Source organism: Leuconostoc sp. BM2, from assembly GCF_002095565.1.
GTDB classification, from domain to species: domain Bacteria; phylum Bacillota; class Bacilli; order Lactobacillales; family Lactobacillaceae; genus Leuconostoc; species Leuconostoc falkenbergense.
The window spans coordinates 1-46,311 of the sequence record NZ_MOWQ01000012.1; the positions used below are offsets into that span (position 1 = coordinate 1).

The following is a 46,311-nucleotide window of genomic DNA, read 5'->3' on the forward strand; positions in this document are numbered from 1 at the left end:
AATTATTACAACAATCACCGGATCAAACAAAAACTCAATGGTTTGTCGCCGGTTCAATATCGACAACTCACCACTGAGTCTGTTAGTTAATTAATTTTATTTTGTCCAACTATTGGGGTTCACTTCAGTTTGGATTGCTTTTTGTTAGCGACCATTTTTGCTCTAATTTCGGCAATTTTGTCAGCTTTCGTTGTTTGTGTTTGTTGGCCCGATTTGTATTTAGCATCGGCTTGTTTTTGTTTAAAATCAATTTGATATCTACCCATGATCTGCTCCTTTAAAACGTTAATTATACCAGATAATAGATTGAAAAGGTTGCAAGTGGATAGATTGTGATATTTCTGGAATAGGATTAATAGTCGCTATCAATGGCTGCCAGCCTTTATTGAGTAGTTGTTCGGGTAGGGAAATTGTTTGAGGGGTATCTGACAAGTTGATGACAATTAATCGTTGGCTATCTGTTGAATTTCGTGTAAATACTAAAATGTTAGTTTTTTCCATAGTGATTAACTTAAAATCACCTGATTTTAATGTGTCATCATGTCGACGGAGATCGATTAAACGACGATAGTAATTCAGTATTGAGTCAGGATTTTCTTTGTCTTCTTGGTAATTACGCGTTGTCGTGTTAGGATTAGTCACTAGCCATGTCTTTTTAGAATCTGCTGCATTGTCGGAAAAGCCGAATTTCGTCCATTGCATGGGGGTTCGAGCGTTGTCACGCGACCAACTTGTTGCTTTTTTTAAAGCTAAATCTGTTGCAATACCAGCCGACTTGAAGCGTTGAAAATCATGATAAGTTGGTGGATCATCAATTTGGTCTGGCGAGGTAAAGGGGATATTGATCATGCCTAATTCCTCGCCTTGATAAATAAAAGGTGTGCCTCGCAATGTGAGCAACAAAGTTGCCAAGCTTTTTGCTGCTAAAGGATTGTTGTCACCATAAACAGTCAATGATCTAGGCTGATCATGATTTTCTAAATAGATGCCTAGCCAGCCCTGTGAATTTAGTTGTTCCTCCCACGTTATCAAACTAGCAAGTAAATGATTGATGTCGGCGCGCGGCGGTACATCTGATTGACGAGATTGATGTTCTAATTCAAAAATCATGTCAATGAAACCCTGTGGCCCCGTCCAATTTCTAGCAGTGTCAGCATGAACACCACCAGCTTCACCAACAGTCATCAAATGAAGTGATTTAAAAGTATCATGCAAACGTTTTAAAAATTTTTCGATGCCTGGATTATTAGCAAAAATATCAAATTGATGTTCACCAGTGGGTTGTGGTATCTCAAATGAAACCTTTTTAAGATGACTGAGCGCATCCAGACGAAAACCATCAATATTTTGTTCAGACCACCAAGTAATCATATTGATAATTTCGGTTTGTACAGATGGATTTTCCCAATTTAAATCAGGCTGTTCTGGCGCAAACAAGTGGAAATACCATTCATCAGTTGCTTGATTATAGGTCCAAACACTATCTCCAGTAAAATTAGTCCAATTGTTTGGTGGCTGGTGATTATAATTTGGTTGCCAAATATAAAAATCGTGGTAAGGGTTAGTACGACTGGTTTTGGCTGCTTTGAACCAAGCATGCTGGTTTGATGTATGGTTGACAACTAAATCCATAATGACGCGGATATCTTGTTTGTGAGCAGCTGCAATAAGCGTTTTGAAATCAGATAACGTACCATACTCTGAAGCGATGTTTTGAAAATCAGCAATGTCATAACCGTTGTCGACATTTGGTGAGGTATAAATTGGATTTAGCCAAATAAAATCAATACCAAGCCATTTAAGATAGGGTAGGCGCTTAATAATACCCTGCAAATCGCCGATACCATCATGATTTGTATCCTGAAAGGAGCGTGGATAAATTTGATAGCCAATCGCTGATTGCCACCACAGTGGATTATTTTTTGTCATCAATAAATACCTCCAAAATTACAATTTTGTCGTGACTTGAACCACAAATGCTTCGTAAGGTTGAAGTGTTTTATTATGCAAATTTTTGGGTGCGTCATAATTTGCAATTATGGTAGCTTCTATGTGATCTTCACTTGTAAACGTATTGGTCTGATTACTGAAATTAGTCACAACTAGCCAAGTTAGATCATGATAGTGTCGGTAATAGGCAAAAACTTGATCAACTGTATCAATGAGCTCAAAATCACCATAGACAACAATTGGGTTTTGATGTCTAAGCGTAATTAATTTTTGATAAGTGTAGAAAATACTGTTGGAATCATTCAAAGCAGCTTCAACATTAATATCAGGGTAATTGCTATTGACATCAATCCAGGGGTCAACATCAGAGAAACCACCGTTTAGGCTGTTGCGCCAAGGCATAGGTCGTCTTGCATTATCACGACCTTTATGATTAATTTGATCAAGTATCACATCAGCTGATAAATAGCCATCCTTAAGTGAATCATGGTAATAGTTTAATGATTCAATATCTCGTAAGGCAGAAATATCTTTGACAGGTGTATTGGTTAACCCAATTTCTTCACCTTGATAAATGTAGGGTGTGCCTTTCATCATGTGCAGTAGAATTGCCAACATTTTTGCGGACACCACGCGGTAAGTTGTATCATTACCCCATCGCGATACAATCCGAGGTAAATCATGATTGTTCCAAAAAAGTGAATTCCAACCATCATCACTGTTGAGCTGTGTTTGCCATTTGGTCATGACAACCTTGAGTTTGCTAACATCTAATGGGATATAAAACCATTTGTCTTGACCAGATTCTTGATCGAGAGTTATGTGTTCAAATTGAAAAACCATTGATAGTTCTTTTCGGTCAGGACGCGTATATAATTTGGCGATGTCAGGTGTCGCACCCCAAGTGTCGCCAACTGTCATCAAATCATGATTAGCAAACGTTGCTTGGTTCATTTCTTTTAAGTAGTCATGGAGCTTAGGCCCATTAGCGGTTATTTTGTCATCTGGTATTTTACCAATCAAATCAATGACGTCTAAACGAAAACCACCAACGCCTTTGTCAATCCAGAAATTAATCATGTCATAGATTGCTTGTCTGACGTCAGGATTGGTCCAATTTAAGTCTGGTTGTTTTGGACTAAATAGATGTAAATAATATTGATTCGTGAGTGGATCTAATGTCCAGGCACTACCACCAAATGCAGAATGTAGGTCATTTGGTTCAGCATTATGAGTACCATCTCGCCAGACATAAAAATCACGATAATCGTTATCACGACTTCGCTTTGATTCAATAAACCAAACATGCTCATCAGAAGTATGATTTAATACCAGATCCATCACGATTTTGATATTTCTTTCACGAGCATCATGAATTAAAGCTTCCATGTCGGTCATGGTACCAAATTCAGCCATGATATTTTCATAATCACTGATATCATAGCCGTTATCATCGTTTGGAGAAGCATAGACTGGTGACAACCATATTGCATCAACGCCTAGTTTTTGCAAGTAGTCAAGATGTGAAATAATCCCTCTAAGATCACCGATGCCGTCATGATTAGTGTCCTGAAATGAACGGGGATAGACTTGATAAACAACGGCTGATTGCCACCAAGGTGCTGTCATAAAAAACTCCTTACTGATTAGAAATCGTCACAAGAAAGCCATTAGGCTGAATGATGTGACTGTTGTACAACTGCTCTGAAATGATGTGAGATATATCAATTGATGTTGGTATTTCGTAATTTGTATTCCCAGCATTGAATATTGCGAATATCTTTGTTTGACCTAGCTGACGTGTGAAACCAACGATGTTTTTGTTATCATCCGTCTCCCAGGACAGTGTTCCCTCAGACAAGACAGTTTGATAATCATGACGTAGCCGAATCAGTTGCTTCAAAAAGTCATACATCGTTGCATCTTGTTGATCACTTTGCCAAACCATAGGCCGGCGGTTATCTGGATCTTGTTGACCACTCATTGCATATTCGCTACCGTAATAGATATCAGGCGTACCTTGCTGTAAAAATGTAAAAGTATACATTTGTTTCACAATTGCCTTATTATTGTGTGCTACGGTTAGAATGCGTGGCGCATCATGTGAGTCAAGTAGATTAAACATCACCTGATTGGTTTGATCACGATTTAGCATAAGTTGTGCATTGAGTTTATGGACCATCTGGGAGGGCGAAATTTGTTGTTTGGCAAAAAAGTCAACAATTGATCCTGTGAAAGCATAATTCATGACGGCCGAAAATTCATCGCCCTGCAGCCATGATTGTGCACTTGTCCAAATTTCACCAAGTATATAAATATCAGGCTTGATGGCCGTAGTTGCTGCGCGGAATTTTTTCCAGAAATGATGGTCAACTTCATTTGCCACGTCCAAACGCCAGCCATCAATATCAAATTCTTTTATCCAGTAGGTCGCGATGTCAATCAGATAATCTTGTACTTCTGGATTAGCGGTATTAAGTTTTGGCATGTGCGGCGTAAATGCAAATGTATCATAATTTGCGTCTGCAGTATATTCAAAATTATCAGTCGGCGTATAACGCACAGGGAAGTCATGAATATGAAACCAATCAGCGTATTTTGATTGACGACCATTAGCAATAACATCTTGCCATTGAGGACTTTGATCACCGATATGATTGAACACGGCATCAAGCATCACTCGAATTCCGGCCGCATGTGCTCTTTCAACCAATAATTTAAAATCTTCTTTTGTACCAAAATGTGGATCGATTTCAAAATAATCTTGCGTATCATATTTATGATTAGTAGGTGCTTTAAAAATAGGTGTGAGATACAAGCCGTTAATACCAAGTTGACTGAAGTGATCTAAATGCTTTATGATACCCTGCAAGTCCCCGCCATAAAAGCTTTCAGCGGTGGGATGATCACCTGACCGCCAAGGTAATGTTCCAGATGGATCATTTGATGTGTCACCATTGGCAAACCGTTCAGGAAAAATTTGGTACCATACAGTTTTTTTGACCCATTCTGGTGCTTTAAAACGATCAATTTCTTGAAAATAGGGCATTTTGAAATAATTATTAGCACCCATCAAACTGTTGTCATCATTTGAAGAGGATGTGAGTGTTTCAAATCCTTGATCACCATAAAAAATGGAATCGCCGAGATTGTCAGTTAAAATAAAGCCATAGTTTAAGCGATTGAAAGGCGCTGTTAATGATGCTTGCCAATATTGATGTGTTTCAGTGACAAGTGTTTTTTTCATGACAACATTGGCCGATTTTTGCCAAGTACCGTTCTGCCAATTATAAGGATCTCCAGCAACGACGCTAATTGATTGAATATCATTTTTTGCTGTTCGGATGCGTAATCTTAGTTCATCTGCTTTATATAAATAAGCGTATTCAGATTCAGGGCGGTGATAAATTGCTGCTTCATTCATAAATAATTGCCTCGTTAATGGATTAAAATGTCAGGGGATTTGCGACAGTCTTAGACAATACGCTGTGTCGTATCGGCATCAAAAAAGTGTCCTTTATTGGTGTTGATAGCGAGTTCAACTGAGGCACCGGGTTGATTGTAATCGCGAGCATTGACACGAGCGATCAGTTGTTGTGAACCAACTTGCGTATACAACATTGAGTCGGCGCCCATTAGTTCTGCAATGGTAACAGTTGCTGTAACTTTACTTTCGGGATAGGTGTCGAGTGATACTTGCTCGGAGTGAATATCTTCCGGTCGGACACCAAAGACAACTTGTTTGCCTTCGTAGCCACGGGCAGTGAGTTGTTTAGCCATACCAAGCGGAATTTTCAGACTAAAGCCATCTTTTGTGGTCAATATATCATGACTGAACTGACCAGAAATCATATTCATTGATGGCATACCAATGAATGTGGCAACAAAAATGTTAGCAGGTTCATTGTAGAGTTCTTGTGGTGTACCGACTTGCTGAATATCACCGTGGTCGATAATAACAATGCGATCAGCCAGTGTCATAGCTTCTGTCTGGTCATGCGTCACATAAATAGTAGTGGCACCAATCCGCTTGTGAATTTTGGTAATTTCTGCTCTAATTTCAACACGTAATTTTGCATCGAGGTTAGATAGCGGTTCATCCATTAACAAAATTTTCGCATCGCGAACGATTGCGCGACCCATCGCCACACGTTGCCTTTGACCACCAGATAAATCAGCGGGTTTGCGATCAAGGTAGTCTTCAATGCCAAGAATTTTCGCTGCGTCTTGAACACGCTGTGTGATTTCAGCTTTGGGTACTTTTCTCAATTTGAGGCCGAAAGCAATATTATCAAACACGCTCATATGTGGGTAGAGGGCATAATTTTGAAAAACCATCGCAATATCTCGGTCTTTAGGTGGAACATCATTCATTAATTTATTGTCAATGAAAAATTCACCACCAGATATTTCTTCCAAGCCGGCGATCATGCGTAAAACAGTTGATTTACCGGAACCAGACGGACCGACAAACACAATAAATTCTTTATCGTGAATTTGAAGATTATAATCTGCCACGGATGGCGTTGTCATGTGTGGATATGTTTTATTGATGTGTTCCAAACGAATTTCAGCCATTTTTTCTTCCTCGTTTTTTAATATCGGGTATCGCAACTATAAAAAATGATAGCGCTTACATAAATTAGATTAGCATATTTAAAAATAAATGCAAGCGTTTCCACAAAAGTGTCATACCAAAATTTATATGCTTGTGAAAAATATGATTAAGTTAGTAATAAAATCACAGATAATTCATACTTAATAAAAAAATACTTCTTTAATATGCTCAATTATTATCAATAAAAATATCATAGCTTGTCTAGACCAATTCTTAAAAAATAAAAATGTAAGCGCTTGCATTAATCGGGTAAATGTTTTATGATGATTGCGTAATCAAAAATACAAAGAGAATTTTTCTGGAGGAAAAACATCATGAGAAAAATGATGAGCGTGACGACTGGCGCAATGGTAACATTGCTGACGGCTTCAACTGCCGTTGGATTATTAAGTGTTTCAATTGACACACCGACAGTAAGTGCTGCCAAGACGAAAAAGTTAAAGTTGTGGGTGGACACGGATACAAAACCAACCTACGTTCAGGCTGTCAAGGATTTTGAAAAAGCGAACCCTAGTGTCAAGGTCACTATTAAGTACACGAGCTCAACAGATGCATTGAAGAATTTGCAAAAAGACCCATCGGCTGCTGCAGATGTATTCATGTTTCCACATGATCAAATTGGATCGCTAGCTTCTCAGGGATTAATTTATCAAAACACCAAATATGCTAAAAGCCTTAAATCAACACAAATTTCTAATGCGATGAAAGCTGCAACCTATAAGGGCAAGGTGTACGGCTATCCTTACGGTATTGAGTCACAAGTCTTGTATTATAACAAAACGCAACTCGGTAATGATGATATTAAATCTTGGACTAGTTTGACATCCAAGGGTAAGATGGGTACCAATTTAGCCTCAGCCGGTGCTAACTACATTTTCTCACCACTGTTTTACACTGCCGGAGACACCTTGTATGGCGCTAATGGTGAAAAAGCAAAGGGTACAAATATTGACAATAAAAAAGGTGTATCCGTATTGAAGTGGATGAAAGCTCAAAAAGACAATCCGGGTGTTGTTCAATCCAGCACGAACACATTAAGTTTGCTACAATCAGGTAAAATTTCGGCAACTTTGTCTGGCCCATGGTCATACAATGACTATAAAAAAGCACTCGGTGACAACTTAGGAATTGCACCATATCCAACAGTTGACTTGGGTTCTGGTGAAAAACAGATGCAAGCGTTCTTGGGTGTGAAGCTGTTTGGTGTTAAACAAGATACTAAGCAACCGTTGGCAGCGATGAAGTTAGCCAAGTACTTGTCAAGTGACAAGGTACAAAAGCTTGGTTTCAAAAATTCGCACTACATTCCATCATCTAAAAAAGTTCAGGCCTCTCAAAATATTCAAAATGATGCGCTTGCAAAGGCGGTTGTTGACATGTCGAAGAAAGGTTATTCAACACCAATGCCTAATTCACCGGCCATGGCTAATTTCTGGACATCAGCTGATGCCTTGTTTAACGACACATACAAGGGCAAGATTTCAGACAGTCAAATGTTGCCAAAGCTAACCACTCTGGTTAAAAATGCCTCAAAATCAGTTAAATAAAAGTAAAGCAGTGAGTGGCTATCACTCACTGTGTACATACTTATGAAGGATGGAAAGAAAGATGTTTAAAAGAAAAAAGCATTCGACTTTTGAAGAGCATATACCACTAACAAAGTTATTTAAAAAAGCAGATGGTGCAACTAAGGCTTCTTATATAATTATGGGAGCTGCCAACATTGCCAATAAGCAATATCTCAAAGGATTCATCTTTTTATTACTAGAAATATCTTGGGTGGCGTGGTTATTCACGACAGGATTAAAAGCTTATCACAACATGATAACGCTGGGAACACATGCACAGGGTTTGGTTTATGACAAAAAGTTAGGGATTTCTGTATTAAAAGCGGGTGATAATTCGATGCTTTTGCTACTGTGGGGCATGTTAGCGGTTATCATTACGGTACTGTTTATTCTCTTATATCGTGCTAATTTGGGATCGGCGCGTAAAATATGGGAATTGAAACAAGCCGGTGAGACACTGCCAACGTTGAAGCAAGACTTAGCGTCCTTGCTTGACGAAAAAATGCATGTGACTTTGATGGCAATTCCGATGACAGGTGTTTTGTTCTTTACCATTTTGCCATTGATTTATATGATTGCGATTGCTTTTACATCATACGATCACAACCACTTGCCACCCAAAAATTTATTTAGTTGGGTCGGATTTGCGAATTTTGGTAATGTTATTTCAGGGCAAATGGCCAATACCTTTTTCCCAGTATTGGCTTGGACGTTAATTTGGGCTGTTGCAGCAACAGTAACCTCATTTTTCTTTGGCGTTATCTTGGCGATGATGATCAATGCTAAGGGCATCAAAGGTAAAAAAGTTTTTCGAACTATCTTCATTTTAACAATGGCAATTCCAGCCTTCATTAGTTTACTGATTATGAACAATATGTTTGCTGACGGCGGACTAGTTAACACATTATTGATCAACTCTGGTCTGATTAAAACATCGTTACCATTTTTCACAAATCCATTGTTTGCCAAGTTTACAATTATTGTTGTCAACTTATGGATTGGTATTCCAGCTACAATGTTGGTGACAACGGGGATCTTACAAAATCAATCCGAAGAACAAATTGAAGCAGCAGAAATTGATGGCGCTAATAAATTTCAAATTTTCAAGTCAATCACATTTCCGAAAATTGTGTTTGTGATGGCACCGAGTTTGATTCAACAGTTCATTGGTAATGTGAACAATTTTAACGTGATTTACTTGTTAACAGGTGGTGGACCAGCTAATTCTAATTATTACGGCGCTGGATCAACAGATTTGCTGATTACTTGGTTATACAATTTAACTTTGAATACTGCTGATTATAACTTAGCTTCGGTAATTGGTATCTTAATCTTCATTTTGTCCGCAACATTCTCATTGATTGCTTATAAGAAAATATCAAATTCTGGAATGGAGGCATAACAATGCATAGCTTAAAAGGCGTAAAACGCCGTAATACAATGATTTTGTATCTATTATTGACTGTCATGGCGATTGTTTGGGTCGTGCCCATTCTCTGGATTATACTGACTAGTTTCCGTGGCGAAGGTGGCGCGTTTGTAAACTATTTTTGGCCAAAAACCTACACCTTTCATAACTACGTACAACTTTTTACCAACTCACAATACCCTTTTGGTCGCTGGTTCTTGAATACGTTATTTGTGTCGATTGTGAGCGGCTTTATTTCCACAGCTTTAGTGTTAGCAATGGCATACTCATTGAGTCGCTTACGATTTAAGTTAAAGGGTCCTTTTTTGAAGGTTGCCTTAGTTTTGAACATGTTTCCGGGCTTTATGGCAATGTTTGCTATCTATTATATTTTGAAAGCAGCTGGTTTGACGCAAAGTTTATTTACCTTAATATTAGTTTATGTATCTGGCGCTGGTTTGGGATTTTACATCCAAAAAGGATTTTTTGATACGATTCCGTATTCATTGGATGAAAGTGCCATGTTAGATGGGGCAACTAAATGGCAAATTTTCACCAAAATTACCTTGCCATTATCTAAACCAATCATTGTCTTTACGGCATTGACAGCTTTTACTGGTCCTTGGATGGAATTCATTTTTGCTCAGGTTATTATGGGTGACAATGTTAAAAATTATACAGTTGCAATCGGATTATATTCGATGATGACTAAAGAAACGGCTAATTCATTGTTCATGAGTTTCGCTGCGGGGGCAGTGATTATTGCGATCCCAATTACGATTTTGTTTATTGTGTTGCAACGATTCTACGTTTCTGGTGTGACGAGTGGCTCGGTCAAAGGTTAAAAAAGATTGGGGCGTCAGTCCCAATCTTTTTCATGTTAAAATAACGTGTACAGGAGGTCGCTATGGTAACAATACAAGATATTGCAAATAAATCTGGAGTTGCTATTTCAACGGTTTCGCGCGCGTTGGCTGATTCACCGAAAATTAGTGTTAAAACAAAGGAACGTATTAAAAAAATTGCACAAGATATGGGCTATACGCCAAATTTTGCTGCAAGGAACTTAACACAAGGTGAAAGCAACACGGTGGGTGTTGTTTTTCAACCACAGGCCGCAGATAGTGCTGAAAATGATTTTGCCATGCAATTACTATTTGGGATTAATTCTCAACTCGTTGCGCGGCAATACTTGTTGACTACTGCGACGGGCAGCAATTGGTCTGAAGTCTATAATGCCGTTAAAATGATGGTGGAAGCCGGACAAGTTCGCCGGTTTATACTACTTTACACTGTTGAAAATGATCCGATTTCTGAATTATTACGAGAAAACAACGCCCGTGTTGTTGTCACTGGTGAGCCGGAGCAAGCTAATGATGTTTTATATGTTGATAATGATAATCGACGAGCTGGGGAAGAGGCAACTAGACAGCTAGTTCATCAATTTAATCTAAAAGCACCACTTTTTGTTCGTACGTTGGCTGATTGGCGTTATGAGCGAAATCGTGAAATTGGGTTTCATCTTGCACAACCAGAGGGTCAAGTCTTATCATTACCAATTGATTTTCATGCTCAAAAGCAGGTGTTGGAGAGCTACTTTGAATTGCATCATGAAATCGACGGCATTATTGCTAGCGATGACAAAATTGGTTATCTGGCACGTAATCAAGCACAAGCACATTTGCCCACACATCCAAAATTGCCAACGATTGCTTTTAATCGTTCTGAATATGCACGACTTGGTGGTAAGGATTTCTATTCAGTTGATGTGTTACCGCGTAGTTTGGGCAGTGAAGCGGTCCGATTATTGTTTAACGATCAGCGTTCTGTGCTGGAGCAAACTAAGGCAACAAACGTGATTGTGCCCTATCGTTTACCTGAATTTGGTGATGAGACATGGTGAATTTAAACGATGTTGCGCGAAAGGCGCATGTCTCAAAAATGACAGTTAGCCGTGTAATTAATCATCCAGATCAAGTATCACCTGAAGTGATGACGCTAGTACAACAAGCAATTGAAGCAGTCGGCTATGTGCCAAATCAAGTCGCACGGGCATTAGTCAACCAACGCCATTATGTCATTCGTTTCTTACTTTTAGAAGATGTTGCAACAGTTGAACCGAATTATGCCAAATTATTGATTCGATTAGCTCAAAATCTACAACAAAAAGGCTACACGCTGGAAATTAGCTTAGATATTACGGCAGAAACGAAAAGTATTGACGGCATCATTGTCAGCGGCTGGCGACAAGAAGATTTGTCGAAATTGCAAGCGCTTGACGTACCAGTCACACTTTATGGCGCAGCGCCAACAAATTGTCCCTTATCATCTGTTGACGTGGATAATCAGGCTGGGATTGAAAAAGCAACTAAATATATGTGGCGGCAGGGATATCGTGATATTTATTATATTGGTTTATCGTTAGATTTACCCTTTGCTAAGCAACGTGAAGCTGGCTATCGAGCAGTTATGGCACAAAAAGGCGGTCGCGTTAGCGTTTATCAAACTGAAAATCATGCCCACTTAGCGGACACATTAGTAACGAACTTAATGCACAATTTTCAATTACCAACTGCGATTGTTTGTGCGACTGATCGGATTGCACTTGGTGTGTTACGTGCGGTTCAGCGTGTTTATCATATTCCGCGTGAATGTGGCGTAATCGGATTCGACGGTGTGTTCATTGATCAGCTGACTCAGCCACAATTAACCACTGTGAGACAACCGTTTGCCTTAATTGCTGAAAAAATTGTCGCACAAATCATTTCTCAGATTGAATCGGAAACTACCTTAGAAACAAACAATGTCAGCGTTTCGCCAGATATTGTTGTTCGGGAGACAACAAGTCTGTGATGATGTTACCGTTAACATTGTACAAACGCTTCCATTAATTATTAAAATGTTTTATACTATAAAATGTAAACGGTTACATATAATGTTGTTTCAAACATGTGTCCAAATTCTAATGAAGAAGATACAATTTTATCGCGAATTGTTCAAAGAATTGGTGCATGATTAGAGCAAACAAGTTATGTTTCAAAATAATTTTTGGAGGAAGTAATTATGGCAGATAAGCAAAAAGGGCAGGGGCTGCCCAACTTGCCGCTGAGAACCATATGGATGCTGAGTTTTGGATTTTTGGGCGTGCAGATGGCATTCTCATTGCAGAGTTCCCAAATGGGACGTATTTTTCAAACATTGGGTGCTGATCCCACTAAGTTAGGATTTTTCTTTATCCTACCACCGTTGGCAGGATTGTTCGTACAACCACTTGTTGGTTATTTCTCAGATCGCACATGGACAAAACGTTTTGGTCGTCGTATGCCTTATTTATTGGTTGGCGCTCTTGTGTCAGTCATCGTGATGTTCTTGTTGCCTAACTCAGGTAGTTTTGGTTTTTCAACTACTGCTGGGTTATGGTTTGGGGCTATCACAATTTTGTTCATGGATTTGAGTTCTAACGTTGCGATGCAGCCCTTCAAGATGGTTGTTGGTGACATGGTTAATGAAGACCAAAAGTCATACGCATACTCAATTCAAAGCTTCTTATCTAATACAGGATCTGTGTTGGCAACCATTTTCCCATTCTTGCTGACAGCGATTGGTGTTGCTAACACAGCGCCTAAAGGTCAAGTGCCAGCATCTGTAATTATTTCATTCTATGTTGGTGCAATCGTCTTAGTTGTCTTTTCACTGATTGCGGTCTTTAACGTAAAAGAATACGATGATGCCACTTATGAGTTATATCATGGCTATGCTTTGAACACACCAAATGATGGTGAAGGTGGCTTCTTAACTTTGTTAAAGCGCGCGCCAAAAACATTTTGGATGGTTACTTTGACTCAGTTCTTTTGCTGGATGGCATTCCAATATTTGTGGACATACGGTACTGGTGCTGTGGCAGACAATATTTTCCATGCAACTGATCCAACAACGGCTGGTTACCAAAATGGTGGAAACTGGTTTGGTATCATGTCAGCGGTTTATGCCATTGCAGCCGTCGTGTGGTCGCTAGTATTATCAAAGATTCCAGCAAACAAAAACAAAACAGGTTATGCTTTGTCACTATTTTTGGGGGCAATTGGTTTCACATCAGTGTTCTTTATTCACTCACAGTATTTGTTGATTGGCTCATTTATTTTAATCGGTATTTCATGGGCAGGTATGATGGCATACCCATTCATTATGGTAACCAACGCATTGCCTGGTGATCACATGGGGACTTATCTAGGACTGTTTAACGGCTCAATTTGCTTACCACAAATTGTAGCCTCGGTTGCTAGTTTTGCACTATTCCCCGCACTTGGTTCACATTTCCCATCAATGATCTTAGTATCCGGAATCTTAATGTTAATTGGTGCTGTTAGTGTTGGGTTTATCAATGAAATTCACAGTAATCCAGTAGATGCACAATAATGGCTAACGCTTCGGCGTTAATATGTGCGATCGGTCGTCGTAGATATTAGCGCTGAAGCTAAGCATTAGAAAAATTGAAGAGGTAGAAAGTCTTATGAAACGAATTTTTGAAGTTGATCCTTGGACAGTTACATCACATGATTTGAATCCCGAAGATAAACGTCTCCAAGAATCTATGACGAGTTTGGGCAACGAATACATGGGCATGCGTGGCATGTTCGAAGAAGTCTATTCCGGTGACACACATCAAGGAATTTACGTTGGTGGTGTTTGGTTCCCAGATAAAACACGTGTTGGTTGGTGGAAAAATGGTTATCCACTTTACTTTGGAAAAGCTATCAATGCGCTAAACTATGTCAAAGCAGACATTTACGTTGATGGCAATCAAGTTGATCTAGCTAAGAATGATGTGACTGATTTTGAAGTATCATTGGATATGAAAAATGGTGTTTTGAATCGAACGTTTACTGTGTTTGGCGTAACGTTTAAAATCACGCGCTTAGTTTCAGCAGCAGTGAAGGAATTGGCAGATATTCACTATGAGTTGTCATCTGCTGATGGTCAAACGCACACAATTCGTTTTGATGCTAGTATCGACGCTGACGTTGTCAATGAAGATTCAAATTATGATGAAAAGTTTTGGCAAGTTTTGGATGCAGGGAATGACACTAATTCATCATTTATCGCTACGCAAACGATTGAAAATCCGTTTGGTGTGCCACAATTTACAGTTGTTGCCCGTCAGAGCTTTGTTGGCGGTGAAAAGCATGGTGTGAACCGTTCTGAAAAAGAAGTGACTGATAACTTTGACATTGAAGTACCAGCTAAAGGTTCAGTTAGTTTTGAAAAGCGCGTGATTGTGACAACTTCGCGTGATTATGATAGCCTAGCTCAAGTGATTAAAGCAGGTGAAACACTAACTGCGGATCTTGCCACACAAACATACGACGATATCTATACTGCACATGCGCAAGAATGGGCTAATCGTTGGGAAAAAGCTGATGTTCAAATTGAAGGAGATGATGCGGCGCAGCAAGGTATTCGCTTCAACCTATTCCAGTTATTCTCAACTTACTATGGTAATGATCCACGCTTGAATATCGGACCAAAAGGTTTCACTGGCGAGAAGTACGGTGGTGCCACGTATTGGGACACCGAAGCATTTGCCATTCCTGTTTACCTTGGTGTTGCTGATCCGTCTGTGACCCGTTCATTGCTACAATATCGTTTTGATCAGTTGGATGGTGCATTCCATAATGCCAAAGAACAAGGCTTAAAGGGTGCTTTGTACCCAATGGTGACCTTTGATGGTATTGAGTCACACAACGAGTGGGAAATTACTTTTGAAGAAATTCACCGTAATTCGACAATTGCTTATGCGATTTATAATTATACAAACATCACAGGAGATCACTCATGGCTTGATGGTGATGGCGCACAAGTTTTGTATAATATCGCACGCTTCTGGGCAGATCGTGTCCACTATTCTGCCCGAAACGATCAGTACATGATTCATGGTGTTACGGGTCCCAACGAGTATGAAAACAATGTTAATAACAATTTCTATACAAATTGGATGGCTAAGTGGGTTTTGCAATACTCACTTGAACACTACGATGAAATTAATGCTGATGAAAAAGCTAAGTTGGCTTTGACGGATGAAGAATTAGCAAAGTGGCAAGAAATTGTTGATAAAATGTATTTGCCAGAGGCTGATGTTGATACCAAGACAGGTAAAAAGCATATCTTTGTTCAACATGATACATTCTTGGATAAAGATTTGACACCAATCGCTGATATGCCACAAGACATTCGTCCAATTAACCAAAACTGGTCATGGGATCGCATTTTGCGCTCGCCATATATTAAGCAATCTGATACATTACATGCTATGTTCTATTTCCCAGACGCGTTTACAGAAGAAGAAAAGCGTAACAACTTTGAATTCTATGAACCATTGACAGTGCATGAGTCATCATTGTCGCCTTCTGTTCACTCAATTTTGGCTGCTGACTTACAAATGGAAGATAAAGCAGTTGAAATGTACGAACGTGCGGCCCGTTTGGACTTAGATAATTATAATAATGATACGTCAGATGGTTTGCATATAACCGCTATGACAGGTTCATGGTTAGCGATTGTGCAAGGATTTGCCGGCATGCGTGTTCGTGATGGTAAACTCCACTTGAAGCCATTCTTACCAAAGAATTGGACAAAATATGCTTTCCGTTTGGTATTCCGCGGTCATGTTTTGGAAGTGTCAGTCGATGGTCAAGGTGCACATGTTGACTTGATTTCAGGTGAACCATTAGTGATTGACCTATCAGGGCAAGATGTCGAATTGACAAAGTAATAAGCATGATGATGAGCGAGGAATCGCTCATTTGCTGTATAGCAGGAAAGGATATCATGAAAGTAGTAGAGAAGGATTTTGGGCAATTACCTGACGGAAAAGTCGTGACGGCGTTTACCCTAGAAAATATCAATCACACACAGATTACTGCGATTTCATACGGGGCAACTTGGCAATCGTTTTCCGTTGAACGTGACGGTGTCAAACAAGAATTGTTAGTACAATTTGATGATTTAGCCGCGTATTTGGATAATCCATTACATTTTGGAAACACAATTGGTCGTGTTGGTGGCCGTTTATCAAAAACTGATTATGATATTAATGGGGCACATTTTACATTAACGCCAAATGATCATGGCAATGTTTTACACTCTGGCATCAATGGTTTTGACGCAGTTAATTGGCACGGTGAAGCAAGAAATTTGGGTACAGCGGCGGAAATTAATTTTACACGTACCTTTGATGATGAATTTGCCGGTCAATTAGCTGCCCAAGTGACTTATCGATTGGACGATGAAGATCGTCTAGATATTATATTTAGTGGCGTTTCAACCGAGAATACATTGTTCAACCCAATGACGCACGTATACTTTAATTTAGTTGGCAAGGATCAAGATATTAGTCAGCATAAATTACAAATTGCGTCACGTCAACATCTTGAAGTTGATAACAACACGATTCCAACCGGTAACGTGATTGATAATCAAAATACAAAATTTGATTTTGCGCATTTACACGCCTTGGGACAAGAGCATTATGATGATGCTTGGGTATTAGATCCAAGCCGTCAAGGGGAAGGTGTAGGACTAACTTCACCCGATGAAAGTTTGACCTTGACAGTGGATTCAGATCGCAATGGTGTTGTTGTATTCACTGCCAATCCTGACGATAGCAGTGACATTAAAACAGCGCTTGCTATTGAGATGCAGACTTTGCCTGATGCGGTTAATCATGAAGGCTTTGGCGATATTGTTTTGCCAGCAAATGAAACAAAAACATATACTGTAACTTACCAAATTAAAAAAAGTGAGGATAAATAAAAATGGCTAAATTTTCAGATATTAAAGGTTTTGCCTTTGATTTAGATGGAGTTATTGCTGACACGGCGCGCTTTCATGGTGAAGCTTGGCATCAAACAGCTGATGAGGTTGGCACAACTTGGACACCAGAATTGGCTGAAGGTTTGAAGGGCATCAGTCGCATGGCTTCCTTGCAAATGATTTTGGATGCTGGAGATCATGCCAATGATTTTTCTCAAGCAGATAAAGAAGCATTAGCAGAAAAGAAAAATCATAATTATCAACAACTCATTTCAACATTGACTGAAGATGATATTTTGCCTGGCATGAAAGATTTCATTCAATCAGCTAAGGCAGCTGGCTATACAATGTCGGTGGCATCAGCTTCTAAAAACGCACCAATGATTCTAGATCATTTGGGATTGACCGAGTATTTTGTTGGCATTGTTGATCCCGCCACTTTGACAAAGGGAAAACCTGATCCTGAAATCTTCGTTCGTGCTGCGGAGGTCTTACATTTAGATCCAGAAAATGTCATTGGATTGGAAGATTCAACTGCTGGTATTGCGTCAATCAATGGGGCAGGTGAGACATCATTAGCCATTGGTAACGCAGATGTTTTGTCAGGAGCGGACTTGAATTTTGAGTCAACTTCAGAAGTGACGTTGGCAAATATTGAAGCTAAAATGCAATAGATGATGAAAAGAGTGTCAGTGTTTTTATACACTGACACTCTTTTGTTGTTTTAATTAATGTTTGCCACTGTACCACCTTGTTTAATTGTGATATCAGTAAAAGTGACGGTATGCGGCGAGAGGGTGTGATCAGCGAGAGCCATAATAGCTAATTCTCCCATTTGTGCAAAGTTTTGCTGCGCAGCCGTTAAGATAGGACGTGTTAATTGGGTTAATTCTGTCCCATCGATGGTCACAATTGATAGATCTTGAGGGACAGCAATGCCAGCATCTTTTGCACCATTGAGTAAGCCAATGCTAATAATGTCCGCTGAGCCAATAGCAGCAGTAAAAGGTAAAGGCGCACCGAATTTTTTGATAGCGTCTAAGCCAGTTTGATAATCATTATCAACGCCCCAGATGAATTCGGGATTATAGGTAATACCATGATCTAACAGTGCATCAATAAAACCTTTTCGCCTTAAAACTGCAACAATAGGATCTGGATTGGACGCGCCAATTAAGGCCATTTTGCGGTGTCCTTGATTGTATAAATAATCCACGATAGTGTGCATCATAGCGTAGTTATCAGAGGAAATAGAGGGAATCACATTATTGAGTTGGTTAGAGACACTCAGCAAGCGTACGTCAGCCTTTGTTAAGACCTCAAAAACAGGATCTTCGATATCAATGGCTAACATGACAACTGCCAATAGTTGCCGGGAAAGCAATGATTTAACAGTTTTGATTTGCTGCTGGCTGTCCGTTTCAACGAAAGCAATTAACAGTTCATAGTCTAATTCGAAAGCCTTTGCTTGCATGCCTTTAATGATTTCATCAGCAAAGTTAGTATGCGTGGTTGGCACTAATACACCAATGACGCGGCTTTCTTTTTGTGATAAATCGGCGGCTGATTGATTCTTATAGTATCCCATTTCGTGAGCTAATTGCCGAACACGTTGTGCTGTTGCCTCACTAAAACGCCCACGATTAGTTAAAATACGTGAGACGGAAGCGGCTGAAATACCAGCTTTATTTGCAATATCTTTGATTGTAATAGCCATAAGTTATATTATAACCCAAAATAAGTTGACAAACGAAATGAAAGCGGTTACAATATTAATTGCGTAAACGTTTACTCAAATATTAAAAAGGTAATTAGGAATCATGAGGCATGATAATGAATCAAAATAAATGGTGGCAAAAAGCAACCGTCTACCAGATTTATCCGCGCAGTTTTCAGGATAGTAATGGTGATGGTGTTGGCGACATTCCGGGTATTATTCAACGACTCCCATATTTAAAAGAACTAGGGGTGCAAGTCATCTGGCTAAGTCCGATTTACCAATCACCAAATGATGATAACGGATACGATATCAGTGACTATCGCAAAATCTTACCAGAATTTGGCACGATGGCGGATGTGGATGAAATGATTACAATTGCCCATGAGTTGGGCCTAAAAATCATGATGGACTTGGTTGTCAACCACACATCTGATGAACATCAGTGGTTCCAGCAAAGTCGTCAGTCACGTGATAATCCGTATCGTGATTATTACATTTGGCGAGACCCTGTTGATGGACACGAGCCAAATAATTGGCTGTCGGATTTTGGTGGATCAGCTTGGGCGTTTGATGAGAAAACAAAACAATACTACTTACATCTTTTCTCAAAAAAACAGCCTGATTTGAATTGGGAAAATCCAGCGCTACGTGAAGCAATCTATGAAACAATGTCTTGGTGGCTGAACAAAGGGATAGATGGGTTCCGAATGGATGTCATCAATCTCATCTCTAAACAAACAGGTTTGCCAAATGATCCTAATGTGAACGCTGATAATCATGGATCGTCAATGACATTTGTTGCCAATGGACCAAAGGTACACCAATATTTGCAGGAAATGAATGCTAAGGTGTTGTCACGCAACGATATTATCACCGTTGGCGAAACCCCCGGAGTAACAACGTCAGATGCGATTAAGTATGCTGGGTTTGACAGTCATGAATTACAAATGATTTTCCAATTTGAGCATACGGAAATTGATAATAGCCGTGAAGGATTGGGAAAGTGGAGTGACGAGCGGTTCAATTTGGTAGATTTGAAGCGAATCTTATCTAAATGGCAAACAGCACTTGATGGCAAAGCTTGGAACAGTCTTTATTGGAACAATCACGATCGGCCACGTGTGGTCTCAAGATTTGGTGATGATTCTGAAGCTTATCGCGTTGTCTCTGCAAAAATGTTAGCCACAACATTGCACTTTATGCAGGGAACACCCTACATTTACCAAGGTGAAGAAATCGGCATGACAAATGTTGATTGGCCATCAATTCAACAATACCAAGATATTGATACCTTAAATGCCTATCAAGATTTAGTGATTGAACAGCAACGTGTGTCACCAGAACAGATGATGACCTATGTGCATCATTCCTCACGTGATAATGCACGCACGCTCATGCAATGGGATGATAGTAATCAGGCTGGCTTTACAAAGGGAAAACCTTGGCTAGCAGTTAATTCGAATTATGAAACAATCAACGTGGCACAAGCGTTAGCTGACCAACAATCCATTTTTTATTTTTACAAAAAGATAATTGCATTACGACAGCAAATGCCAATCATCACTAATGGTCATTACAGTGTTTTGGACATTGATGACACAGAAGTCTATGCTTACAAACGCAGTGGGGTTGATTCTGAGCTATTAATCATCAGTAACTTTACGAATCAAACCTTGACGCGTCATTATCCATTGAATGATGGCGCGAATATGATTTTAAGTAATTACGGTGATGATAAAGGCGACACATTACGGCCCTATGAATCAAAAGTTTATTTTGAAGGAACATGACGGCATAAAATGTAAGCGGTTACTTTAAAATAGCGTGTGTAAACTAAAATCACTTAAAAGGAGAGTGAATATGTTGAATAGTAAGACACAAAAAAAGGGTCAGCTTCCTATGCTGACTAGCATGCAATTATTTTTGATGACTTTTGGTTATGCTGGTGTTCAAGTCGCATTTTCAGTACAAACTGGTAACATGGGTCGAATCTTTCAAACGTTAGGTTCAGATCCAACAAAATTGGGGTTTTTCTTCATTTTGCCACCATTTGCAGGCATGATTACGCAACCGTTAATTGGTTTGTTTTCTGATAAAACTTGGCTACCTAAGTTGGGTCGGCGAATGCCTTATTTGATTGGCGGATGTTTAGTTTCCGTAATCGTATTATTGCTTTTGCCAAATACCGGATCATTTGGATTTGGGTACGGTTCACTGACAGCACTATGGTTTGGTGCAGTGACAGTTTTGTTCATGGATTTGTCTTCTAATGTTTCCATGCAACCGTTCAAGATGATTATTCCTGACATGGTTAATGAAAAGCAAACCGATAAAGCTTGGAGTTTGCAAAATATTTGGGGCAGTTTAGGTGGCGTAATTGCCTTCGTATTTCCGTTTATTTTGACATCATTTGGGGTAGCTAACACGGCAGCCCGAGGTGTTGTACCAAATTCTGTTAAAATTTCATTTTATGTGGCAGCGGCTATTTTGTTAATTTCAACTGTCTTTACTATTATGAATGTTAAAGAATACGATCCAGAAACGTTGGCATATTATCATGGCTACAATGTGGACACTAAGAAGCATGAATCATTTATGACGATTTTAAAACATGCCCCTAAAGTATTTTGGACACTAGGTGTGGTTGAATTCTTTGTTTGGTTTGGTATTCCATATATGTGGACAAACTCAACTGGTGCTTTGTCAGAGAACATTTGGCATGTTTCAGATCCTGCATCTGCGGGTTATCAAGCGGCTGGTAATTGGTTTGGTATTTTACAGGCTGTTTACTCAGTTGTGGCAATTGTGGTGGGAATTTTATTCCAGCGTTTGAATAATAAAACGCGTAAAAGTGCTTATTTTCTCAGCTTGATTGTTGGTGGCATTGGCTTTATTGTTGTTGCCTATGGTCATACACATCTTTCATCACTGATTGGATTCATTTTGATTGGTATTGGTTGGATTGCGTTAATTTCTATTCCATTTACCATCTTGACGAATACCTTAGATGGTAAGCATGATGGCATCTATTTGGGATTGTTCAATTGTTTTATCTGCATTCCGCAAATTGTGGCGTCAGTTGCTAGTTTTGCAATTTTCCCAGCAGTGGGTAAATCAATGGCACACATGTTAGCAATTGCCGGCGTCTTCTTGATGATTGGTGGTTGCCTAATCTGGACCGTAAAAGAAGAAAATCGTAATTAAAAAAGGAGAATTATCATGACAGAAACAATTAAATGGTGGCAAAAAGCAGTTGTATATCAAGTTTATCCTAGGTCTTTTCAAGACGCTAATGGAGATGGTATCGGTGATTTACAGGGTATCGAGCAACGCCTTGATTACATTAAAAAATTAGGTGCCGATGTTGTATGGCTAAATCCTGTCTATGCATCACCAGACAAAGATAATGGTTACGATATTTCCGATTATGAAGATATCAATGCCAAATTTGGTACAATGGCTGATTTTGATCGCTTGCTAGCAAAAGCGCATGATAAGGGCATCAAAATTTTGATGGATTTGGTTGTTAATCATACCTCAGATCAGCATAAATGGTTTATTGAAAGCCGGAGTTCAAAAGATAATGATAAGCGTGATTTTTATATTTGGCGTGATCCAGTGGATGGACACGAGCCTAATAACTGGGGCTCATTTTTCTCTGGGCCAGCTTGGAAATTTGATGAGGCAACAGGGCAATATTATCTACACTTATTTGTCGAAGGTCAACCTGATTTAAATTGGGTTAATCCTAAAGTACGTCAATCTGTCTTTGACATGATGAATTTCTGGGTGGATAAGGGCATTGATGGCTTCCGAATGGACGTTATTTCCCTCATTTCTAAGCCAGATGGCTTGCCTGATGGTGAAGTGCCAGAGGGGGGCGAGTATGGTAATTCAGATAAAGCCGTTGCCAACGGTCCGCATGTCCATGAATACTTGCAAGAAATGCGTCAACAAGTCTTAAACAGAGCTGATATGATGACAGTCGGTGAAGCTTCAGGTGTTGATATTGAAAATGCCATTAAGTATGCCAATCAAGACAACTCAGAACTAAACATGGTCTTCCAATTTGAGCACATGGGACTTGATAATAATCCTAATCCTGCACTTGGAAAATGGTATGACAAAAAAGTTTCCCTCGTTGATTTGAAAGAAAATCTCTCAAAATGGCAGAATGATTTGGCTGGTAAAGCATGGAATTCACTTTATTGGGATAATCATGATCAACCACGTGCTGTGAGTCGTTATGGGGATGACCGTCCTGAATATCGCGTTGTATCTGCTAAAATGGTAGCCACTTTGCTTCATTTCATGCAAGGAACGCCCTATATTTACCAAGGTGAAGAAATTGGCATGACCAATGCCTACAATTTGCAACGTGATGATTTTGATGATGTTGAAATTAAAAATGCTTTCAAATACTTGATTGATAAAGATCACTTAACTGATGAGGCAACCATGCTGAAGTATGTGCATGCCAAGGGTCGTGATAACGCTCGAACACCAATGCAGTGGGACGATAGCAGAAATGCGGGCTTCACAACCGGCACACCATGGTTAAAGATGAATGATAATTATGACACCATTAATGCCAAAGCTGCGTTAGCAGACCTAAACTCAACATTTTATTATTACCAAAAGCTCATCCGCTTACGTCATGAATTACCAATTATAACGACAGGCACATACGAATTGTTGGATCCTGAAGATGAACAAGTTTACGCTTATCGTCGTGTCGGTCAAAATGAGTCATTATTGGTAATCAATAACTTTACCAGCGAAACATTGACGCGCGATTATCATGTGCCAGATAACGCGTCAGTCCTCATTAGTAATTATGAAGATGACGCTTTGACAACACTTCGTCCTTATGAAGCAAAAGTATATCGTTTTGATAAGTAATTATGTCTTGTAATTGGCTTGACTTTGAGGTGAGATAACTATATCATTAAGGCATATATTAAAGCCGATGAATTGGAAAAATTATGGTCTGGACTATCAGAAATTTTGCGGGTGATGCAAGCAAAACGATGACGTAATTTGTGACACCTTGGAGGACACTGTTGTATAAGGCAGTGCGTGGTAGCGCGATAAGCAATCTAAGTGATGTGTATGCATCAACATCTAAGGTGGTACCGTGCAATTGCGCCCTTAACGAATAATCGTTGAGGGCGCTTTTTCAGTTTTAATGTCAAAAACAGAAGGAGAACAACTGACTTGTCGTAATATGACTGTCAGCAATTAAAATACGATGGCAAAACCACTTTTCCAGCGCCCTAAGGGTACTGCTGATTTATTACCAGATCAAACAAGCCAATGGCAACACGTTGAAAATGTTGCGCGTTTATTATTTGGTGACTATAATTTTAAAGAAGTTCGAACACCAATATTTGAAAATTTTGAAGTTTTTTCTCGTTCAGCAGGTGATACATCAGATGTTGTCACTAAGGAAATGTATGATTTTCATGATAAAGGTGATCGCCACATTGCCCTACGACCAGAGGGAACAGCCGGAATTGTCCGCGCGTATGTCGAGAATAAATTATATGGGCCAGAATTTGATAAGCCTTATAAATCATTTTACATTGGACCAATGTTCCGTTATGAACGTCCACAAGCAGGGCGTATGCGCCAATTTCATCAAATTGGTGTAGAAGCTTTTGGCTCCTCATCACCAGCACTTGACGTCGAAGTTATTGCGATGGCAATTGATTTGTTCCAAACCCTTGGTTTAAAGAATTTGCGTGTTGCAATTAATACTTTGGGTGATAAGCAGTCACGAGATGATTATCGCCAAGCATTGATTGACTATCTTACGCCACATCGTTCTGAATTATCTGCCGATTCTCAGGCGCGTTTGGAGAAAAATCCACTGCGCGTTTTAGATTCAAAAGATCCACGAGATCAAGTTTTTGTGGCTGACGCACCTTCAATTTTGGATTATTTGTCTGAAGCCTCACAACAGCACTTCCAAAAAGTTCAAGCATTGTTGACGGCTTTGAATCTTGACTTTGAAATTGACCCAACAATGGTTCGTGGTTTGGATTATTATAACGATACAATCTTTGAAGTTATGACAGTTGATGAGCAATTAAAAGGTGCTGCAACAATTGCCGGCGGTGGTCGCTATTCAGGATTGGTATCTGTTTTTGGTGGTCCTGAAACAGCTGGCGTTGGTTTTGGTATTGGCATGGAGCGCTTGGTGAGTTTGTTAAACGCGCAGGGTGTTGCACCAGAAGTCGATAATGACCTTGATTTTTATGTTGTCAACATCGGTGATGAAACAGATATTGCAGCTATGCAAATCGTGCAAGCAATCCGGTCATTTGGTTTCGTTGCTGAACGTGATTATCTGGATCGCTCAGCAAAAGCACAGTTTAAAACAGCGGATCGTCACAATGCTAAGTACGTCGTGACTGTTGGGGAAAAAGAGTTAGCAGCACACGCTGCTAATATTAAAAACATGGCAACTGGTGAACAGCAACTTGTTAAATTGGCTGATCTTTATACAGATTTGCCAACAATTATTGATGCACAAGGAGACGAACAATGAAACGAACAACATATGCAGGTTTAATTGACGAAAGTTATCTTGACCAAACGGTGACATTGAGTGGTTGGGTGCAAAAGCGTCGTGATTTTGGTGACTTGATATTTGTTGACTTACGTGATCGCGAAGGCATTGTGCAATTAACATTCAATGCTACTAACCAATCAGCTTTGACTGTCGCCGAAGATATGCGAAGTGAATATGTTGTTGCTGTGACTGGTAAAGTCATCAAACGTGATGCTAGCCAAATTAACGATAAAATTAAGTCTGGTGCCGTTGAAGTTGATGTGACATCAGCCAAAATTTTGGCAACGTCAAAAACACCACCATTTTATATTGAGGATAACGTTAATGCTAATGAGGAACTCAAGTTGCAGTATCGTTATTTAGACTTGCGTCGACCAGAAATGCAAAAGAACCTACGCGTTCGGTCTAAAATTATGTCCAGTGCCATGCACTTCATGGATACACATGATTTTATCAACATTGAAACACCAATTTTGGCTAAGTCTACACCTGAAGGTGCCCGTGATTACTTGGTGCCATCTCGCGTTTTCCCCGGATCGTTTTATGCGTTGCCACAATCACCTCAACTATTCAAGCAACTATTGATGGGGGCTGGATTTGATCGCTATTTCCAAATCGCACGTGCGTTCCGTGATGAGGATTTGCGTGGTGATCGACAACCTGAATTTACACAAATGGATGTGGAAACATCATTCATGACTGCTGATGAAATTCGGGAACTGGTCAATGAATGGGTCAAAGCAATGATGAACGATGTCGTGAACTTTGATCTTGATACGACCACCATTCCGACTCTAACATGGCAAGAATCAATGGATCGTTTTGGTACGGACAAACCTGATTTGCGAATTGCTTATGAAATTCATGATCTTTCTGATACCGTTTCAAATAGTGAATTTGGCGTGTTTGCCAACGCTGTTAAAGCTGGTGGTGTTGTGAAAGCAATCGCTGTACCGGGCGGTGCCGATCACTATTCTCGTAAAGACATTGACAAATTGGCACAATATATTGAACGGTTTGGTGCTAAAGGTTTGGCATGGTTAAAGGTAACTGATGACGGACTAACTGGTCCAATTGCCAAATTCTTTAAACCAGAAGATAGTCAAGCTTTGATAGCTGGCGTTGGTGGTCAGACGGGAGACTTGTTGTTATTTGGTGCTGGTCGTAATGATGTTGTGTCAGCTACTTTGGATTATCTCCGCCGTCAAACAGCTGCTGATCTTGATTTGGTGGACAAAACAAATCCTTGGGCATTTGCATGGATTGTTGATTGGCCATTATTTGAATATTCAGAAGATTTCGACCGTTGGATTGCTGCCCACCATCCATTTACAATGCCAAATGAAGAAGATTTACACTATCTTGATGATGGTGAAGATCCACATAAATCGCATGCGCAAAGTTATGATTTGGTCTTGAACGGTTATGAGTTAGGCTCAGGATCAATCCGTATTCACCGTATGGACATTCAGGAAAAAATGCTTAAGGCACTTGGTTTTACACCTGAAAAAGCGCATGAGGCATTTGGTTTCTTGCTTGAAGGCATGGAATTTGGTTTCCCGCCAATGGGTGGTATCGCGCTTGGACTAGACCGTTTAGCAATGTTATTGGCCGGACAAGAAAATATTCGTGAAGTCATTGCTTTTCCTAAAAATTCACGAGCAACTGAACCGATGACGGAAGCACCAACGCGTGTTGAAACAAAACAGTTGAATGAATTAGGTTTATTTGTACCAGAAGCCGAGTGATTGATGCAAAAAATATTTCATAATTTCATGAAAAATCAATACGCGAGTCGTGTTGGTGGTGCTATATTTTACGGTGTGATTGTTGCTTTTGCAATGAATTACTTCTGGCATCCTGGTCATATCTATTCATCAGGGTTTACTGGATTTGCCCAGTTAGTTTCCACTTTAAGTGGTGAAAAAATTCCGGTCGCGCTCGCATTGGCGTTGGTTAATTTACCAATGTTGGTGATTGCTTGGTGGCAGTTGTCTTGGCGTTTTGCTACTTTCACCACGTTGGCTGTACTTCTCAGTTCAGCTTTGATGCCACTGTTTGATACAACTCGCGTGTTAACGCCAGATCCTTTAATTAATGCCATGTTTGGTGGTGCTTTAAATGGTATGGCTGTTGGAACGGCATTACGATATGGCGTAGGAACCGGCGGATTAGATGTCATTGGCATGTTAGTTAAAAAACACTTTGGCTTCAAAATGGGACCCATTAATTTGGCGTTCAACGCCCTTATTATGATTGGTGCTGGATTAACTTATGGCTGGAAATATGCGCTGTATTCGATTGTTGGTGTCATTATTAGTTCACGTATGATTGACGCTTTTTATACCCGTCAACAACAGATGCAAGTCATGATTATTACGACGAAGCCGGACGAAATGGTTGACGGTATTCAGCGTAAAATGCGTCGCGGTGTCACTATTATTAACGATGCTCGCGGTGGTTATACTGGTCAAGAACGTTCAGTACTGCTGACAGTGATTACGCAACAGGAACGCTTTGAATTGCGTGAAGCAATGAAAGAAGTTGATGAACACGCGTTTTCATCAACATGGAAAATTGAGCATACTGTCGGTCGCTTTTACGAACCGGAACTATAAACATATTAAAAGGGATCCAATAATGTTGGATCCCTTTTAATATGTTTATGACGCTGTTGACGTTGAAGTCGAAACTTTTGATGAAAACTTACGATGTGAGAGATAACCAAAAATGATAGTAAAGACAATGGCACCAATAGCTGACATTCGTGAATCAGCTTGGAAGAACAAACTGATATAAATTGCCGCGAAGAATACAAGTGTCAAGGGACTGGTCCATTTGTAACCAGGCATGACGAACCCGTTTGGCATAAAGTCAGTTGATTCACGGAACTTACGATGAGCGTACATTGTCATCGCATAAACGATAATATACATGTTTGACGAAATTGATGTGATAAATCCAAAAGCACTAGTAATTTGTGGAATTGAATTAATAACAGGTGACAACAGTACTAACACGGCAGTCAGAATAATTGCTTTAGCGGGAACACCGTTTGATGATATTTCTCGGAAATTCCCCATGAGCTTGGAATCAGACTCTTCGGCCAGTTGATAAAAGTGTCGACCTGCTGAATAAATAGCAGAATTGAGTGCCGAAGCGGCTGATGTTAGAACAACAAAGTTGATAACTAACGCGGCGGCTTTGAAACCAGCTAATTGAAAGACCATAACGAATGGACTTTCATCAGGTGTTTTAGCAATCACATGCCAATTAATAATGGACATGATGATAATCATAGCACCAAGATAGAAAATTAAGATACGGAAAATAATCGTGTTAATCGCTTTTGGCAAAACCTCACGTGGGTTTTGTGTTTCAGCTGTTGTGATACCAACGAATTCCATGCCTTGGAAGGCGAAAAATACCATTGGAAAGGCAGCGAAGAACATACTTGCACCATTTGGAAATAGTGTGAAGTTAGAAAATACATTGCCAAATGAGGCAACCGTGTGGCCACCACTAGCAGGGGCCTTGAAGCCTGTTGCAATCAAGAATAATCCTGTTACAATCATGGCAACAATGGCGATGATCTTTATCATCGCAAACCAGTATTCGGTTTCTCCAAACAGTTTAACGGCGATGAGGTTAATCATTGTCAAAATGAAGAGAAAAGCAACTTGAATGATCCATGTTTGCCAGTTGGGGAACCAAAATTTAACATAAGTAGAAACCGCTGTTAATTCAGCCATTGCAACGAAAACAAGACCAATCCAATAAGACCAACCAGCAAAATAGCCTGCACCTGCGCCCACATACTTACTGATAAAGGAGACAAATGTATGTTGCGACGGGTCAGCATATAACATTTCGCCAATGCCTCGCATCATCATGAAGAAGAAAGCGCCCAATACTGCATAAACAATCAGAATTGAAGGACCTGTCTTCGCAATTGAATTACCTGCTCCTAAAAATAATCCGGTACCAATTGTGCCGCCAATGGCGATCATTTGAACGTGCTTCTTTTTGAGACCACGAATGGTACCGTCGTGGTTCACCGCTAGATTTGTGTATTCGATCATAAGTAATGCCTCCTTGATTGGAAACAATTTTATCATGTTTATCATCAAATACTAATTTTTCTTTGCACAAACTTATTTTTGTGATTTATGCAAAGTGACTAATTAATTAACAATAATGACAGCTGAATATCCACTAACACATCGGGCATTTCTAAATTAACATCTAACAGCTCCGCAATACGCTTCAAGCGATAATTGATTGTATTACGGTGTACAAACATTGCGCCAGCTACTGCTGTAACGTTTTGATGTAAAAAAATATATGTTTCTAGTGTCTTGAGTAGTTCAGGATTGTCCAAGATAGGGCCAAGTGTTTTTTCAACAAAGGCATGGCTTTCTTGTGGCGGTAGTAGATGAAGCAGTTCATGCGCACTTTTTGGCCTAAAGCGCATAATGGGGTGGGTTTTAGTTGTTAATTTCAAAGCGTTATTTGCTTGCTCGTAGAGCTCCGCTAATTGTTTCATTTCACCAGTAACGCGTGAAAAGCCAATGGTAAAATAATATTCTAGTTTATCTTGTTCAGTTAAAAAATCATATAATTCTTGCAAAAAAGAACGCGTGTCAATGGTCATATTAATCAGTAAAACAAGCTGTTGTTTGTGAGAAAAGATTAATACGGACCAATTTGATTCCCGAATGAACCACCGAGTGAGTGCTTGAAGAATTTCAAATTGCCGTGTTTCAATGACTGTTTTCTTTGTGGTAAAGTCTAATACTGCAACACGATAGCGTGCCGTAACGTCAATATTGGCATCGTTCAAGTAGTGACTGATTGCTTCTTGGCTTAGGCCTGATTCCATGACATTCAGAAAAAAACCAGAGCGATTACGGAATTCTGTTTCATTAATGAGATCGGTGCGAGAGTTTGCAAATCCCAATGCGTTAATGACTTGTTCACGTTTCAACAATTGAAAGTCAGACAATCGATCTTCTGAAGTAGCAATTGCCACGAAAGCTTTATTTTCCTTTAAGGCAGAAAAAATGGGCAAAATATCAAAATCTTGACCTTTAAAAGTGACACGAACTTTCTCTTGAAGATTCAGATAAGCAATCCCGGAAGATTCACGTAAAAATTTAGTGAAAAAATCACGTTCCTTGAGTAAAGATGTACTGGCATATATTGCTGTAAAGTGAGAATCTAATAATAAGAGTGGCGCTTCTAAAATTTGGGCACTTAAATCAAGCAAGTGTTGATAAGTATTATTATGGTTGATTGCCGATAATTCTTGATTGATTTTCACAATTTCGTGTAATTCACCCGTATGTTTACTCAAGATAACGTCATTTAAATTACGAATTGTAATAGAAATTACTTCATCAGCAGGGGTCCATATAATAGGAATTCGATGTTTATTGGCTAAAACAATCACATCACGCGGTAATTCTGTGAAGTAACGATTGTATTTAATGCCTAATCCAGCAGCGTTGTGTTTATCTAGTTCAATAATTAAACTACGTAATAGTGGTAAATTATCATGGAAGAGGTAACCAGTTGTTAAAATTAACTGTCCGGGTAATAAATATTTTTCAAAATCCGGCGCGTCAACAACACCAACCTGACTAACCTCTCGAGATAATCCTTCTTCACCAGCTGCGACAGTATATTGACCCATCAAAGGTTCATTTAATAACGATTTAAACTTCATAGTTTGCCTCAAGAAAATTACCATTATTATGGCACAACTTAACATATTGTACAAACAAAATGATTTTGTTTGTGCAAACCGACGGTGAATAGTCATTCGGATTTCGTTACAGTAAGGAAAAAGGGGTGAATCGTATGCAAGTACAACGTTCAGAACGAGAGATTATTAGCAACATTTTAAAAGGATCGCTTGGTAATTTGATAGAGTGGTTTGATTGGTATGTTTATGCTTCATTCGCTGTTTATTTTGCGCCATCATTTTTTCCAAGTCATGACAAAACAGCTGAATTGTTAAGCACAGCTGGGGTCTTTGCGATTGGTTTTTTGATGCGCCCATTAGGTAGCCTCATTTTGGGAAAATATGCTGATCAGCACGGTCGCCGAGCGGCTTTGACATTATCAGTTCTCATTATGGCGAGTGGCTCACTGGTGATTGCTATCACACCAAGTTATGCTCATATTGGTATTATTGCGCCAATTATTCTAGTCTTGGCACGTTTGTTTCAGGGACTATCGTTAGGTGGTGAATACGGAACCTCAGCAACGTATTTATCAGAAATGGCCAGTCGAAATCATCGTGGTTTTTACGCTTCATTCCAATATGTGACGCTAATTAGTGGTCAGTTAATTGCATTAGGTGTCCAAATTATCTTGCAAATGACATTGTCAACTGAACAGTTGATCCAGTGGGGATGGCGAATTCCATTTATTATCGGTGCCCTTGGGGCAATAATTGTGTTGTTCTTGCGATTGAGCATGGCAGAATCTGACCAATTTGCTTCACAGAAAGCGAAGTCAAAAGGTAGTCTGAAAGAATTAATGCGTTATCCCAAGGCTGTCCTGACAGTGGTTGGATTGACTTTAGGCGGTACAATTGCATTTTATACGTATACAACATACTTGCAAAAATTTATGATCAATTCTGTGGGATTACCAACCCAGTCAGTCACACGAATTAATTTTCTAGCGTTACTTATTTTTATGATTTTACAACCAATCGCGGGTGCAATTTCTGATAAAATTGGACGACGGCCATTACTATTTTGGTTTGGTGGACTAGGAACAATTTTTACAATACCAATTTTTGTGGCCTTGCAACATGCTACAACGAGTTGGGAGGCGTTTTGGGTCATGTTAGCAGGCTTGGTGATTGTGACAGGCTATACCTCAATTAACGCCATCGTCAAAGCAGAAATGTTTCCAACAGAAATCCGCGCTTTAGGTGTTGGTTTACCTTACGGACTGACGGTCGCTATTTTTGGTGGTACAGTTGAATATTTGGCGCTCTATCTCAGAAAAATTAATCATGAAAATCTATTTTTTATTTATGTTACAGTAGTGATTTTTATTAGTTTATTAGTTTATTGGCGTATGACTGATACAAAAACGACTTCTAAATTAGATAAATAAGTGATAAAATTAATAATATTTAATTGGAGAATGAGGTAAATCATGACGACGCAACAAGACTTGTTTGATTCCGTTAAAGAACAGACATTATTATCTGAAATTGCAGCGCTTTCTGGCTGGGATGCTTTGACTGGTATGCTTTGACTGGTATGCCCAAAGATGCTGGACATTTTCGCGTTGATGTTGATGCTTACTTAGCGCAGAAGATATTTACAGTCAGTACAGGAGAACAACGACAAAGCATATTAAAAGCGCTCTCATCTGACACGAGTCAATTGGATGAACTTGGCCAATTGGTATTAAAAAAAGCACAAAAAGACTATGATATGACGGGCAAAATCCCAGAACAAGATTTCATAGCCTTTGAAAAAACGTTGTCGCAGGCACAAGACTATTGGGCGCAAGCTCGCGAAGCTAACGACTACAAAATTTTTCAACCTTATTTAGGAAAAATTATTGGCTACTTAAAGCAATTTATTCCGCTATGGCAAACAAATGAGGCAACACCTTATGATGTCTTGCTCAATCAATACGAACCGGGATTGACAGTGGCTAAATTAGACGCAGTTTTTGCCCAAGTCAAAACCGGCGTGACTGAGTTACGCCGACGTTTGGCCAAAGAAGGTACGACGCCAGAAGACTCTTTTTTGAAGAGACGGGTGACGAAAGAACAGCAACGACAATATGCAATGTCAGCTGTGCAACGGTTAGGTTATAATTTGAACAAAGGTCGACTTGATGACACGATTCATCCTTTTATGGAAGCTTTGAATCGTGATGATGCTCGCATTACGACACGTTGGGATGATCATAACTTTCAAATGGCTCTTTTAGGTATTTTCCACGAAGCTGGTCATGGACTGTTTGAGCAAAATGTTGATCCAAAATATGATGACTTTCGTTCTGTTTTGCCAATTAGCATGAGTATTCATGAGTCTCAATCTTTGTTTAATGAGGTCATGATTGGACGTTCAAAAGCCTTTTTGGAAAAAGAATATCCTCAGATGCAACAAGCTTTTGAGGGTGTTCTTGATGACGTTGATTTTGAAACTTTTTATGCAGGTTGGCTCAAAACGCAAGCTTCATTCACACGGACAGAAGCCGATCCTCTTACGTATCCATTACACATTATTATTCGTTATGAAATTGAAAAGGCAATTTTCAATGACAATATTGATGTAGCCGATTTGCCAGCCCTCTGGAATGCGAAATATAAAGAATACTTGGATTTAGATACACCGGATGATTTAACAGGTATTTTGCAAGACATTCACTGGGCAGGTGGCTCATTTGGCTACTTCCCAAGCTATGCATTAGGTCATTTGTATGCTGCACAGTTCCAAGCAACTATGGCAAAATCATTGGATTTTGAAGCAATTTTTCAGTCAGGTGATTATTCACCAATTTTTGAATGGCGAAAAGAACATATTTGGCAATATGGTGGTGCAGTTGATCCACAAGTTATCTTAAAACAAGCAACGGGTGAGTCACTTAATCCACAATACTGGCTTGATTTACAAACAAAGCAGTATTTAAAGGCTTACGGTATTGACGATTAGTTAAAAGTCTGTCATAATAAATAAGTATTTAGTGCATGTCGTTTAACGAAATAAAATGCGAGAAAGGAGGGTTATCAAATGGCAAAGGTCATCGTACGTAAGAACGAATCTTTGGATGATGCATTGCGTCGCTTTAAGCGCGGTGTTTCAAAAGACGGTACTCTCCAAGAATACCGTAAGCGCGAATTCTACGTTAAGCCTTCAGTTGCACGTAAATTGAAGTCTGAAGCGGCACAAAAGCGTAACAAAAAGAAGGGTCGTTAATTCGACGCTAAACGTCACATCAGTGGCGTTTTTTTTATGGTAGAATGATATCAGGAAGGTCGGATTGTCACCGACAATAATTTTAGTCACGAAAGAAGAGAAATAATGTCATTGTTAGAAACTTTGAATGCTGATATGAAACAAGCGATGAAGGATAAAAACAAAGAAGCTTTGTCTGTTATTCGCATGGTGAAATCAACCGTCATGAATGAACAAATCAATTTGGGACATGATTTGACTGAAGAAGAAGAATTAACTGTTCTGTCACGTGAAGTCAAGCAACGCCATGAATCGCTTTCAGAATTTGAAAAGGGTGGACGCGACGATTTGGCAGCAGGTATCAAATCTGAATTAGCGATTCTAGCGAAGTATTTGCCAGCACAATTGAGTGAAGATGAAGTGATTGCTATTATTAAGGCTGCAATCTCAAAAACCGGTGCGACAACGCCAAAGGATATGGGTAAAGTTATGGGTGTTGTGACACCACAAGTCAAAGGTAAGGCTGATGGGAAGTTTGTTGCTAATCAAGTAAAATCTCTATTAGCAGGCCAGTAATTTATCCGCTAAAGCCCAGTATTAGTGCGTGAAGTAGCGCGCATCAAAGGAAAATGATATGAATCCAACAGTTGGTACCACAATTAAAGCACAAGTCACTGATGAAAACAGTCAGTTCTTTTTTGCGCAAGTCGATGGTTTTACTTATGAAATTGATAAGTCAGAACTTCAAAAGCCTCTCAAATTAGGTGGTTTTGTCACTGGTTTTGCCTATGAAAATGAAGATCATAAGTTACAAATTACCAAAAATGTGCCTACAGCACAAAAAGATGTATACGGTTGGGGGACTGTTGTAGCTAACCGTCATGATTTGGGTGTCTTTGTCGCAATTGGCTTACCAAATAAAGACATTGTTGTTTCGTTAGATGATTTGCCCACTATCACATCACTTTGGCCACAAAAGGGCGATCGGCTCATGATTGCAATTAAAGAAGACAGCAAGGGACGTTTGTGGGGTGAAATTGCACAGCAAAATATCATTAACGCTGTTTCGCGTCGTGCACCTCAAGAAATGAAATCTAAACAGATTAAGGCAACCGTATACCGAAATAAAATGGCTGGCACGCTTGTTTTAACTGAGGATTACTATTTGGGATTCATTCATCCTTCTCAACGTGATGATGAACCACGTTTAGGCGAAGTAGTTAATGCTCGTGTAATTGGCGTGCGTGATGACGGGACGCTTAACCTGTCGCTGAAACCTTTAGCATATAAAACCATGAATGAAGATGCCACTTTCTTGTTGTTACAGTTGCAAAGACGTTCCGATCACTTCCTACCATTCAATGATAAAAGCAATCCTGAAGCGATTAAACGTCAATTTGGTTTTAGTAAAAGCCAATTTAAACGTGCGCTTGGTCACTTATATAAAGAACGTTTGATAGAGCAAGTCGATGGCGGCATCAAATTAGTTGAACAATGACACAAGAAGTTGACAACGCAATTGTAGATTATTTGCATTATATTCGTATTGAGCGCGGTTTATCCGACAATACCATCAAAAGCTACCATCAAGATTTGGTTCGTTTTGGTAAATATCTTAATGTTGAAAAATTAACATTGCGCCAAGTCGATCATATTGTGATTTTAGCGTGGTTAAATCAGCTGCGCCAAGAAGGAAAATCTAATAGTTCTGTTATTCATATGGTGACATCGCTACGTAAGTTTTTTGGCTATTTGACCCAAGAGAAAATAGTGGCTCATAACCCGATGAGTGACGTACGCCCACCAAAAAAAGCAGAACATTTGCCAGCTGTGTTAACGGTTGAGGAAATCGACAAGTTGCTTCAAGTAGCAGTTGAAGATACCCCTCTTGGCGTTAGAAATCGCACATTATTAGAAGTTATGTATGCCACTGGTCTTCGTGTCAGTGAACTGGTCAACCTTAAAATGAGTGATTTACATTTGGAGTTGGGTTTAATTCAAACAATTGGAAAAGGTGACAAAGAGCGTATTATTCCGATTGGTGAAGTTGCTATTGATTGGCTACAACGTTATTTTAAGACAAGCCGAATTGCCTTATTAAAAGAGCACGAGTCACCCTATGTGTTCTTAAACGATCGTGGTCATCAAATTACTCGGCAAGGTATTTGGAAGATTATCAAAAAATTGGTCTTGAACGCCGGTATCACGAAAGATGTTTCACCGCATACATTGCGTCATTCCTTTGCGACTCACATTTTAGAAAATGGTGCAGACCTTAGAATTGTCCAAGAATTATTGGGTCATGCTGATATTTCTACAACGCAAATTTATACCCATATTTCTAAAAAGAGATTAAGTGAAGTTTATGATGAGTATCACCCGAGGGCCTGAATGATGATTATATTAGCCAGACAACAAAATGAAAAAACAGTAATGGGCATTTTATCCCTCTTGCCCGGCTTGCGTGAAATTCCGCATTTAAAAGCTGAAATAGCATGGTATCACAATAGTGACACGCGAGAACTTTATATTTGGCAATCAGAATCACAAGGTCAGGTTCAAGGGGTCCTAGGTGTTGAAATTTATGATGATGAGATTACCATTATTCGGCATGTTGCTTTATCGCCTGAATCACGCAGTGTAAAGAATTATTTTGCAATGCTTTCAGACTATCAGTCCCAACATCCTGACGTTTTTTTGATGGGAACTTTAGATAACCAAAAATTGATTAACAAATGGAGAAAGTCGGTATCGAAAACAACGGCTTAACAATTACATTAACTGATTTTGAAGGACCTATTGATTTATTACTTCATCTTATCAAAAAGTCAGAAATGGATATTTTCGACTTGCCAATTGCCGAAATTACAACACAATATTTAGATTTCATACGTACACAGCAAGCGATGCAGCTAGATGTTGCCAGCGAATATTTGGTTATGGCAGCAACGTTACTGCAAATCAAATCCTATGATTTATTGCCAAATGATCCCGTAGAGACTGATTTTGAAGATGATGAGTATACTGATCCACGTGAAGAATTGATGTTGCAATTATTAACTTATAAACAATTTCAAGTGGTGAGTGAAACGCTTCGAGAACGTGAACAATCGGATCAACAATCTTTTCCACGACTGCCAATGATGGCACCAGAAGATGTTGACCAAGAAATTGGCTTGGCACCGGGATTAGGACTAGTGGACTTGCAAATGGCATTTACGCATCTGCTGGCAAAAAAGCGGCAACAACAGCCAATCAGTCGACGCGTGGTCACTGAAAAGTATACAATTACTGATGCCGTTTTCAATATCCATCGTCATCTATTGGGTCAAAAGGTTGGTGATATGATTGCCTTTACAACATTTTTTGATGATGTTTATGAACGTGAACCGTTAGTCATGACGTTTTTAGCCTTGTTAGAAATGGCAAAAGCAGAGAAAATATCGTTACATCAGATGGATTATGAACACGAAATTTTTGTAGAAATTGAGGATTTGGATTAAAAATGAATAATTTAAGTCAAATCGAAGCGTTACTCTTTGTGGCTGGAGACGAAGGTATTTCTTTGCCGGATTTAGTCACGATGACCGGATTTGAGCAGACTGCGGTGATGGGGATTATAGATGACTTGGCAGCGAAATATGACAATGACTTAAGCTGTGCATTAGAAATTCGAGAAACCGATGGGAATTATCGTTTAGTGACTAAGCCGATGTTGGGAACAGTTGTCAAACAGTATTTTGAATCGCCAACTAATGCCACTTTGTCACACGCACAATTAGAAACGCTTGTTATTGTTGCCTACCGCCAGCCGATTACGAGAATTGAAATTGACCAAATCCGTGGGGTTCGATCCTCTGGCACATTACAAAAATTAGCTATGCGACATTTAATTACAGAAGTTGGACGAAAAGAAGAACCCGGTCGACCAATTTTATATGGCACAACGGTCGACTTTTTGGACTACTTTGGTTTAAAAACAATTCAAGATCTGCCACCACTACCGGATTTGGACTCTTTGGACATTAATGATGATGCTGAGGGAGAATTATTTGCTAACCCATTTGCGGTTGAACCAGAAAGAAAGTGAATTTTGATATGCTTGAAGAACCACAACGTTTACAAAAAGTGATTGCCCAAGCGGGCTTAGCGTCGCGTCGCGGTGCTGAAGAGATGATTAGTCAGGGGCGGGTGCAAGTTAACGGGCAAACCGTCAACACATTAGGTGTTAAGGTCACACATGGTGATCACATTCAAGTTGATGGTGCGCCTATCGAAGGTAGAGAGAAGCTCGTGTACTACTTGCTTAATAAACCCCGAGGTGTCGTGACCACAAATGACGATGAAAAGGGTCGCAAAACAGTGCTTGATATTTTGGCAGATGTTGATCAACGCGTATATCCAGTTGGTCGTTTGGATTATGACACGACCGGGGCTTTGCTGCTGACAAACGATGGTCAAGTTGCCAATCAATTGATGCACCCAAAGTCTCAAGTTAATAAAACTTATATGGCCAAAGTCAAAGGTATTGCTACGGAAGCACAGCTGGCACCTTTGAGGAAAGGTGTTGTGATTAAGGGCCGTAAAACAGCACCAGCCCGCGTTGCAATCACACGAGTTGATCATGATAAAAAGACGAGCATGGTGCGATTGACAATTCATGAAGGTCGTAATCATCAAGTTAAAAATATGCTAGCAAAAGTTGGTTTACCTGTTGAAAAATTGAAACGTGAGCAGTATGCTTTCTTTGATTTGATTGGGTTACAACCTGGTGAATATCGTAAATTAACAAATGCTGAAGTGAAACAACTGCAAGCACAAGATTATCGGATGTTGCGACGCAAGTAATTTCGTGGTATCATTTACTCAAATTGAATATGAACTTCAGGGTCAGGTGTAAATCCTAACCGGCGGTGAGACATAGTATTTTAAAAATGGTAAGCCCGCGACCTGCGCAAGCAGTTGATTTGGTCAAAATCCAAAGCCGACCGTACAGTCGGGTATAAAGAAGTCTAAAAAGAAAGTGAAAACTGCCTTTTTGTTGTACCCTGACAAATTGCGCAGTTTTTTGATTTGGTCAATGAGCACCAAGTTAAGAGGAAAAAATATGTTACTAACAACAACACCAGTTCAACGTGTACAACGTTTAACTTTGATTGCAATTTTAAGCGCTATTTCTTTTGGGTTAATGCTTTTCCCACAATTGCCCTTAATACCAGGTGCTGATTTTTTGAAACTAGACTTTTCAATCGTTCCAATTATAATCGCACTAAGTTGGTTAGGCATGACCGCAGCAATTTGGGTTGTATTTTTAAGAACAATCTTAAAACTCATTTTAGCAAATGAGGGTGTCAACACTTATCTGGGTTTGCCTGTTAATGTGGCTGTCGTGTTAACTTTTATTCTGGCCTTAGGGTTAATGATGTCACAGAAAATGCAATGGCATCAAAAATTAATTGCTATGGTAATCAGCGTGATTGCAATTACTGTTGTAGCCATGATCATTAATTGGTTAGTTGCAATACCGTTGTATGCAACTTTTGCGAATTTTGACATTAACCGTCTGATTGGTATCAAAACTTATTTATTTGGTATGGTAATGCCATTTAACCTGATTCAAGGCATTATTTGGTTTGTGACAGGTGAAATTGTAAAAGCCAGTTTGACGCCTTTATGGCACAAAATTGTTTCTTAATAAAACGTTATCAAAAAACAATGTGGGGATGTGGTAAAATCTTATTTGAATGAATAAATATGGAGGTCGTTTAATATGAACGATTATGACCCAAATAACATGAGCCGATCCAATCGGCCCAAAAATAAAAAGATTGAACCTAAGTTTGCGAGAACATCTGATTCAAAGTCTGAAAATAAAGGGCTGCGAGTTGCCTTAATTGTATTGGGTTTGGTCATTCTATCAGCTTTCCCAGTTTACGGCTTCTTCAGCAACCACAAAGGTTCTACGCCGCAAACCGTTTCGTCATCAAGTCAACACAAATCCTCAACCCAAAAATCATCTAGCAGTACTTCTACTTCTTCTGAAACAACTTCTTCTGACAGTAGTGTTTCCAGCTCTTCACAATCAGAAGCAAGCAGCAGTTCCGAAAGTACAACCGATGATGAAACTGCCGCTTCATCATCAAGTTCAGCATCATCAAGTGCTACCACTACAGCCGTTTTGGGCACCAGCCAAACATTGTATAATTTTGCAGTCACACACGGTCTAACAACTGATCAAGTTATTGCTTTGAATCCTGGTTTGACGGTTGACAACTACACGCAATATGCTGGCACTGCGTTGAATATTCAATAATTAAGGATGACGATGATGACAAATATTCAAATTGCAATTGACGGACCAGCATCAGCAGGAAAGTCGACAATTGCTAAAATTCTAGCAAGTAACTTGAAATACGTGTATGTTGATACAGGGGCAATGTATCGCACTATTACATTGGCTGCCAAGCAAGCCGGAATTTCTTATGATGATGAGCAAAGTATCACCGAACTGCTCGACACTACCGATATTCGTTTCGAGCCGGGTACGCCTGTGCAACATGTGTTCCTAAATAATCAAGAAGTCACATCATTGATTCGCTCAACAGAAGTAACGAACAATGTGTCACTCGTTTCTTCATACGCCGCTGTTAGAGAAAATTTGGTTGAGCGTCAACGAGCTATTGCCAGCCATGATAACGTTATTATGGATGGTCGTGACATTGGTACAACTGTATTACCAAAAGCGCAAGTCAAAATCTTTTTAGTAGCTAGTGTCGAAGAACGTGCCCAACGCCGCTATCGAGAAAATGTTTTCAAGGGAATTGCGACCGATTTAGATACACTGAGAAAAGAAATAGAAACGCGCGATTATAAAGATTCTCATCGCCAAATAAGTCCTTTGGTTCAAGCAAAGGATGCAATCCTAGTCGACACAACTGGACAAACGATTGAACAAGTGGTTGACGAAATTACAGAAATCATCAAAAATTCATTGAACTTATAATTTACACGGTTTAAACCGTGTTTTTTACTATACAAGAGTTGAAATATTTGGTACACTATATTCATAGTGTAAATTGTAGGAGGACGTTTGACGTCATGAGTGAAACAAACAACGAGCTTTTAGCAGCTCTTGAAAGTGCAGATCAAATTAAGGTAGGAGATGTCGTTACTGGTGAGGTATTAGCCATTGATAACGATAACCAAGCAGTTATTGGTTTGCATACCGGTGAAGAAGGAGTTGTGCCAGCACGTGAGTACTCAGACGATCGTAACATCAACCTGGCAGACGAATTAAAAGTTGGGGACAGCGTTGAAGCTGTTGTCATCTCTAATGTTACAAGCGACAAAGAAGGTGTTGCGTACTTGCTATCAAAGAAGCGTTTAGAAGCACGTAAGGCATGGGAAAACTTGTCATTTGCTGAAGGGGACACTGTTGATGCAAAAGTTATCAATGCGGTCCGCGGTGGCTTAATTGTTGATGTCAATGGTGTTCGCGGCTTTGTCCCAGCATCAATGGTTGCTGATCGTTTCGTTTCAGATTTGAATCAATTCAAGAATAAAGATATTAAAGCGCAAGTTATTGAAATTGATGCTTCAAAAGCACGCTTGATTTTGTCACGTAAGGCTGTTGCTGCACAAGAACGTGCTGCACAATTAGCAGAAGCATTTGCTAAGTTAACAGTTGGAGAAGTTGTTGAAGGTAAAGTTGCTCGTTTGACTGACTTTGGTGCTTTCGTTGACTTGGGTGGCGTTGATGGGTTGGTCCACGTATCAGAAATTTCACATGATCGTGTTAAGAACCCAGCGGACGTTTTGACAAAGGGTGAAGTCGTTAACGTTAAAATCTTGGCATTGGATTCTGAAAAGGGTCGTATTTCATTGTCAATCAAAGCAACACAACCTGGTCCATGGGACAAGGTTGCCGAAGAAGCACCAGCCGGTACTGTACTTGAAGGTACAGTAAAGCGCGTTAAAGACTTTGGTGCCTTTGTTGAAATTTTCCCTGGCATTGAAGGTCTTGTCCATGTGTCACAAATTTCACACAAGCGCATTGAAAACCCATCAGACGTTTTGAAGTCAGGTGATAAGGTTAAAGTTCAAGTGCTTGATGTTAAGCCTGCAGAAGAACGCATTTCATTGTCAATGAAGGCTTTGGAAGAAAAGCCAGAACGCGAAGATCGCGGTAATGCAAACGATGGTTCAGCTTCACGTGCCGATATTGCTGCTTACAAGCAACAAGAGGACGATTCAGCTGCAACTTTGGGCGACATTTTTGATGGTAAGTTCTAAGAATTCTTATTGAAAAGAACTGGTTCGCCAGTTCTTTTTTTATGATAATGCAATATAAAAGGAGGTGCTAATATGTCTGCACCAATAGTAGCGATTGTTGGTCGTCCAAATGTCGGAAAATCAACTATTTTTAATCGTATGGCTGGAGAACGTATCGCTATCGTAGAAGATATGCCTGGCGTGACCCGTGATCGACTTTATGCATCAGCTGAATGGTTGAATTACGATTTTCGAATGATTGATACTGGTGGTATTGAAATTGGTGATGCACCGTTTCTAGCTGAAATCAGGGGCCAAGTTGAATTGGCTCTGGATGAAGCAGACGTTATTGTCATGGTTGTTTCTGGTAGAGAAGGTTTGACAGAGGCGGATGAAGTTGTCGCTAAAATGCTATATAAAACCGACAAACCTGTTGTTCTAGCGGTTAACAAGGTTGATAATCCAGAAATGCGTAATGATATCTATGATTTTTATGCACTCGGTTTAGGGGATCCATTCCCAGTTTCTGGTTCTCACGGTATTGGTCTTGGTGATTTATTAGATGAAGTAGTTAAACATTTTCCTGATGAAGCTGCTGAACAAGAAGATGAAGCCATCAGATTCAGTATTATTGGTCGTCCAAACGTCGGAAAATCTTCAATTGTAAATGCAATGCTGGGCGAAAAAAGAGTCATTGTGTCTGACATTGAAGGCACGACACGTGACGCTATCGATACCCGTTTTGTGACACCAGATGGTGATGAATTCGTGATGGTTGACACCGCTGGTATGAGAAAACGTGGTAAGATCTATGAAAATACTGAAAAATATTCAGTAATGCGAGCGATGAAAGCCATTGATGATAGTAACGTTATCTTAATGGTACTTGATGCTGAAGCTGGTATTCGAGAACAAGATAAGCATGTGGCTGGCTTTGCACATGATGCTGGCCGTGCGATGATTATTGTTGTAAACAAGTGGGATGCAATTGAAAAAGATGATCACACGATGTCTGATTTTGAAAATTTGATTCGGGATGAATTCAAATTTTTGGACTATGCACCGATTGTTTTTGTGTCAGCCAAAACGGGACAACGTTTAGACAGATTGCCTCAGTTGGTAAAGGATGTCGATGATAACCATCGAAAGCGAATTGGATCGTCAACCTTGAATGATGTCATTATGGACGCTATTGCAATTAATCCGACGCCTTCGGATAATGGTAGACGCTTGCGTGTTTACTATGCGACACAAGTAGCAGTTCAGCCACCAACATTTGTTATATTTGTTAATGATGTTGAGCTAATGCACTTTTCTTATGAGCGTTTCCTTGAAAATAAAATACGAGAGGCCTTTGACTTCACGGGAACACCGATTAAGCTAATCGTTCGTGCAAGAAAGTAATTTGATTTCATTAATATTGAAATTATGTAACGTAAGTATTACGAAATGCTGAAGACCCTTGATAACACTACACATAAGCGCTTTCTTGTGTTATTCTAAGTACATGAAATAATGTTTCGACAAATTTCACACGGCGCTTTGCGCCAATCATAAAATAACTCTCAGGAGAAAAGAACATGGCAAATAAGCAAGAATTAGTAGATTCAGTTGCAAAGGCAACTGGTTTGACAAAGAAAGATGCTGTCGCATCAGTTGATGCTGTCTTTGCATCAATTGAAGCAGCTTTGAAAAAGGGCGAAAAGGTTCAATTGATTGGCTTCGGTAACTTTGAAGTTCGTGATCGTGCAGCTCGTAAGGGCCGTAACCCACAAACTGGTGAAGAAATCGAAATCGCTGCTTCAAAGGTTCCTGCATTCAAGCCTGGTAAAGCCTTGAAGGACGCCGTTAAGTAATATATATCCCAATTAAAAAGAGTAAGCTTCTGGTAAGCTTACTCTTTTTTATATGAAAAATATTGTTAAGTCGTGTGTCCATGAAACTATTTTGGTAAAAAAATAGCTGCATTCACAGTGTTGTCTTTGATTCAATTTAGACCGAAGCTGCTATAACTTTAAAGTAACTAAGATAAATATCTAATATGATACCGTAACTTATTGTATGTAGCTGATTTATAAATTCAGTCGAATTATGATATATTCCAAACGCATTTAGTTTAATCTGAATGCGTTTTTTGTAGTCTAGTATCTTTAGTCGTCGAGCGGTCTAGTAATAAAATGTTTTCTGAAATGATTTGGTGTGACACCGGTCACTTTTTTAAATGTTTTGACAAAATAGGTAGCTGTTGAGATTGATAGCAATTCAGCAATTTCTAGTAGTGACAGATTGGAAGCAATCAAGAGTTCTTTGGCTGTTTCGACTTTAGTCTGTCGAATAAATTGTGTGATTGTGACACCGTATTCTTTTTTAAAAGCAGGATTTAGTGTTTTTTTCGAAGCATTTAATCCAGTAGCAATGTCGTCTAGAGTAATATTTTCTCTGATATGTTGTTTAATGTATTGCTTAATTCTTTGGTGTAATGGTAGAAAATTATTGAATCGATATTGTTTAATCACACTGAAATAGTGCCATGAAATTTCCTTAATGGTTTGAAAAAAGTTTAAAAATTGTGGTGATAATTCGACTTCCTGCACTAAACTATATTGCAATTGAAAAGCTAATTTAGCTGGGTAACCCCATTGGATAATTGCACGATTTAAAATTGATATGTAAGAAATAAGAGTATTCTTCTCTCCTCGAATAATATTGTTAGCTGTTAAATGTTCAGCAACTAGATTAAATTCTGCTAAGCTGTCCAATGCTGTGCTCAACTGATCTTTTTTTGAGTACACAATTGCTTTAATAATGTCAGTTTCTGTGTCAAAAAATAATTGTGAATCAAACGGTACAAAATGACGAGTCTTAACAGGTTTTTTGTTATCAATTTTTAAAATATAAATGTCTTCATCGGGTGCTTCCACAGTGTTGTACATTGTAAAAATGATTTGTGCAATCGTTTTTAAATTCTGTAATGAGTGTAAATGTATTAGTTCGTTGTCATCAGTGAAGTTTTTTTTGTATAAAAATGAGAAGCAGATTAATTGAGTTGGATTAATTTTACATACAACAACGTGTCCTAAATCATAATCAACTGACGTATACGAATGGGATAACACTAAATCTAGTTTGTTCAATAAAAAATCATGAATATCATTATTGGAATCACGATTATTTTTGTATAAAAAGTTTGTAGTATGCTGGACACTATCCAAAAAGATGACATCAGCATTTAATATTTTTGCTAGTTTTGCAATGTTATTCATCAACACTCCTAGTTTATTCATTTATAATGACCAGAAAATTGAAACTAAAAGATATGTATTCGGTAGATTGCAAGAATTAACCGAACACTGCAAACTGCTGAAAAACCTTTCGTGGTGATTGCCAGTTGAGTGTTTTCATTGGTCTCGCATTGATCCAATGATTAATTTGATCTAATTCTTTGGCGCTA

Annotated in this window: 40 protein-coding genes, 2 pseudogenes and 1 riboswitch; of the genes and pseudogenes, 32 read left to right on the top strand and 10 right to left on the bottom strand. The window is 39.3% G+C overall.

Translation table 11 applies throughout. From position 1 onward, the window contains the following. The coding region (locus BMG01_RS11630) for an IS3 family transposase (RefSeq protein ID WP_143470296.1) at nucleotides 1–90 on the top strand (90 nt) is incomplete at its 5' end. Between the two features lie 29 nt (nucleotides 91–119). Here the strand turns inward: BMG01_RS11630 and BMG01_RS11315 are convergent. The 5 genes from BMG01_RS11315 to BMG01_RS04990 are packed head-to-tail and all read right to left on the bottom strand — an operon-like array spanning nucleotide 120 to nucleotide 6,528. Next, on the bottom strand, nucleotides 120–266 hold the full coding sequence (locus BMG01_RS11315) for a hypothetical protein (protein WP_004910338.1): 147 nt from the start codon (nucleotides 264–266) through the stop codon (nucleotides 120–122). Between the two features lie 19 nt (nucleotides 267–285). Next, nucleotides 286–1,929: an alpha-glucosidase gene (locus BMG01_RS04975; protein ID WP_004910341.1), complete on the bottom strand. Its 1,644-nt coding sequence runs from the start codon at nucleotides 1,927–1,929 to the stop codon at nucleotides 286–288. Between the two features lie 18 nt (nucleotides 1,930–1,947). Then, complete coding sequence (locus tag BMG01_RS04980) at nucleotides 1,948–3,579, bottom strand: alpha-glucosidase (protein ID WP_004910344.1); 1,632 nt, start codon at nucleotides 3,577–3,579, stop codon at nucleotides 1,948–1,950. Nucleotides 3,580–3,589: 10 nt separating this feature from the next. Further along, nucleotides 3,590–5,374, bottom strand: a complete 1,785-nt coding sequence (locus BMG01_RS04985; RefSeq protein ID WP_004910347.1) for a glycoside hydrolase family 13 protein — start codon at nucleotides 5,372–5,374, stop codon at nucleotides 3,590–3,592. Nucleotides 5,375–5,424: 50 nt separating this feature from the next. Further along, complete coding sequence (locus BMG01_RS04990; protein ID WP_004910350.1) at nucleotides 5,425–6,528, bottom strand: ABC transporter ATP-binding protein; 1,104 nt, start codon at nucleotides 6,526–6,528, stop codon at nucleotides 5,425–5,427. A 354-nt stretch (nucleotides 6,529–6,882) separates the two neighbouring features. Between BMG01_RS04990 and BMG01_RS04995 the strand changes: the two genes are divergently transcribed. The 9 genes from BMG01_RS04995 (at nucleotide 6,883) to pgmB (ending at nucleotide 18,027) form a co-directional block, all read left to right on the top strand. Further along, complete coding sequence (locus tag BMG01_RS04995; protein ID WP_004909987.1) at nucleotides 6,883–8,115, top strand: extracellular solute-binding protein; 1,233 nt, start codon at nucleotides 6,883–6,885, stop codon at nucleotides 8,113–8,115. A 61-nt stretch (nucleotides 8,116–8,176) separates the two neighbouring features. After that, nucleotides 8,177–9,538 (top strand): carbohydrate ABC transporter permease, encoded by a 1,362-nt coding sequence (locus tag BMG01_RS05000; RefSeq protein ID WP_004909989.1) that lies wholly within the window; start codon nucleotides 8,177–8,179, stop codon nucleotides 9,536–9,538. A gap of 2 nt (nucleotides 9,539–9,540) precedes the next feature. Continuing rightward, nucleotides 9,541–10,389 (top strand): sugar ABC transporter permease, encoded by an 849-nt coding sequence (locus tag BMG01_RS05005; RefSeq protein ID WP_036067551.1) that lies wholly within the window; start codon nucleotides 9,541–9,543, stop codon nucleotides 10,387–10,389. Nucleotides 10,390–10,451: 62 nt separating this feature from the next. After that, the gene (locus BMG01_RS05010; protein ID WP_004909993.1) at nucleotides 10,452–11,447 is read left to right on the top strand and encodes a LacI family DNA-binding transcriptional regulator; all 996 of its coding nucleotides are present in this window, start codon (nucleotides 10,452–10,454) and stop codon (nucleotides 11,445–11,447) included. Continuing rightward, nucleotides 11,441–12,397: a LacI family DNA-binding transcriptional regulator gene (locus tag BMG01_RS05015; protein WP_036066178.1), complete on the top strand. Its 957-nt coding sequence runs from the start codon at nucleotides 11,441–11,443 to the stop codon at nucleotides 12,395–12,397. The genes BMG01_RS05010 and BMG01_RS05015 overlap by 7 nt, the downstream gene beginning before the upstream one ends. A 210-nt stretch (nucleotides 12,398–12,607) precedes the next feature. Beyond that, nucleotides 12,608–13,960, top strand: coding sequence for an SLC45 family MFS transporter (locus BMG01_RS05020; protein ID WP_004909998.1), 1,353 nt, complete (start codon nucleotides 12,608–12,610; stop codon nucleotides 13,958–13,960). 94 nt (nucleotides 13,961–14,054) lie between these two features. Further along, nucleotides 14,055–16,313 (top strand): glycoside hydrolase family 65 protein, encoded by a 2,259-nt coding sequence (locus BMG01_RS05025; RefSeq protein ID WP_004910000.1) that lies wholly within the window; start codon nucleotides 14,055–14,057, stop codon nucleotides 16,311–16,313. Nucleotides 16,314–16,369: 56 nt separating this feature from the next. Continuing rightward, complete coding sequence (locus tag BMG01_RS05030) at nucleotides 16,370–17,353, top strand: aldose epimerase family protein (RefSeq protein ID WP_004910005.1); 984 nt, start codon at nucleotides 16,370–16,372, stop codon at nucleotides 17,351–17,353. Nucleotides 17,354–17,355: 2 nt separating this feature from the next. Continuing rightward, entirely contained in the window at nucleotides 17,356–18,027 is a 672-nt protein-coding gene (pgmB, locus tag BMG01_RS05035; RefSeq protein ID WP_036067555.1) for a beta-phosphoglucomutase, read from the top strand. Between the two features lie 50 nt (nucleotides 18,028–18,077). Here pgmB and BMG01_RS05040 read toward each other — a convergent pair whose 3' ends face one another. Continuing rightward, nucleotides 18,078–19,070 (bottom strand): LacI family DNA-binding transcriptional regulator, encoded by a 993-nt coding sequence (locus BMG01_RS05040; protein WP_004910010.1) that lies wholly within the window; start codon nucleotides 19,068–19,070, stop codon nucleotides 18,078–18,080. A gap of 116 nt (nucleotides 19,071–19,186) precedes the next feature. Between BMG01_RS05040 and BMG01_RS05045 the strand changes: the two genes are divergently transcribed. The 6 genes from BMG01_RS05045 (at nucleotide 19,187) to BMG01_RS05070 (ending at nucleotide 28,268) form a co-directional block, all read left to right on the top strand. Next, nucleotides 19,187–20,863, top strand: coding sequence for an alpha-glucosidase (locus BMG01_RS05045; protein WP_004910013.1), 1,677 nt, complete (start codon nucleotides 19,187–19,189; stop codon nucleotides 20,861–20,863). A 70-nt stretch (nucleotides 20,864–20,933) separates the two neighbouring features. Then, entirely contained in the window at nucleotides 20,934–22,277 is a 1,344-nt protein-coding gene (locus tag BMG01_RS05050) for an SLC45 family MFS transporter (protein ID WP_036067558.1), read from the top strand. A gap of 15 nt (nucleotides 22,278–22,292) precedes the next feature. Continuing rightward, on the top strand, nucleotides 22,293–23,975 hold the full coding sequence (locus BMG01_RS05055; protein WP_004910022.1) for an alpha-glucosidase: 1,683 nt from the start codon (nucleotides 22,293–22,295) through the stop codon (nucleotides 23,973–23,975). Between the two features lie 349 nt (nucleotides 23,976–24,324). Continuing rightward, nucleotides 24,325–25,626, top strand: a complete 1,302-nt coding sequence (gene hisS / locus BMG01_RS05060; RefSeq protein ID WP_004910024.1) for a histidine--tRNA ligase — start codon at nucleotides 24,325–24,327, stop codon at nucleotides 25,624–25,626. Further along, the gene (gene aspS, locus BMG01_RS05065) at nucleotides 25,623–27,398 is read left to right on the top strand and encodes an aspartate--tRNA ligase (protein WP_004910028.1); all 1,776 of its coding nucleotides are present in this window, start codon (nucleotides 25,623–25,625) and stop codon (nucleotides 27,396–27,398) included. The genes hisS and aspS overlap by 4 nt, the downstream gene beginning before the upstream one ends. 3 nt (nucleotides 27,399–27,401) lie before the next feature. Next, nucleotides 27,402–28,268 (top strand): YitT family protein, encoded by an 867-nt coding sequence (locus BMG01_RS05070; RefSeq protein ID WP_004910034.1) that lies wholly within the window; start codon nucleotides 27,402–27,404, stop codon nucleotides 28,266–28,268. Between the two features lie 45 nt (nucleotides 28,269–28,313). Here the strand turns inward: BMG01_RS05070 and BMG01_RS05075 are convergent, their stop codons facing one another. Next, on the bottom strand, nucleotides 28,314–29,732 hold the full coding sequence (locus tag BMG01_RS05075; RefSeq protein WP_004910039.1) for an amino acid permease: 1,419 nt from the start codon (nucleotides 29,730–29,732) through the stop codon (nucleotides 28,314–28,316). Between the two features lie 98 nt (nucleotides 29,733–29,830). Further along, nucleotides 29,831–31,378 carry a PucR family transcriptional regulator gene (locus BMG01_RS05080; protein ID WP_004910040.1) on the bottom strand — a complete coding sequence of 516 codons (1,548 nt, stop codon included), beginning with the start codon at nucleotides 31,376–31,378 and terminating at the stop codon, nucleotides 29,831–29,833. Nucleotides 31,379–31,512: 134 nt separating this feature from the next. On the opposite strand from BMG01_RS05080, the gene BMG01_RS05085 reads away from it, so the two are divergent. The 16 genes and pseudogenes from BMG01_RS05085 (at nucleotide 31,513) to BMG01_RS05160 (ending at nucleotide 44,716) form a co-directional block, all read left to right on the top strand. Continuing rightward, complete coding sequence (locus BMG01_RS05085; protein ID WP_036066181.1) at nucleotides 31,513–32,787, top strand: MFS transporter; 1,275 nt, start codon at nucleotides 31,513–31,515, stop codon at nucleotides 32,785–32,787. Between the two features lie 42 nt (nucleotides 32,788–32,829). After that, a pseudogene (locus BMG01_RS05090) lies at nucleotides 32,830–34,346 on the top strand (carboxypeptidase M32). 78 nt (nucleotides 34,347–34,424) lie between these two features. Beyond that, the gene (rpsU, locus tag BMG01_RS05095; RefSeq protein ID WP_004899901.1) at nucleotides 34,425–34,610 is read left to right on the top strand and encodes a 30S ribosomal protein S21; all 186 of its coding nucleotides are present in this window, start codon (nucleotides 34,425–34,427) and stop codon (nucleotides 34,608–34,610) included. A gap of 105 nt (nucleotides 34,611–34,715) precedes the next feature. Then, complete coding sequence (locus tag BMG01_RS05100) at nucleotides 34,716–35,165, top strand: GatB/YqeY domain-containing protein (RefSeq protein ID WP_004910052.1); 450 nt, start codon at nucleotides 34,716–34,718, stop codon at nucleotides 35,163–35,165. Nucleotides 35,166–35,223: 58 nt separating this feature from the next. Further along, entirely contained in the window at nucleotides 35,224–36,087 is an 864-nt protein-coding gene (locus tag BMG01_RS05105; RefSeq protein ID WP_004910057.1) for a S1 RNA-binding domain-containing protein, read from the top strand. Next, nucleotides 36,084–36,980, top strand: a complete 897-nt coding sequence (gene xerD / locus BMG01_RS05110) for a site-specific tyrosine recombinase XerD (RefSeq protein ID WP_004910061.1) — start codon at nucleotides 36,084–36,086, stop codon at nucleotides 36,978–36,980. The genes BMG01_RS05105 and xerD overlap by 4 nt, the downstream gene beginning before the upstream one ends. A 3-nt stretch (nucleotides 36,981–36,983) precedes the next feature. Continuing rightward, nucleotides 36,984–37,358 carry a hypothetical protein gene (locus BMG01_RS05115; RefSeq protein ID WP_036066185.1) on the top strand — a complete coding sequence of 125 codons (375 nt, stop codon included), beginning with the start codon at nucleotides 36,984–36,986 and terminating at the stop codon, nucleotides 37,356–37,358. Beyond that, on the top strand, nucleotides 37,325–38,092 hold the full coding sequence (locus BMG01_RS05120) for a ScpA family protein (protein ID WP_004910071.1): 768 nt from the start codon (nucleotides 37,325–37,327) through the stop codon (nucleotides 38,090–38,092). The genes BMG01_RS05115 and BMG01_RS05120 overlap by 34 nt, the downstream gene beginning before the upstream one ends. A gap of 2 nt (nucleotides 38,093–38,094) precedes the next feature. Continuing rightward, nucleotides 38,095–38,679, top strand: coding sequence for an SMC-Scp complex subunit ScpB (scpB, locus tag BMG01_RS05125; protein ID WP_004910076.1), 585 nt, complete (start codon nucleotides 38,095–38,097; stop codon nucleotides 38,677–38,679). A gap of 8 nt (nucleotides 38,680–38,687) precedes the next feature. Then, nucleotides 38,688–39,437 carry a pseudouridine synthase gene (locus tag BMG01_RS05130; RefSeq protein WP_004910078.1) on the top strand — a complete coding sequence of 250 codons (750 nt, stop codon included), beginning with the start codon at nucleotides 38,688–38,690 and terminating at the stop codon, nucleotides 39,435–39,437. A 28-nt stretch (nucleotides 39,438–39,465) separates the two neighbouring features. Further along, nucleotides 39,466–39,606: riboswitch (FMN riboswitch) on the top strand. 90 nt (nucleotides 39,607–39,696) lie between these two features. After that, nucleotides 39,697–40,284, top strand: coding sequence for an ECF transporter S component (locus BMG01_RS05135; protein WP_004910080.1), 588 nt, complete (start codon nucleotides 39,697–39,699; stop codon nucleotides 40,282–40,284). Between the two features lie 75 nt (nucleotides 40,285–40,359). Continuing rightward, nucleotides 40,360–40,902, top strand: coding sequence for a hypothetical protein (locus BMG01_RS05140; RefSeq protein WP_004910083.1), 543 nt, complete (start codon nucleotides 40,360–40,362; stop codon nucleotides 40,900–40,902). A gap of 12 nt (nucleotides 40,903–40,914) precedes the next feature. Then, nucleotides 40,915–41,592 carry a (d)CMP kinase gene (cmk, locus tag BMG01_RS05145; protein ID WP_036066183.1) on the top strand — a complete coding sequence of 226 codons (678 nt, stop codon included), beginning with the start codon at nucleotides 40,915–40,917 and terminating at the stop codon, nucleotides 41,590–41,592. Nucleotides 41,593–41,687: 95 nt separating this feature from the next. Continuing rightward, a complete protein-coding gene (rpsA, locus tag BMG01_RS05150) occupies nucleotides 41,688–42,881 on the top strand; it encodes a 30S ribosomal protein S1 (protein ID WP_004910088.1) in 1,194 nt (397 codons plus the stop codon). A 72-nt stretch (nucleotides 42,882–42,953) separates the two neighbouring features. Then, complete coding sequence (gene der / locus BMG01_RS05155; protein WP_004910091.1) at nucleotides 42,954–44,264, top strand: ribosome biogenesis GTPase Der; 1,311 nt, start codon at nucleotides 42,954–42,956, stop codon at nucleotides 44,262–44,264. A gap of 176 nt (nucleotides 44,265–44,440) precedes the next feature. Next, complete coding sequence (locus BMG01_RS05160) at nucleotides 44,441–44,716, top strand: HU family DNA-binding protein (protein ID WP_004910092.1); 276 nt, start codon at nucleotides 44,441–44,443, stop codon at nucleotides 44,714–44,716. A gap of 294 nt (nucleotides 44,717–45,010) precedes the next feature. Here the strand turns inward: BMG01_RS05160 and BMG01_RS05165 are convergent, their stop codons facing one another. After that, nucleotides 45,011–46,123, bottom strand: a complete 1,113-nt coding sequence (locus tag BMG01_RS05165) for an AraC family transcriptional regulator (RefSeq protein ID WP_036067561.1) — start codon at nucleotides 46,121–46,123, stop codon at nucleotides 45,011–45,013. A 76-nt stretch (nucleotides 46,124–46,199) separates the two neighbouring features. Further along, nucleotides 46,200–46,311 (bottom strand): annotated as a pseudogene (locus tag BMG01_RS10915) (IS30 family transposase); the annotation flags it as partial.

Coding starts and splice junctions, on each gene's coding strand:
- BMG01_RS04975 (WP_004910341.1), bottom strand. CDS start 1,929: ATGACAAAAAATAATCCACTGTGGTGGCAATCAGCGATTGGCTATCAA.
- rpsA (WP_004910088.1), top strand. CDS start 41,688: ATGAGTGAAACAAACAACGAGCTTTTAGCAGCTCTTGAAAGTGCAGAT.
- BMG01_RS05050 (WP_036067558.1), top strand. CDS start 20,934: ATGTTGAATAGTAAGACACAAAAAAAGGGTCAGCTTCCTATGCTGACT.
- BMG01_RS05105 (WP_004910057.1), top strand. CDS start 35,224: ATGAATCCAACAGTTGGTACCACAATTAAAGCACAAGTCACTGATGAA.
- BMG01_RS05085 (WP_036066181.1), top strand. CDS start 31,513: ATGCAAGTACAACGTTCAGAACGAGAGATTATTAGCAACATTTTAAAA.
- BMG01_RS05115 (WP_036066185.1), top strand. CDS start 36,984: ATGATTATATTAGCCAGACAACAAAATGAAAAAACAGTAATGGGCATT.
- BMG01_RS05025 (WP_004910000.1), top strand. CDS start 14,055: ATGAAACGAATTTTTGAAGTTGATCCTTGGACAGTTACATCACATGAT.
- BMG01_RS05135 (WP_004910080.1), top strand. CDS start 39,697: ATGTTACTAACAACAACACCAGTTCAACGTGTACAACGTTTAACTTTG.
- aspS (WP_004910028.1), top strand. CDS start 25,623: ATGAAACGAACAACATATGCAGGTTTAATTGACGAAAGTTATCTTGAC.
- BMG01_RS05080 (WP_004910040.1), bottom strand. CDS start 31,378: ATGAAGTTTAAATCGTTATTAAATGAACCTTTGATGGGTCAATATACT.
- BMG01_RS05020 (WP_004909998.1), top strand. CDS start 12,608: ATGGCAGATAAGCAAAAAGGGCAGGGGCTGCCCAACTTGCCGCTGAGA.
- BMG01_RS05140 (WP_004910083.1), top strand. CDS start 40,360: ATGAACGATTATGACCCAAATAACATGAGCCGATCCAATCGGCCCAAA.
- BMG01_RS05000 (WP_004909989.1), top strand. CDS start 8,177: ATGTTTAAAAGAAAAAAGCATTCGACTTTTGAAGAGCATATACCACTA.
- BMG01_RS11315 (WP_004910338.1), bottom strand. CDS start 266: ATGGGTAGATATCAAATTGATTTTAAACAAAAACAAGCCGATGCTAAA.
- BMG01_RS05015 (WP_036066178.1), top strand. CDS start 11,441: ATGGTGAATTTAAACGATGTTGCGCGAAAGGCGCATGTCTCAAAAATG.
- BMG01_RS05040 (WP_004910010.1), bottom strand. CDS start 19,070: ATGGCTATTACAATCAAAGATATTGCAAATAAAGCTGGTATTTCAGCC.
- BMG01_RS05030 (WP_004910005.1), top strand. CDS start 16,370: ATGAAAGTAGTAGAGAAGGATTTTGGGCAATTACCTGACGGAAAAGTC.
- der (WP_004910091.1), top strand. CDS start 42,954: ATGTCTGCACCAATAGTAGCGATTGTTGGTCGTCCAAATGTCGGAAAA.
- rpsU (WP_004899901.1), top strand. CDS start 34,425: ATGGCAAAGGTCATCGTACGTAAGAACGAATCTTTGGATGATGCATTG.
- BMG01_RS05120 (WP_004910071.1), top strand. CDS start 37,325: ATGGAGAAAGTCGGTATCGAAAACAACGGCTTAACAATTACATTAACT.
- hisS (WP_004910024.1), top strand. CDS start 24,325: ATGGCAAAACCACTTTTCCAGCGCCCTAAGGGTACTGCTGATTTATTA.
- BMG01_RS05005 (WP_036067551.1), top strand. CDS start 9,541: ATGCATAGCTTAAAAGGCGTAAAACGCCGTAATACAATGATTTTGTAT.
- BMG01_RS04980 (WP_004910344.1), bottom strand. CDS start 3,579: ATGACAGCACCTTGGTGGCAATCAGCCGTTGTTTATCAAGTCTATCCC.
- xerD (WP_004910061.1), top strand. CDS start 36,084: ATGACACAAGAAGTTGACAACGCAATTGTAGATTATTTGCATTATATT.
- BMG01_RS05100 (WP_004910052.1), top strand. CDS start 34,716: ATGTCATTGTTAGAAACTTTGAATGCTGATATGAAACAAGCGATGAAG.
- BMG01_RS05075 (WP_004910039.1), bottom strand. CDS start 29,732: ATGATCGAATACACAAATCTAGCGGTGAACCACGACGGTACCATTCGT.
- BMG01_RS04985 (WP_004910347.1), bottom strand. CDS start 5,374: ATGAATGAAGCAGCAATTTATCACCGCCCTGAATCTGAATACGCTTAT.
- BMG01_RS05010 (WP_004909993.1), top strand. CDS start 10,452: ATGGTAACAATACAAGATATTGCAAATAAATCTGGAGTTGCTATTTCA.
- BMG01_RS05055 (WP_004910022.1), top strand. CDS start 22,293: ATGACAGAAACAATTAAATGGTGGCAAAAAGCAGTTGTATATCAAGTT.
- cmk (WP_036066183.1), top strand. CDS start 40,915: ATGATGACAAATATTCAAATTGCAATTGACGGACCAGCATCAGCAGGA.
- pgmB (WP_036067555.1), top strand. CDS start 17,356: ATGGCTAAATTTTCAGATATTAAAGGTTTTGCCTTTGATTTAGATGGA.
- scpB (WP_004910076.1), top strand. CDS start 38,095: ATGAATAATTTAAGTCAAATCGAAGCGTTACTCTTTGTGGCTGGAGAC.
- BMG01_RS04995 (WP_004909987.1), top strand. CDS start 6,883: ATGAGAAAAATGATGAGCGTGACGACTGGCGCAATGGTAACATTGCTG.
- BMG01_RS05130 (WP_004910078.1), top strand. CDS start 38,688: ATGCTTGAAGAACCACAACGTTTACAAAAAGTGATTGCCCAAGCGGGC.
- BMG01_RS05165 (WP_036067561.1), bottom strand. CDS start 46,123: ATGAATAACATTGCAAAACTAGCAAAAATATTAAATGCTGATGTCATC.
- BMG01_RS05070 (WP_004910034.1), top strand. CDS start 27,402: ATGCAAAAAATATTTCATAATTTCATGAAAAATCAATACGCGAGTCGT.
- BMG01_RS04990 (WP_004910350.1), bottom strand. CDS start 6,528: ATGGCTGAAATTCGTTTGGAACACATCAATAAAACATATCCACACATG.
- BMG01_RS05160 (WP_004910092.1), top strand. CDS start 44,441: ATGGCAAATAAGCAAGAATTAGTAGATTCAGTTGCAAAGGCAACTGGT.
- BMG01_RS05045 (WP_004910013.1), top strand. CDS start 19,187: ATGAATCAAAATAAATGGTGGCAAAAAGCAACCGTCTACCAGATTTAT.